The 57,671-nt window shown below is 68.3% G+C and carries 47 protein-coding genes and 2 pseudogenes (2 of these 49 cut by a window edge); 32 read left to right on the top strand and 17 right to left on the bottom strand.

The features are described 5' to 3' along the window. Nucleotides 1-25 carry the start of a cupin domain-containing protein gene (locus QMG73_RS27800; protein WP_407676868.1) on the bottom strand. Its footprint begins 206 nt before the window's first position, so the window shows 25 of its 231 coding nt (coding positions 1-25); its start codon is at nt 23-25; the stop codon falls past the left edge of the window. Nucleotides 26-235: 210 nt separating this feature from the next. After that, nucleotides 236-610: a DoxX family protein gene (locus QMG73_RS27795; protein ID WP_281900483.1), complete on the bottom strand. Its 375-nt coding sequence runs from the start codon at nt 608-610 to the stop codon at nt 236-238. 105 nt (nt 611-715) lie between these two features. Here QMG73_RS27795 and QMG73_RS27790 point away from each other — a divergent pair, with 105 nt between their 5' ends. Continuing rightward, the gene (locus QMG73_RS27790; RefSeq protein ID WP_281900481.1) at nt 716-2,347 is read left to right on the top strand and encodes a GH39 family glycosyl hydrolase; all 1,632 of its coding nucleotides are present in this window, start codon (nt 716-718) and stop codon (nt 2,345-2,347) included. Between the two features lie 386 nt (nt 2,348-2,733). After that, nucleotides 2,734-3,078: a hypothetical protein gene (locus QMG73_RS27785; protein WP_281900479.1), complete on the top strand. Its 345-nt coding sequence runs from the start codon at nt 2,734-2,736 to the stop codon at nt 3,076-3,078. Between the two features lie 152 nt (nt 3,079-3,230). On the opposite strand, the gene QMG73_RS27780 is transcribed toward QMG73_RS27785, so the two are convergent. Then, nucleotides 3,231-3,590 (bottom strand): hypothetical protein, encoded by a 360-nt coding sequence (locus tag QMG73_RS27780; protein ID WP_281900478.1) that lies wholly within the window; start codon nt 3,588-3,590, stop codon nt 3,231-3,233. On the opposite strand from QMG73_RS27780, the gene QMG73_RS27775 reads away from it, so the two are divergent. From QMG73_RS27775 to QMG73_RS27765, 3 genes are all read left to right on the top strand, one after another. After that, on the top strand, nt 3,583-3,786 hold the full coding sequence (locus QMG73_RS27775) for a hypothetical protein (RefSeq protein WP_281900477.1): 204 nt from the start codon (nt 3,583-3,585) through the stop codon (nt 3,784-3,786). The two genes, QMG73_RS27780 and QMG73_RS27775, sit on opposite strands and share 8 nt — an antisense overlap. A gap of 275 nt (nt 3,787-4,061) precedes the next feature. Further along, nucleotides 4,062-5,054, top strand: a complete 993-nt coding sequence (locus QMG73_RS27770; protein WP_281900474.1) for a hypothetical protein — start codon at nt 4,062-4,064, stop codon at nt 5,052-5,054. A 217-nt stretch (nt 5,055-5,271) separates the two neighbouring features. After that, nucleotides 5,272-5,796 carry an O-acetyl-ADP-ribose deacetylase gene (locus tag QMG73_RS27765; protein WP_281900473.1) on the top strand — a complete coding sequence of 175 codons (525 nt, stop codon included), beginning with the start codon at nt 5,272-5,274 and terminating at the stop codon, nt 5,794-5,796. Between the two features lie 219 nt (nt 5,797-6,015). Here QMG73_RS27765 and QMG73_RS27760 read toward each other — a convergent pair whose 3' ends face one another. Continuing rightward, complete coding sequence (locus QMG73_RS27760) at nt 6,016-6,756, bottom strand: SDR family NAD(P)-dependent oxidoreductase (protein ID WP_281900471.1); 741 nt, start codon at nt 6,754-6,756, stop codon at nt 6,016-6,018. A 92-nt stretch (nt 6,757-6,848) separates the two neighbouring features. Between QMG73_RS27760 and QMG73_RS27755 the strand changes: the two genes are divergently transcribed. Beyond that, nucleotides 6,849-9,869 carry a BTAD domain-containing putative transcriptional regulator gene (locus QMG73_RS27755; protein ID WP_281900469.1) on the top strand — a complete coding sequence of 1,007 codons (3,021 nt, stop codon included), beginning with the start codon at nt 6,849-6,851 and terminating at the stop codon, nt 9,867-9,869. Between the two features lie 88 nt (nt 9,870-9,957). Continuing rightward, a complete protein-coding gene (locus QMG73_RS27750; RefSeq protein ID WP_281900468.1) occupies nt 9,958-10,746 on the top strand; it encodes an endonuclease/exonuclease/phosphatase family protein in 789 nt (262 codons plus the stop codon). A 27-nt stretch (nt 10,747-10,773) separates the two neighbouring features. Here QMG73_RS27750 and QMG73_RS27745 read toward each other — a convergent pair whose 3' ends face one another. Further along, on the bottom strand, nt 10,774-11,448 hold the full coding sequence (locus QMG73_RS27745; RefSeq protein WP_407676867.1) for a TetR/AcrR family transcriptional regulator: 675 nt from the start codon (nt 11,446-11,448) through the stop codon (nt 10,774-10,776). 133 nt (nt 11,449-11,581) lie between these two features. Between QMG73_RS27745 and QMG73_RS27740 the strand changes: the two genes are divergently transcribed. Further along, nucleotides 11,582-12,277 carry a hypothetical protein gene (locus QMG73_RS27740; RefSeq protein WP_281900464.1) on the top strand — a complete coding sequence of 232 codons (696 nt, stop codon included), beginning with the start codon at nt 11,582-11,584 and terminating at the stop codon, nt 12,275-12,277. Nucleotides 12,278-12,363: 86 nt separating this feature from the next. On the opposite strand, the gene QMG73_RS27735 is transcribed toward QMG73_RS27740, so the two are convergent. Both QMG73_RS27735 and QMG73_RS27730 read right to left on the bottom strand, forming a co-directional pair. After that, a complete protein-coding gene (locus tag QMG73_RS27735; protein WP_281900462.1) occupies nt 12,364-12,933 on the bottom strand; it encodes a DUF4240 domain-containing protein in 570 nt (189 codons plus the stop codon). A gap of 23 nt (nt 12,934-12,956) precedes the next feature. Continuing rightward, entirely contained in the window at nt 12,957-13,532 is a 576-nt protein-coding gene (locus QMG73_RS27730) for a TetR/AcrR family transcriptional regulator (protein ID WP_281900460.1), read from the bottom strand. Between the two features lie 74 nt (nt 13,533-13,606). Here QMG73_RS27730 and QMG73_RS27725 point away from each other — a divergent pair, with 74 nt between their 5' ends. Both QMG73_RS27725 and QMG73_RS27720 read left to right on the top strand, forming a co-directional pair. Then, nucleotides 13,607-14,410: an enoyl-CoA hydratase/isomerase family protein gene (locus QMG73_RS27725; RefSeq protein WP_281900459.1), complete on the top strand. Its 804-nt coding sequence runs from the start codon at nt 13,607-13,609 to the stop codon at nt 14,408-14,410. A gap of 102 nt (nt 14,411-14,512) precedes the next feature. Further along, nucleotides 14,513-15,052 carry a GNAT family N-acetyltransferase gene (locus tag QMG73_RS27720; RefSeq protein ID WP_281900457.1) on the top strand — a complete coding sequence of 180 codons (540 nt, stop codon included), beginning with the start codon at nt 14,513-14,515 and terminating at the stop codon, nt 15,050-15,052. 63 nt (nt 15,053-15,115) lie between these two features. On the opposite strand, the gene QMG73_RS27715 is transcribed toward QMG73_RS27720, so the two are convergent. Next, on the bottom strand, nt 15,116-16,354 hold the full coding sequence (locus QMG73_RS27715; RefSeq protein WP_281900455.1) for an HNH endonuclease signature motif containing protein: 1,239 nt from the start codon (nt 16,352-16,354) through the stop codon (nt 15,116-15,118). 161 nt (nt 16,355-16,515) lie between these two features. Here QMG73_RS27715 and QMG73_RS27710 point away from each other — a divergent pair, with 161 nt between their 5' ends. From QMG73_RS27710 to QMG73_RS27685, 6 genes are all read left to right on the top strand, one after another. After that, on the top strand, nt 16,516-19,470 hold the full coding sequence (locus tag QMG73_RS27710; protein WP_281900453.1) for an ATP-binding protein: 2,955 nt from the start codon (nt 16,516-16,518) through the stop codon (nt 19,468-19,470). 81 nt (nt 19,471-19,551) lie between these two features. After that, the gene (locus QMG73_RS27705) at nt 19,552-19,713 is read left to right on the top strand and encodes a hypothetical protein (RefSeq protein ID WP_281900451.1); all 162 of its coding nucleotides are present in this window, start codon (nt 19,552-19,554) and stop codon (nt 19,711-19,713) included. 15 nt (nt 19,714-19,728) lie between these two features. Next, nucleotides 19,729-25,917, top strand: coding sequence for a S8 family serine peptidase (locus QMG73_RS27700; protein WP_281900449.1), 6,189 nt, complete (start codon nt 19,729-19,731; stop codon nt 25,915-25,917). 60 nt (nt 25,918-25,977) lie between these two features. Then, entirely contained in the window at nt 25,978-26,298 is a 321-nt protein-coding gene (locus QMG73_RS27695; protein ID WP_281900448.1) for a hypothetical protein, read from the top strand. 315 nt (nt 26,299-26,613) lie between these two features. Continuing rightward, nucleotides 26,614-27,873, top strand: coding sequence for a serpin family protein (locus tag QMG73_RS27690; protein WP_281900447.1), 1,260 nt, complete (start codon nt 26,614-26,616; stop codon nt 27,871-27,873). Nucleotides 27,874-28,083: 210 nt separating this feature from the next. After that, nucleotides 28,084-30,960 carry a caspase, EACC1-associated type gene (locus QMG73_RS27685; RefSeq protein ID WP_281900445.1) on the top strand — a complete coding sequence of 959 codons (2,877 nt, stop codon included), beginning with the start codon at nt 28,084-28,086 and terminating at the stop codon, nt 30,958-30,960. A 130-nt stretch (nt 30,961-31,090) separates the two neighbouring features. Here QMG73_RS27685 and QMG73_RS27680 read toward each other — a convergent pair whose 3' ends face one another. Continuing rightward, nucleotides 31,091-31,687: a hypothetical protein gene (locus QMG73_RS27680; RefSeq protein ID WP_281900443.1), complete on the bottom strand. Its 597-nt coding sequence runs from the start codon at nt 31,685-31,687 to the stop codon at nt 31,091-31,093. Nucleotides 31,688-32,398: 711 nt separating this feature from the next. Between QMG73_RS27680 and QMG73_RS27675 the strand changes: the two genes are divergently transcribed. From QMG73_RS27675 to QMG73_RS27645, 7 genes are all read left to right on the top strand, one after another. After that, nucleotides 32,399-32,800: a hypothetical protein gene (locus tag QMG73_RS27675; protein ID WP_281900441.1), complete on the top strand. Its 402-nt coding sequence runs from the start codon at nt 32,399-32,401 to the stop codon at nt 32,798-32,800. A 154-nt stretch (nt 32,801-32,954) separates the two neighbouring features. Then, on the top strand, nt 32,955-34,964 hold the full coding sequence (locus QMG73_RS27670) for a hypothetical protein (RefSeq protein ID WP_281900488.1): 2,010 nt from the start codon (nt 32,955-32,957) through the stop codon (nt 34,962-34,964). A gap of 32 nt (nt 34,965-34,996) precedes the next feature. After that, nucleotides 34,997-35,392 (top strand): hypothetical protein, encoded by a 396-nt coding sequence (locus tag QMG73_RS27665; protein ID WP_281900439.1) that lies wholly within the window; start codon nt 34,997-34,999, stop codon nt 35,390-35,392. Nucleotides 35,393-35,640: 248 nt separating this feature from the next. Next, nucleotides 35,641-35,964 (top strand): CU044_2847 family protein, encoded by a 324-nt coding sequence (locus tag QMG73_RS27660; RefSeq protein WP_281900437.1) that lies wholly within the window; start codon nt 35,641-35,643, stop codon nt 35,962-35,964. After that, on the top strand, nt 35,945-39,202 hold the full coding sequence (locus QMG73_RS27655) for an nSTAND1 domain-containing NTPase (protein WP_281900435.1): 3,258 nt from the start codon (nt 35,945-35,947) through the stop codon (nt 39,200-39,202). The genes QMG73_RS27660 and QMG73_RS27655 overlap by 20 nt, the downstream gene beginning before the upstream one ends. 158 nt (nt 39,203-39,360) lie before the next feature. Next, entirely contained in the window at nt 39,361-39,639 is a 279-nt protein-coding gene (locus tag QMG73_RS27650) for a hypothetical protein (protein ID WP_281900433.1), read from the top strand. A 166-nt stretch (nt 39,640-39,805) separates the two neighbouring features. Next, nucleotides 39,806-40,306 carry a hypothetical protein gene (locus QMG73_RS27645; RefSeq protein WP_281900431.1) on the top strand — a complete coding sequence of 167 codons (501 nt, stop codon included), beginning with the start codon at nt 39,806-39,808 and terminating at the stop codon, nt 40,304-40,306. 50 nt (nt 40,307-40,356) lie between these two features. Here the strand turns inward: QMG73_RS27645 and QMG73_RS27640 are convergent, their stop codons facing one another. Together QMG73_RS27640 and QMG73_RS27635 are read right to left on the bottom strand one after the other, a co-directional pair. Next, nucleotides 40,357-40,788, bottom strand: coding sequence for a hypothetical protein (locus QMG73_RS27640; RefSeq protein ID WP_281900429.1), 432 nt, complete (start codon nt 40,786-40,788; stop codon nt 40,357-40,359). A 787-nt stretch (nt 40,789-41,575) separates the two neighbouring features. Then, on the bottom strand, nt 41,576-41,998 hold the full coding sequence (locus QMG73_RS27635) for a hypothetical protein (RefSeq protein ID WP_281900428.1): 423 nt from the start codon (nt 41,996-41,998) through the stop codon (nt 41,576-41,578). A gap of 569 nt (nt 41,999-42,567) precedes the next feature. Here QMG73_RS27635 and QMG73_RS46615 point away from each other — a divergent pair. Together QMG73_RS46615 and QMG73_RS27630 are read left to right on the top strand one after the other, a co-directional pair. Further along, nucleotides 42,568-42,855, top strand: a pseudogene (locus tag QMG73_RS46615) (DUF3885 domain-containing protein); the annotation flags it as partial. Between the two features lie 367 nt (nt 42,856-43,222). Further along, nucleotides 43,223-44,113 carry an FG-GAP repeat domain-containing protein gene (locus QMG73_RS27630; RefSeq protein WP_281900427.1) on the top strand — a complete coding sequence of 297 codons (891 nt, stop codon included), beginning with the start codon at nt 43,223-43,225 and terminating at the stop codon, nt 44,111-44,113. A gap of 137 nt (nt 44,114-44,250) precedes the next feature. On the opposite strand, the pseudogene QMG73_RS27625 reads toward QMG73_RS27630, so the two are convergent. Then, nucleotides 44,251-44,472 (bottom strand): annotated as a pseudogene (locus QMG73_RS27625) (TRIC cation channel family protein); the annotation flags it as partial. A 609-nt stretch (nt 44,473-45,081) separates the two neighbouring features. On the opposite strand from QMG73_RS27625, the gene QMG73_RS27620 reads away from it, so the two are divergent. Next, nucleotides 45,082-46,353 (top strand): IS110 family RNA-guided transposase, encoded by a 1,272-nt coding sequence (locus tag QMG73_RS27620; protein WP_281900486.1) that lies wholly within the window; start codon nt 45,082-45,084, stop codon nt 46,351-46,353. A 249-nt stretch (nt 46,354-46,602) separates the two neighbouring features. Here the strand turns inward: QMG73_RS27620 and QMG73_RS27615 are convergent, their stop codons facing one another. Further along, the gene (locus QMG73_RS27615; RefSeq protein WP_281900425.1) at nt 46,603-49,191 is read right to left on the bottom strand and encodes a tetratricopeptide repeat protein; all 2,589 of its coding nucleotides are present in this window, start codon (nt 49,189-49,191) and stop codon (nt 46,603-46,605) included. Between the two features lie 312 nt (nt 49,192-49,503). Here QMG73_RS27615 and QMG73_RS27610 point away from each other — a divergent pair, with 312 nt between their 5' ends. Then, nucleotides 49,504-49,689 (top strand): hypothetical protein, encoded by a 186-nt coding sequence (locus QMG73_RS27610; protein ID WP_281900423.1) that lies wholly within the window; start codon nt 49,504-49,506, stop codon nt 49,687-49,689. A 37-nt stretch (nt 49,690-49,726) separates the two neighbouring features. Here the strand turns inward: QMG73_RS27610 and QMG73_RS27605 are convergent, their stop codons facing one another. Beyond that, the gene (locus tag QMG73_RS27605; protein WP_281900422.1) at nt 49,727-49,933 is read right to left on the bottom strand and encodes an RNA-binding S4 domain-containing protein; all 207 of its coding nucleotides are present in this window, start codon (nt 49,931-49,933) and stop codon (nt 49,727-49,729) included. A 198-nt stretch (nt 49,934-50,131) separates the two neighbouring features. Here QMG73_RS27605 and QMG73_RS27600 point away from each other — a divergent pair, with 198 nt between their 5' ends. From QMG73_RS27600 to QMG73_RS27590, 3 genes are all read left to right on the top strand, one after another. Continuing rightward, nucleotides 50,132-50,404: a hypothetical protein gene (locus tag QMG73_RS27600; protein ID WP_281900421.1), complete on the top strand. Its 273-nt coding sequence runs from the start codon at nt 50,132-50,134 to the stop codon at nt 50,402-50,404. Between the two features lie 154 nt (nt 50,405-50,558). Then, nucleotides 50,559-51,848, top strand: coding sequence for an SWIM zinc finger family protein (locus QMG73_RS27595; protein WP_281900419.1), 1,290 nt, complete (start codon nt 50,559-50,561; stop codon nt 51,846-51,848). Continuing rightward, a complete protein-coding gene (locus QMG73_RS27590; RefSeq protein ID WP_281900417.1) occupies nt 51,845-54,442 on the top strand; it encodes a DUF6493 family protein in 2,598 nt (865 codons plus the stop codon). Before QMG73_RS27595 ends, QMG73_RS27590 begins: the two co-directional genes overlap by 4 nt. A gap of 23 nt (nt 54,443-54,465) precedes the next feature. Here QMG73_RS27590 and QMG73_RS27585 read toward each other — a convergent pair whose 3' ends face one another. Then, complete coding sequence (locus QMG73_RS27585) at nt 54,466-54,747, bottom strand: hypothetical protein (protein WP_281900416.1); 282 nt, start codon at nt 54,745-54,747, stop codon at nt 54,466-54,468. Between the two features lie 578 nt (nt 54,748-55,325). Here QMG73_RS27585 and QMG73_RS27580 point away from each other — a divergent pair. Further along, nucleotides 55,326-55,847, top strand: a complete 522-nt coding sequence (locus QMG73_RS27580; RefSeq protein ID WP_281900414.1) for a hypothetical protein — start codon at nt 55,326-55,328, stop codon at nt 55,845-55,847. 66 nt (nt 55,848-55,913) lie between these two features. On the opposite strand, the gene QMG73_RS27575 is transcribed toward QMG73_RS27580, so the two are convergent. Further along, nucleotides 55,914-56,189, bottom strand: coding sequence for an ATP-binding protein (locus tag QMG73_RS27575; RefSeq protein ID WP_281900412.1), 276 nt, complete (start codon nt 56,187-56,189; stop codon nt 55,914-55,916). Beyond that, nucleotides 56,137-57,090: a Mu transposase domain-containing protein gene (locus QMG73_RS27570; RefSeq protein WP_281900410.1), complete on the bottom strand. Its 954-nt coding sequence runs from the start codon at nt 57,088-57,090 to the stop codon at nt 56,137-56,139. Before QMG73_RS27570 ends, QMG73_RS27575 begins: the two co-directional genes overlap by 53 nt. Nucleotides 57,091-57,322: 232 nt before the next feature. Between QMG73_RS27570 and QMG73_RS27565 the strand changes: the two genes are divergently transcribed. After that, on the top strand, nt 57,323-57,671 hold the beginning of the coding sequence (locus QMG73_RS27565) for a tyrosine-type recombinase/integrase (RefSeq protein WP_281900408.1). The gene runs 770 nt beyond the window's last position; only the first 349 of its 1,119 coding nucleotides appear in the window; its start codon is at nt 57,323-57,325; its stop codon lies off the right edge, out of view.

The raw sequence follows: 57,671 nt of genomic DNA, 5'->3' as shown, positions 1-57,671 counted from the left end.
AGGTCTCGTCCTCGTTGGGGTGCATGTGTGGGAACGGGCCGCCGCCAGGCGGCACGCTGGCGTCGATGAAGCCCAGGCTGCCGTTCGTCTGGCTGGCGGTCAGCTTGATCGTGTACGTGTCGTCCACGGCCCAGATCGTCGGGCCTTGACCGGCCGGCACGTAGATCGCGCCGCGTCTGGTGTAGCGGGGGTCGACAGGGTCCTGATCAACGATGGGGATCGACATGGTGATGCCTTAGGAGTACGGGCCGAAGCGGCCCCAGACCACAACGCCGGCCAGCACGATGAACACGAGGTTGATGACGATCGCCTGGTTTTCCTTGCGCCGGGCGTGGGTGATCGCCGCACCGACCATCAGCAGCACCAGCCCCAGTGCCGCGAGGGGTACGAGGACAGGAACGATGTCCAGCGCCGCGGGCAGGATCAGCCCGGCGGCGGCCAGCACCTCCAGCGCACCGATCAGCTTGAGCATGTTCGGGGAGAAGTCCTCGGTCCACGCCATGTTCGGCGAGGCGGCGAGCTTCTCCTTCGACTGGGTGAGCTTCGCGCCGCCAGCGACTAGGAACATCACCGCGAGCAGGCCAGCAATGATCCACAAAACGACGTTCACGGGACTGCCTCCTCTCGTATCAGTTGACGCGTCATGAACTCTACCGACGGAATACATGACGCGTCAAGCTGGCGACGCTGTCGATCTTGAGGGCATGATGGGCGCATGAACACGGCTCCTGTCTCCATCGCGGTGGACGCGGCCGCCGGCCGAGGACCGTTCCGGCCGATCCACCGGTTCTTCGGCGCCGACGAACCCAACTACGCGTACCTGCCGGACGGGCTGGCCCTGCTGAGTGAGATCGGGCGACTCGGTCCGGCGCAGTCGTACTTCCGCGCGCACAGCCTGATGGTCACCGGAGACGGCACTCCCGCGCTCAAGTGGGGCTCGACCAACATGTACACAGAGGACGGTGACGGCAACCCGGTCTACGACTGGACGATCGCCGACCGCATCTTCGACGCGTACCTCGCCAACGGCGTCAAACCCTACGCGCAGATCGGTTTCATGCCGCGGGCGATGTCGACGCACCCCGAGCCGTACCAGCATGCCTGGCGACCGGGCGACCCGTACGAGGACATCTTCACCGGCTGGGCGTACCCGCCCAAGGACTACGACGCCTGGCGGGACCTGGTGTACCGGTGGGTCGCCCACTGCGTCGAACGATACGGACGGTCCGAAGTGGAGCAGTGGTATTGGCAGGTGTGGAACGAAGCCAACCCGACCGATGCGTACTGGCGCGGCACCCCGGAGGAGTTCCGCAAGCTGCACGACTACGCGATCGACGGCGTCCGGCGGGCGCTTCCGACGGCACGGGTGGGCGGACCGGACACCGCCGGCCCGGGCGGCCAGTGGATGCGCGACTTCCTCGAACACTGCCTGCGCGGCACCAACCACGCCACCGGCGGCACCGGCACGCCGCTGGACTTCGTCTCGTTCCACGCCAAGGGCGCGCCCACGGTCGTCGACGGCCGGGTGCGGATGGGCCTGGCGAACCAGCTGCGCGACGTCGACGAGGGCTTCGCGATCGTCGCCTCCTATCCCGAACTGCGTGGCACACCGATCGTCATCGGCGAGTTCGACCCGGACGGCTGCGCCGCGTGCAGCGCCACGGTGTACCCGCAGAACGCGTACCGGAACACCGAGCTGTACGCCAGCTACACGGCGGCGAGCTTCGCCCGCGTACACGATCTGGCCGACCGGCGCGGCGTCCAGCTGGAAGGCGCGCTGACGTGGTCGTTCGAATTCGAGGGCGAGCCGGCGTTCGCCGGCTTCCGTGCCCTCGCCACCACCGGCGGCGTCCCGCTGCCGGTCTTCAACGTCTTCCGGATGTTCGGCAAGCTGACCGGCGAACGGGTCGCGGTGCGCAGCTCCGGAGAAATCGACCTGGACACCATCATGGCCGACGGGGTGCGCGGACCGCGCCCGGACGTGTCCGCGCTCGCCGCTCTCGACAATGGACAGTTGGCGATTCTCTTGTGGAACTACCACGACGACGAGGTACCCGCGCCGGACACGCCCGTCGCGCTCACCGTGACGAACCTGCCAGCACGGTCCGCGCCGGTGCGGCTGACCGAGTACCGGGTCGATGCCCGCCACGGCAACGCGCACACCGCCTGGCGAGCGATGGGCGCACCGTCGCACCCGACCGGCGCGCAGCTGGCCGAGCTGCGTGAGGCCGGCCGGTTCACACCACTGGGCGAACCGCGCGAGGTGAAACTGGCGGACCACACCGTGCACATCGCCACCCGGCTGCCCCGACAGAGCGTCTGCCTGATGCTCCTCACCTGGGATTAGTCGGCGAGCCGCCAGACTCGTGCTGGTAGGCGTGAGCCCGCCGGGGAGCCTGTCTCGCCATCGGCGTCCTTCACCACACAGGACACACCAACATCGCCAAAGCGTTACGCCGCAACGCCCGCGACTACCTACGCCCCCTCATCCTCCAATCCTTCGCGCGCTGCACTTTCCCCTTCCGGCAGATGACGTGCGCTGGCGACACACCGGAGTGAGGTCACGGTCCGGCCAGAGCTCACCGAACCCGCCGCTGTCGTCTCTGACCTGCTGGCCATGCCCCGGTTCGCGCAGCTGTGGACGCATCGCGCGGACCTCGGCGTCGCCATTATGGCGACGCAGGGCCGGCATGAGCACGTCCGCGCCAAAGGCTGGCGCTGGGCCACCAGGAGGTGACCGACGGCGTCGCGGCACGCGCTGCCGAGGTCGCCGCCATCGGGGAGCTGCCAATCTCTGCTTTCGTGCTCGGACATCTCGTGAACGAGCCGTCGGGCTCGTCCCGCCCGCTGGAACTCGTCGTCGGCCGCGTCATTCGCGACGGTGATCGCCTGGTGTTCGCCTCCCCGCTGCCGGCCGGCTTCGTCGGCGCGCCGGTGTTCTGCCTGCAGGCACGCGGCAGCGACGGCGGAGCGCTACAATGCCTCGGACTGGCGCTGCCCGGAGACGACAGGCACCCGGTGGCGACGTTCGACCGCATCCGCGACGCCATCGCAGACCTAACAACACAGCGCGCTTAACCAGACCATAATGTCCCGACCACTACAACCGCGTGCCCGTCCCAAGCCCCAAACCAATCAGGACATACCCCAACCTCGCCGAGGCCCTGCCTCACCACCGCGATGCCGTAACGTCGGAGCGGCTACCAGCAGTGCACGACGACCAAGCGTCCTTATCGACCGTCGGGGGGAATGGGATGGGTGCTTCCGGCTGGCACTACCTGGTGCCATACCGAGACGACGTGGCGCAAGCCCTGGAAGAGCTGCGGCACACGGTATACAACAGCGGCGATTTCTATCGAGAAGATCCTGATCCGGCGCACACGCTGACCGAGGAACAATTCATCGCGCAGCTCGACCCAGCAGACGACGACCTCGGCATCAACGAATTCCTCCTCGACCAGTGGCGCGAAGCCCAGCAACGCCCCCGTCCAGTAGATCCAGACACCCTCTTCCAGTCGCAACCCCACTCCGGCACACACTCCATCATCGACATGGCACGTGGGGGTCGCCACGCAGCCCAGCATGTTCACCGTCTCACCCCTGACCCCGCAGCAACTACTGGAGTCATTCGCGACCACCACACCCACCCGCCAGCAAACACTCACCTGGGCCGAACACAGTAGGTACAGCCAATACCGCGCCCGATGGGAAGGCGTCTGCATCGTCAGCCACAACACACAAGGGCACCCCGATCACATCCTCTTCGCCGGCTTCTCCGGCGACTGACTCGACCGGCCCGATCACCCCGTAGCCATGATGGACCGCTACCGAGCCGGCCGCGTGCGGCGAGGGCAGTGATCGGCAGCTACACGCTGCTGATCTGTGGGCGCGGCTTCGTCAACCACGGATGGCCCGGCTCTGCACCGGATCTTTGCTCAGGTCAGGGGATAACGGGGCGGGACTGGCAGGACGGCCAATTCGGCGGTAGGCCGGAGGCGTGACGAACGCGTCGCCGGCAGCTCTACAGTGGTCGTTCATCGCCGAGATGACCGGAGGGCAGGATGCGGGTCACGAAAATGCCGACCAAGTCGGCTGCGATGTCGCTGGTCTGGGACGGCGACGACCTGGTCGACGTGGTCGGCGGTTGGCGGCGTTGGGACTCCGCCGGCACCGAAACACCGGGCAAGGTCAGCTGGGCGTACCCATTCGACCAGGTCACCGTCTCTGCCTCGGGTCGGTTCCACGTCATCTACGCAGAGCGCGGGACCAAAGCCCTGGTGCTGGACAACGGCCAAATCGTGCGCGAGCTGAACCGTAGCTTCTACCACGCTGCCGACTACGACTACCCCGTGGCGCTGGGAAGACTGCCAGACGGACGGGAAATCCTTGCCCACTGCCCCGACCAGCACAACCTGCTGGAGATCGAGGAACTGGAATCAGGCCGACGCCTCACGAGCGGCGAGCGCACACCGGTGGACGTGTTCCACTCCCGCCTGACGGTAAGCCCCGACGGCCGGCACCTGCTCATGGCCGGCTGGCTGTGGCACCCCTACGGCGTCGGCTGGGTCTTCGACCTGCAGCAAGCCCTCCTCGATCCCGCCGTGCTCGATGGTCGAGGAATCGTCCCGCTGTACGAGGCAGTCGACGCTGAAGTCGCCGCCGCCTGCTGGCTGGACGACGACCGCGTCGTGATGGCAGCCAGCACCGAAGAACCGTTGGACGGCGAGGATTCTGAAGCCCTGTCGCCCGGACAGCTCGGAGTCTGGTCCATCGCCGCCGGCGCCTGGCAGCATCGCACCACCCTCACCCACCCGGCCGGGACCATGATCGCCTGCGGCGATGAGATCCTCACGCTGCACGGTCACCCTCGGCTGATCGACCTGTCTACCGGTGCCGTCAAAGCCGAATGGCCAGACGTGACCGTCGGTACCAAAAGTGACAGCTACGGCGTCACCCACCTACCCACACCGGTCGCCACCCTGGACCGGGATCAGCGACGGCTCGCGGTCGCGCAGCCCGACCACATCGCCGTCATCCACCTGCCAACCGGATGAGAACAGCCGTACCCAGGGCACAGCGCCGCAGATCCCACTGCCCGAGCAACGGAAACTCGGCGCCCAGCACGCATTGTCGCGGCAGATCCGGATGCCGGGCCGAGAGAACCGCGGTCAGCCAAGCCTGGCCGGGAATCGGGCATCGCGCACGCCGGCGGTAGCCTCGACCGTAATCGGCTGGGCGACTGCAGGCTCTGCCGGGCAGAAAGGACGCGGGGTGCGGATCGAGTTGGTCACCGGCGACATCACAGCCGAGCACGTGGACGCTGTCGTCAACGCGGCGAACTCATCGCTGCTGGGCGGCGGCGGAGTCGACGGGGCGATCCACCGCAAGGGCGGGCCGGCCATCCTGGAAGAGTGCCGGGCGCTTCGATCCAGCCGATACGGTCGGGGCCTGCCGGTCGGGCAGGCGGTGGCGACCACCGCCGGGCGGTTGCCCGCCCGGTGGGTGATCCACACCGTCGGCCCGGTCTTCAGCCCAGACGTCGATCGCGCCCCGCTGCTGCGCAGCTGCTACACGACGTCACTGGCGGTCGCCGCCGACCTGGGCGCACGGTCGATCGCCTTCCCACTGATCTCCTCCGGCGTGTACCGCTGGCCCAAGGATGACGCCGTCCTACAGGCGCTGACGGCCCTACATGCCGAGACGACAAGCGTCGACGTGATCCGACTCGTGCTCTTCGATGAACAAACGCGCCGCATCGCCGAACAGGTCAGCGAATCCTTCAAGCACGATCCGTAACACCCAGTGACGCCAAGCGTGACGTCAACGCGGTCGATCGCGTTCATCGCGGGGAGGCGCTTCTCGACGGCTGGCTGGTTTGCGCGCCGTCGAGGAGCGCCCGACCTCTACGCGAGGGGCGCATGCGCGATGTGACCATCAGCTGCCACAGCCGCTGGCGCCATCAGTGGCCAGGTATCGGCGACCGACGGGTCCGGGCTGTCGAACACCTTGGTCACCTCAATGTCCCAGCCCTTGCGCGAAGCCGCCGTCGACGGCCAGCTCGACGTTGGTAGTGAACGTGGCGTTCTCGGCCAGGAATAGCGCGGCGGCGGCGACCTCCTCGACGGTGCCGTTGCGGCGCAGCGGGGTGGATTCGTCGCCCTGCCGCTCGAACTCCCGGCGCTGCTCCTCGGTAAGATCGGCCACACCCATCGTGGGGGTTTTGATGTATCCCGGGGCCACGCTGTTCACCCGGATCTTCCTCGGCAGCAGCTCCACCGCGAGTACGTGCGCGAAGGCGCGCATCGCTTCCTTCGACGCCGAGTACGCTGCGAGCCCGGGGAAAACAACATCGTTGGCGACCGTCGTGAACACCACGGCGCCGCCGTCGTTGAGCAGCGGGGCGAGCCGCTGCACGGTGAAGAACGCGCCCTTGGTGTTGACCGCGAAGTGCCGGTCCCACGCCTCCTCTGTCACCTCAGCCAGCTCGGCGAACTGTGCGATGCCGTGGTTGACGAACAGGTAGTCGACGCTGCCGAGCCGCTCCTGAGCCAGGTCGCCGAGCGCGGCGATGTCGGCCATGCTCGCCGCGTCGGAGCGCACGACGTGCGCCGCCTCACCCTTCAGCGCCGTGCGCGCCTCCTCGATGTTCCGCTCGTTACGCCCCGTCAGCACCACCTCGGCGCCGCGTGCGAGTAGCTCCCGCACGATCGCCAACCCCATGCCGTGGGTACCGCCGGTGACAACCGCCTTCTTCATGACCTACTCCATTTCGTCGTCGATTGACCAGGCGACTGTGCCCAGTGACGCTTTCGATCTGCTGTCGGTTGGCTGGCGGTTACCGTGGTCGCATGCGTTTCGGGGTGCTCGGGCCACTCGCGGTGTGGAAGCCGGGCGGTGACCCTGTCGTGGTGCCCGAGGCGAGGGTTCGCGCGCTGCTGGCGCGTCTGCTCATCGACCCGGGACGGGTCGTGTCCGCCGACCGGCTCGTCGTCGACCTGTGGGGTGACGCGCTGCCCGCCAACCCGTCGGGTGCGCTACAGACCGTCGTGTCCCGCCTGCGCCGCGCCATCGGCGGCGGCCTCGTCGCGCACCATCCGCCGGGTTACCGGCTGAACGTGCCGCTGGACGCTGTCGACAGTGGCCGTTTCACGGCGCTGCTCGGGCGCGCACGGCGCGAGATGGACCCGGCCGGGCGGGCGGCGCTGCTCGCTGAGGCGCTCGACCTGTGGCGCGGTGACCCGTTCGCCGGGTTCGCCGACGAGCCCTTCGCCGGCAGCGCGGCCGCCGCGCTGGCGGAGCAGCGCCTGGCGGCGTGGGAGGACTACGCCGAGGCGCGCCTGCGGCTGGGGGACCACGCGGCGCTGGCCGCTGAGCTGCGCGGGCTCGTCGATCGGAACCCGCTGCGGGAACGTCTCCGCGCCGCGCACCTGCGCGCGCTGCACGGCGCCGGCCGGACCACCGAGGCGCTCGACGGGTACCGCCAGCTGCGCCGCCTGCTCCACGACGAACTAGGACTCGAACCGGCCGCCGAGCTAGCCGCGCTGCACCAGCGGATGCTGCGCGGCGAGCCCTCCACGCCGCCATCCACACCCCCGACGCCGCTGCCCCCGCCGCTGACCGAACTCGTCGGCCGGGACGAAGCCGTCGCGGACCTGCGTACGCTACTTCGCACGCACCGCCTGGTGACGCTGACCGGGCCGGGCGGGGTGGGCAAGACCAGGATCGCGCTTGAAGTAGCGCGCGCCGAACACGACGTCTGTCTGGTCGAGCTCGCCGGCCTGCCGCGGGAGACCGCGATGGACGCGCTGGCAGACGTCGTCGCCGCCGCGCTCAGCATCCGCGAAGGCTCCCGACCCCGCTCCCCCGCCGACCGGCTCGTCGATGTGCTGCGGCAAAGGCGGCTGCTGCTCGTACTGGACAACTGCGAGCACGTCGTCGAAGCCGTCGCCGCACTCGTTCCCCGGATGTTGCGGGCACCAGACGTGCGCGTGCTGGCAACCAGCCGGGAGCCGCTCGGCGTCTCTGGCGAGCACCTACGGGAGCTGCCGCCGCTGGACGTCCCTGAGCCGGGCGCCTCGACGGCGGACGTGCTGCGCTCGGGCGCCGTGCGACTGTTCGCCGCGCGGGCAGCAGCCGCCTCCCCGGGGTTCGCGGTGACAGCCGACAACGCCGAGACCGTCGCCACCATCTGCCGCCGCATCGACGGCATCCCGCTCGCGATCGAACTGGCGTCGGCTCGCGTGCGGGTCCTGGGCACGACCGAACTGGCCGAACGGCTCCACGACCGGTTCGCCGTACTCACCGGCGGGCCACGGGACGCACCCCCACGCCAGCGCACGCTGCGCGCGGTACTCGATTGGAGCTGGGACCTACTGACCGCGGCCGAGCGGGCGGTGCTGCGCAGGCTGGCAGTCTTCGCCGACGGCTGCACGCTCGCCGCCGCGGAGGCCGTGTGCTCCGGCGACGACGTCCGAAGTTCGCAGGTGCTCGACCTGCTGGCGCGCCTGGTCGACCGCTCGCTGGTCGTGGCCGCGCACACCGCCGACGGCCCGCGCTACGGCATGCTGGAGTCGGTGTCCGCGTACTGCGAGCAGCAACTGGACTCGCGGGAGCACGACCTGCTCCGGCACGCGCACGCGGCGTATTACACCGCGCTCGCCGAGCAGGCCGCCGCCCACCTCCGCGGACCAGACCAGCAGCGCTGGCTGCGCCGCCTCGACACCGAAAGCGGCAACCTGCGCCGCGCGCTCGGCGACGACCGCGGCGCGCCTCGCCTGACGCGTGCGCTGATGTGGTACTGGTTCCTGCGCGGCCGGCTCGCCGAGGCGCGGCGGGCGACGGCAGCCGCCGGTGATACCACGCTCGCGGCCTGGCACACCGGATTCCGGCAGCTCGCCGGCGAGCAAGCGGACAGCAACACCGCACTGCGTCTGCACGACGCCCTCACCGACCCTCGCGAACGCGCGATGGCCGGCTGGTTCCTCGGCTACGCCGCGACCAGATTCGGCGACCTGCCGGTCGGCGAGACCCTCACCCGTGCCGCGCTGGCCGCGTTCGAAGACCTCGGCGACCGCTGGGGCATCGCCGCCGCCCTTACCGTCCGCGCCCTACAACGCCACGTCCGCGGCGACCTAGGCGGATCCATGGTGGACGCTGAGCAGAGCCGCACCTTGTTCCGCGAGACAGGTGACCGCTGGGGCCAAGTCCAGGCCGGCGCCGTACTCGGCAGGCTCGCCGAGATCGCCGGCGACTACTCCGCCGCGGCGGCATGGCACCGCGAAGGAGTCGAGCTCGCCGAGGACCTCGCACTGTGGCCGGACGTGTCCATGCGCTGGTCCGAACTCGGCCGCATCGCCCTGCTGGAAGGCGACCACGACCGCGCCGACGAACTGCACGAACGCGGTCGTGCGGTCGCCGTCGAGCACGGCGACCTGGCCGGTCAGGAATTCGCCGAGGTGGGGCTCGCCCTGTCCGCGCGCCGCCGCGGCCGGTACGCCGAAGCCCAAGCCCTGCTCGGGCCATGGCTGGAATGGAACCGCACGTTCGAGGCAGACAACGGCGCGGCGCTCATCCTCGCCGAGCTGGGCTTCGCAGCCGAGCAGCGCGGCGACGGGGACGCCGCCCTCAAGCTGCACACGCAAAGCCTCGCCGCGGCCCGGCGCACCGGCGACCCGAGGGCGGTCGCACTCGCTCTGGAGGGACTGGCTGGCGCCCAGCTCCTAGCAGGCCAGCCAAGGCGCGCGAAAAGCCTGCTCGGCGCGGCAGCGCGGCTGCGGGAGTCCGCGGGCGCACCGCTACCCGCCGGCGAACGCGGCGACGTCAACCGCATCGAAGCAGCCCTAGCGAGCAGCGTCTCGACCCGAGCCTGATGCGGTGCGCCCTCCTTCTATCCTCATGATCGAGGCGTTCCCGCTTCCCGACGGACGCCTCGATCATGGACGAAGGGAAGGACCGTCGATGGTGGAGATGAGCGTGGCGTCGCTCAACACCCGGGGCATCCCGCTGCGAAGGTCGCAGCTGGCCGAGCGGTACGCGGCGATCGCGGCCGCCTTCGAGGCGTCCACAGTGGACGTCGTGTGCTTCCAGGAACTGTTGACGTACTGGCATCTCCGGCGGTTGGCCACCCGGATGCCGTCGTTCCGCCACGTCAGCTTCCGGCCGTCCGTCGCCGGCCCGGCGGGCGGCCTCGCGACGCTGTCCCGCCTCCCGGTGGCCCGCACCCGCTACCACCGCTTCCCGCTGCCGCGGCGCACCGCGGACCTGCCGCTGCGCGCGCTGTTCCACGCCACGCTCAAGGGCGCCCTGGTCACCGAGCTGGCCGGCCCGCACGCGCGACTGGTCAACACCCACCCGGTGGCCAACTTCGACGGCGACTGGTCGGAGTCCAACCGGTACACCCCGCTGCTGCGCAGCGAGCTCACCCGCCTCGCCGAGGTCGCGCGCGACGCCCAGGCGCCGACCGTCGTGTGCGGCGACTTCAACGTCGCCGGCGACAGCGTGCTCCATCGGGATTTCGTGGCGAAGTCGGGCTTGACCGACGCGTTCGACGGTCGCTGCCCGCCGACGTTCCGCGCCGAGTACCTCCACAATGGTCAGACGCCGTACTGCATCGACTTCATCCTGGTGTCCGACGCGATCACGGTGCGGGCCACGGAGGTACTGTTCACCGGCACCGAACCGCTGCCCGGCGGCCCGGTCGCCCTCTCCGACCACCTCGGCCTGCGCGCGACCCTCTCCCTCCCATGAGACGCGACCGGTCGGTGAGAACGCCGACTATGCGGAGGCTCTCAGGGGCTCGAGGGCGGCCAGGACGAGGTCGAGGCCGAAGATGAACTCCCCTGCCGGGTCGTACCCGGCAGCGACGAGCGCCGCGGCGGACTCGTTGAGGTAGGGGAACTCGTCAGGAGGAAGCTGGGGCAGGAAGACGTCCTCGGCCATGCCCGCGAACTCATCGGCGGTGTCGAACGGCAGGCTGGCTGCCTGCAGGGCGAACCCGTAGACGTAGACGTCGAGCAACCAGTGGGCGTGCGTCGCCATCAGTACCGGGAAGCCAGCCTTCCTTAGGCAGGCCGTGACAGCTTCGCGGTGGCGGAGGTGCGCGGGCCCCGGCGATGTCCGCGACTCCATCAGGCTGATCGCCCACGGGTGGCGCGCGAGCACCTGCCGGGCGGATATCGCCCGCCGTCGCATCGCCGACTGCCAGTCGGTCTCCTCGGGCGGGAGCTCGATCTCCTCGAACACGACGTCGATCATCGCGTCCAGCAACTCCTCCTTGTTCGCCACGTAGTGGTAGAGCGACATCGCGCCCGCGCCGAGCGCGTCAGCCAGCCGGCGCATGCTCAGCCCGTGGACCCCCTCGCGGTCGGCGAGCCGGACCGCCTCGGCCACCACCCGCTGCTTGCTCAGCCCCGCGTCTGACGCGACCTGGCGTTGCTTCCTCACAGACACGGGTCTCCTCGCTCCCCTTGAACGGCTTGACAATCGTACAGCGTACGACCATAGTACGGCGTACGACGTACACCGTACGAACCAGCGAGCCGGGTCCGCGACGAGGTCGGGCTACCGACCGAAGGAGTAAGAGATGAGATCACCGCGGAACACCGCCACCACGCGAGCCCGCGGCTGGTTCGGTCGAGGCCGGCTCGTCGGCGCCGCGGCGATCGCGTTCGCGGTGTCGGTGGTGATAGAGAACGCGGTGCTGGCCGGAACGGGCGCGCCGACCTTCGGCGCTCCGATCGAGGAAGTGCTGTCCTACTACGCGGCCAACCGCGGCTCGGTCGCGATCGCGTCCGGTCTGGTGGCCCTGAACCTGCCGCTGCTGCTCGTGTTCGTGGCGGGCCTGCACGGCCTCGTGGGGCGGCGCGGCGGAGCGGGCGCCGACTGGTCGCGCCTCACCTTGACCGCTGGCGCGACGCTGTCGGCCATCTTCGTGCTTGTCAACGTCCTGCAGAACGGGCTCGCGCTCTCCGCCGGCGGGCTCGCCGAGCCGACGCCCGCGTTCGAGCTCGTCTGGCAGGTTCACGCGGCGGCGTTCGCGCTGGCGCTACCGACGCTCGGCACCACCTTCATCGGCGCGGCCTTCGCCACGCACGCGAGCGGGCTGACTCCGGCTTGGCAGCGCCTGCTGGGCCTGGTGGGCGGGAGCCTGCTACTCGCCGCGGGGCTCGGCAACCTCGCGATCGCCGACGGCTCGGCGCTGATCTTCGTCGGGTTACTGGGGCTCGCCGCCTGGCTCGTCTGGCTGCTCGCGACCGGCGTGCGCCTCGTCCGGTCGTGACCGAGATGAAGGCGGTCAAATGCCTTCCCCCACCGCGCTCTATCGGCGGCACATTAGGAGTCGTCTCAACAGACCGGAGCTCGATATCAACCACGCGGCCGGAGGAAGTGAATGGCCGAGAGGCGCGGCAGGCGTGCACGCATCTGCTCAGCGTCATCGAAGTCGAAGCTCTCGCCGGCCGGGCCGTTGAACCCGGCTTCGGGACGGTCTTGACGATCTACGTCCAGCGCTTCCCAGAACGCCTCGTCGTCGCCGGTGGTCTCGGCATAGGCATGGCTCGCGGCCGCGAGCATGCTCTCGCACTCGATCACGTCGTCGTCAGGATCGACGCCGACATCGGCGAGCGAGTCCGGGTCGGCCAGTGCCTGCTCCCAGGTGGTACGGCCCTGCGCGGCCAGCCAGCCGCGGAAGTAGTCGAATCCGTCGTCGGAGCAGCCACCTCGCATGAGATACGCCGCCGCCCACAGGTCCCAGCGATATGCCTCCTGATTGACAACGTCATAGGCGTGCTGGAACTGGATGGCAGCCGCCGGGCCAAGCCCCGTCAGGTGTGTGACCACTTGCCGTGCCACCGCGTCGGCCGACTCTGCCGTGACAGTTTCGCCCACAGCGGCGCGTGCCTGCTCCACGATCGCCCAGAACATCTGCCTGTCCACAGCCAAGATCGTAAGCCCGGTCGTCAGTGTCCGCTTCGCGTCGTGGGTGGAACTCGGAGACCGTCGGTGACTATGTCGAGCAGGCGGCCGGCCACGTCGGGTGATCCGGCTGAGGCGACGGCGATGCCGTGTGCGAGCTTCAGCAGATCGCTGGCGTCGATCGTCGCGCGGATGCGTTTGGCCGCCTGAGCCGAGGTCAGCAGCAGTCGGCACGCATCGGTCAGTGCGTGATGCCGGTTTTCCAGCGTCGTGTCCGCGTCATTGGCGGCCAGTAGGACCGCGAGCCCGCGGAAGGACGTGCTGAACTGGACGAGTTCGAGCAGCCATACCCGCAGCGCCTGTTCCGGGTGCCCGTGTGAGGACAGCTCGACCGCCCGTGTGGCGAGCCGACCGGCTTCCGCGTCCAGCACGGAGTGCACCAGTTCCACCCGGCCGCTGAAGTGGCGATGCAGCGTCGCCGAGCCGACGCCAGCGGCCACCGCGATCTCGTCCAGCGGCAGATCCACGCCGCGTTCGCCGAACAGTTGCGCGGCGGTTCGCAGAATCCGCTCGCGATTGGCCAGGAAGTCCGCTCGAACCCGACGCTGTCGATCCTTCACCAGATTGCCTCCTGTTATGCTCGACAGCATAACTGGGGTAAGACCCCATCTAGTGGCCGACCCAGGGGGTCCGAATGTCCGAAGCCATCGCCAGACGGGACCGCGACCTGGGAAACTTCATCGCCGGGCCGGCACTGAGCGAGTACGGAGCCCGGTTCGCCCCTCACTTCCAGTTGGACCGGCACGACGGCATTCTCACCATCCGCATGCACCGACAGGGGCAGGCAGCTCTCTGGTCCAGGGGGCTGCTGAACGCCTGGAGCCTGCTGCTGCGCGAGGTGGGCGCCGACCGGGACAACGAGATCGTCATCATCACCGGCACCGGTGAGTCCTGGCTTGCCGGCGTCGAGGCCAACTCTTTCACCCAGCCGCTGTCTCAGTGGGACAGCGACCTGGTCGACGAGCAGTACAACGACGGAGTCAAAATCCTTGAACGACTCATCTTCGACATCGACGTCCCCACCATCGCGGCCATCAACGGCCCCGGTCCGCGCCTCGAACTCCCGCTACTGTGCGACCTGACCCTCTGCACGCCGGACGTGGTCTTCGGTGACGGCAATTTCCGTGCTGGCACCGCTCCCGGCGATGGCATGCACCTTGCGCTGCGCGAACTTGCCGGCCCGAAACGGGCCAGCCACGTCGTCTACACCGGCCAGGGAATTCCCGCCGAGGAGGCACAACGTCTCGGCGTCGTCAACGAGGTCCTCCCCCGCGCCGACCTGATGCCCCGCGCCGTCGACCTCGCCGCGCAGATCATGGCCAGGCCTCGCACCGCCCGGCGCATGACCCACGGCATCATCAGCCGAGCATGGCAGCACCGTCTGGTCACGGAATTGCGGGACTCGTACGCCCGCCAACTCCTCAGCATGACCACCTGACCCTCACGAACGCACTCACGCCGACAGCATGCGGGATGTGCATGACGGGGTGACCGCCCTCACGGCCCGGGCGAGGCGAATTGCGCACAAGGGCCGATCGACATGCCGCAAGCTGAGCGCGTGACCGCCTTTCAGCTCGAGCCGGTGACAGAGCTCACCCCGCTCGAACCGATGCTCGACCGATACGTGCGGATGGTCGTCGAACGCATGGCGGCCGACAACGGCGTGGATTTCGGCGATCCGGAGGAAGCCGTGCGGCACCATAACGCACTCTTCCGGAACGAGTCGCCAAGCTTCCTCACGCCACCGGGGATGCTGCTGGCCGCTCACATCTCCGGCAAACCGGTCGGCGTCGGCGGGCTCAAAGCCGCCGACGCTCGGCGCGGCGAAATCAAACGCATGTACGTCGAGCCCGTCGCCCGCGGATTGGGCATCGGCCGCGCCATCCTCCAACGGCTGCTCGACGCCGCGCGGTCCGAAAAGTTCGACGTGGTGCGGTTGGAGACTGCGACGTTTATGACAGAGGCCCTGACCATCTACCGGTCCGTCGGGTTCACCGAAGTTGAGCCGTTCGCCGGCTCCGAGACGGCGACAACCGGCATGAAGGGCATCGTCTTTCTCGAGCTCAACCTGCGGACCTAGCCTAAGTCGCGAGCGCTCATCGGCATTTGAGTGAGGTCTGGTCTGGCAGGTGGGTAATGAGTCCTATGTCCGCTGGTGGTAGATGTTGCGGCGAGGTTTACGCTCACTATCCACATAGGCCGGTGGAATGAACTCGGGCCTGCCGTCATCGGCCATCCGCACCTCCCACTCTCCGCGGTGGATCAGCCGATGGTGGTATCCACACAACAGGACGCCATTGTTCAGCGCGGTATCGCCGCCGTCTGTCCAGTGTCGAATGTGGTGGCCGTCACACCATTGTGGGGGTCGGTCGCAGCCGGGGAAGGCACATCCACCGTCCCGTGCGACGAGTGCTCGTCGTAGTGGTCCGGTGAACAGGCGCCGTTGCTGTCCGACGTCGAGGATCTGCCCCTGCCCACCGAGCACGATGGGCAGGATGTGGGCGTCGCAGGCCAGCCGTCGCACCTGTTCGGCGGTCAACCGTTCGCCGGTGTCGAGCTGCCCGACGCCCAGTTCTTTACGCACGACGTCGTACGGCACCGTGACCGCAACCTGTGGCCGGTCCCCGCCGTTGTCCGGCAGTTGCTCGGTGCGTAACGCGAGCCGGCACACCTCCACGAGGGCGTCGGCGCGGCGTTGGGCCGGTGTGCGTTCCAGGTCTGGCTTGCACAGCGGATCCAGGGCGGCGTTGACGATCGCGGCGGCCTCAGCGTCGAGCCAGCCGGTGACCCGGAACCGGCCGTCACCGTTGTTGGTCAGCGTGAACGCCCGCGTCCGTTGGGCGCGTTTCTCATCCCGCTCGGCGGCGCGTCGGTCGGCTTCGTCGGCCACTTCTGGTGCCACGTGCGCGAGGATCCGCTCCGCGGCCTTGCGGAAGGTGGCCGGCTCCCAGGCGGCGAACTCCGCGATCAGGGCTTTCTCGGCCAGGTCGACCATATCCGGCGACGCTTCGTCGGCCAGATCGTGGACGGTCTTGGCGACGATCTGGGCCTGCTCCATGTTGACAGTGCCACTCGATAGTGCCGCGTCCAGCACCGGCCGCCTATCCAACGCCTGGGCCAGGTCGACTGTGCGGCGTGCGGTGTGGATGCTGACGTGGAGGCGTTCGCGGAGCCACACGGCGGTATTGGCGGCTTCCTGGGCGATGGGCAGGTTGCGGCCTTCGATTTCGCGAATGAGGTGGAGTGTGGTGGCGGCGAGCATCTGCTGCGCGTCGTGCGCGGCGTGGAGGGCGTCGACGAGATCCGGGTTGGACAGCGACCATGCCGGGGTAACGGCGCACTGGCCGGCGATCTCCCGAAGCTGCTCCAACAATTCCCGCACACATTGATTCTCGTACGTTTGTGCGGTGATCGTTGCCCCGCCAGGCGACACGCCGGCCGACACGCCGGCCGCCGAAAAGTTATATGCCGCCGCGACCCCCTGACCAGGGTTAGCGACGCGATGGTCTTGTGCCCGAGCGCCGAACCGCGAGATCATCGCGCATGCTCGACCCCTCGCCCGAGGACGACGGGACCTCGCCGACCGTTTCCACGCCGCGTTTCGTCGGTCGCGATCGGGAGCTGGCGGCGCTGCGGGGCGCTCTGGCCCGGCCTCCGGCGATCGTGCTGGTGGAGGGCGAGGCGGGGATGGGCAAGAGCCGGCTGCTGCGCGAGTGGTTGGCCGCGCCGGACAAGCGCACCGCCCTGGTGTCGGTATGCCCACCGCTTCGTGAGTCGCTGACGTTGGGGCCGATCGTCGACGCGTTCCAGGGGATAGAGCGCCCGGCGCCGCACGTGCGGCTCACCGAGCTCGCGGGCGCGTTACGGCCCTTGTTCCCTGAATGGTCCTCGAACCTGCCGCCCGCACTGCCGTCCTTGGACGATGCGAAGGCGGCCCGGCATCGCCTGTTCCGTGCCCTGCACGAGTTGCTGCGGGCTCTGCGTGTCGACGTTCTCGTGCTCGAGGACGCGCACTGGGCCGACGAGGTCACCCTGGAGTTCCTGCTGTTCGTCGTCTCGCGACAGCAGTCCGATGGGCCCAGCCTCGTGATCTCCTATCGGCCGGAGGAAGTGGACGACGGATCGCTATTGCTGCGGCTGACGTCCCGGTTGCCCGCTGGCGTGACCCAGCTGAGGATCGCCCTGGCGCCCATGCGACCCGACGACATGGCGGCGCTGGTGTCCTCGATGCTGGACGGCAACCCGATCTCGCAGGAGTTCACGACGTTCATGCACGACCGGACCGGCGGCGTTCCCCTGGCCGTGGAGGAGTCGGTCCGCCTCATGTGCGACCGTGCCGACCTCGTCTTCCGCGACGGGCAGTGGGTCCGGCTGAAGCTGCGCGAGCTACGGGTTCCGCCGACGGTGCGCGACTCCACCCGGGAGCGGGTGAGCCGTCTGTCGCCGACGGCGCAGCAGGGGTTGCGCGCGGCGGCCACGTTGGCCGAGCGTTCCTCGGTGGCCACGATCGCGATGACCGCCGACCTGTCACCAGCCGCGTGCCGAGACGCCATCGCGGAGGCGGCCGCCGCCGGTGTCCTGGACGGAGACGACCGCGGCCGGTGGCGGTTCCGGCATGTGCTGGCCGCAACCGCTGTCTACGAGGCGATCCCATTGACCGACCGCAGGCACTTCCACCTGCTGGCCGGCCGGGCCTTGGAGCAACTCCATCCCCCGCCCGTGGCGCGCCTCGCCCACCACTTCCGCGAGGCCGGCGAGACGCGGTCCTGGGCGCGGTACGCCGAGCAAGGCGCCGAGCTAGCCATGGCCTCGGGTGACCACACCAAGGCGGTCGATCTGCTGGTCGATCTGCTGTCGTGGGCCGTACTGCCGCCGGTGGACCGGGCGCGTGTCGCGCGCATGGCCGGAGTCGCCGCGCTGGGCCGTCGTGAACCGGTCGACGGGGTCTACCACCGCGTGATCCGTACCCTGCGCTCGGTACTGGAGACCCCCGGCCTCTCCGCCCGCCAGCAGGCCGAGATCCGCAACCCCCTGGGTCGGCTCCTGATCACCGGGGGCGAGGCGCAGGCCGCACTCAGCGAGCTGGAGCAGGCGGTGGCCAACCTCGACCACGACCCGGTCGAGGCGGCTCGGGCGATGACCTACCTCGGCTGGGCCTACGCGGGACCGTGGCCGGCCTCGACCCATCGGCGTTGGCTGGATCGCGCCGCTGAACTGACCGCCCAGATCGACTCCCCCGCGCAGCGGCTGAACCTGGCCGGAAACCGAGCCGCGGCGTTGCTCATGCTGGGCGAGGAGGAGGCCTGGGACGTCGTCGCCGGCCTGCCCGTCGACGGCACGACGGCGGCGGAGCGTCTCGACGTGGCCCGCATCCACGCAAATGTCGGTACCGGGGCGCTGATCTGGGGTCGGTACGCCGACGCCGAGGAACACCTCGCCGTGGCCATGCGCCTCGCCGAGGCCGAGCAGGCGTCCCGGTTGCAGCACAACGTCCGGCTCGAACAGGCCAACCTGGCGTGGAACACCGGGCGGTGGGACGGTCTCGCGGAGACGAGCGCGGCACTCGCCGACGCCGACCGGGACCGGCCGGCACATTACCTCGGCAGCGTTCGCCTCGCTGCCCGGCTGGCGGCCACGGCCGGACGGCGGCGCGCCGCGGAGGAGCAGTTCCGGCTGGTCCTGGAGGAGTCTGCCCGTCTCGGCGCCGCCGACGACACGATGGAGGCCGCCGCCGCGCTGGCCAGGCTGTGGCTGACGGACGGAAATAGCCGCCGGGCGCTGCGGATCACGAACGAGCCGATGGACACCGTCCGGCGAAAGAACACCTGGATCTGGGCGACGGACCTCGTTCCCGCCCGGGTCGAGGCGCTCCTCGCCGCCGGCGACCTGACGGCCGCGACACGCCTGGTCGACCAGTTCGCCCGGGGACTACGCGGCCGTACGGCACCCGCGCCTCGCGCCGCGCTCGCCGTGTGCCGGGCCCTGCTGCTCACCGCAGCCGCAGACCACTCTCGGGCGGCGACGGCCTACGACCGGGCGGCGCGCGCCTGGAGCGCGTTGCCGCGCCCCTACGACGCCATGCGCGCCCGCGAGCGCCAGGCCGAGGCGCTCATGGCGCAGGGTCGGATCGAGCAGGGCCGCGAGCTGCTGGCGGCGCAGTACGAGCAGCTATTCAGGCTGGGCGCCCGCGGCGACGCGGACCGTGTCGCACAGCGGCTTCGCGAGCACGGCGCCGAGGTCCCGCGGTTGTGGCGCGGCGGCCGGCGCGGGTACGGGGACCAGCTCTCACCTCGCGAGCTCGACGTGGTCCAGCTGGTCGTCGCCGGAAAGACGAACCGGCAGATCAGTCGGATCCTGGCCAAGTCTCCGGCCACAGTGGATCAACAGCTGCGCGCGGCGATGCGCAAGTTGAAGGTGAGCTCCCGGACCGCCCTCGCGGTCAAGGCGGTGGAGGCCGGCGTGTTCGCCGAAGAGGACTCCCTCGACGACGCGTCGTGAAGATTGACGTATCCGCTGGATAGCTAAGGTCATTCGTTTCGCCCGAGCATGACTCCATGATTCATGGCCCATGGGCGATGCATGCCTGAGCGACCTGTCGAGCGTGACGACTCCGCCATCGAGCACCCGCCACCTCTCGAGCTGTCGCGGGAACCGCACGACAGCGCCCGCGACGCCTCCGACGCCCACGACGCCGACGGTGCCGTCGACCACAAGAGCCACGACCCCTACCAACCCCTGTAGGCGGAAGGGACCCTCATGAGATTCAAAGCCCTCGCGGCGACGCTGGCCGCAGCGGTCGGCCTGAGCATGCTCCAGCCACTGCCGGCGTCCGCGGCAGAGCCGGATCCCGGCACGGCCGCCGGCAAGATCGCGCCGACTCTGAAGGACCGCTTCCGCGCGCAGCCGTCCTCCGACTTCTGGATCACCTTCGAGACCGGGGCCGACCTCGGGCCGGCGAAGAAGATCGCCGACTGGACCGCTCGTGGTCAGTTCGTCTACGACGCGCTGACCGCGGCGGCGAAGGCATCCATGGCATCCGTCTCCACCGAGCTCGACCGGGCCGGCGTCAAGTACACCTCCTACCCGATCGCCAACGCCGTGCTCGTCAGGGGCGGCACCGAGAAGCTCGCCCTCGACGTGGCGGCCCGGGCGCAGGTCGCCGAGATCCACGCGACGCCGCAGGTCGCGCTCGTCGAGCCCGTGGACGAGAAGATCCCCACTGACCGGTCCGTCCGACCCGCCGCCCCGAAGGCCGCCGGTGAAAACGACACCGTCGCGTGGGGTCTGGAGGCCATCCACGCCCCGCAGTCGTGGGCCATGGGCGCCACCGGTGCCGGCATCACTGTGTCCAACCTCGACTCGGGCGTGCAGTTCGACCACCCCGCCCTGATGCACCAGTACCGCGGCACGAAGCCCGACGGCACCGTCGACCACAACTACAACTGGATGGCCACCCGCAGCTCGTGCGCGGGCGCGCCCTGCGACGACAACGGACACGGCACGCACACCATGGGCACCATGGTCGGCGACGACGGCACCAACCACATCGGCGTCGCACCGGAAGCCCAGTGGATCGCGACGGACGGCTGCTGCGAGGACACCGGCGCCGAGTCGTTGCTGCGGTCCGGCTGGTGGCTGCTCGCACCGACCGACGTCCAGGGGAACAACCCCGATCCGTCCAAGCGCCCCCACGTCATCAACAACTCGTGGGGTCAGGACGCCGAACATCACTTCAACGACTTCTTCCAGGCCATCGACGAGGCCTGGACCGCCGCGGGCATCTTCAGCGTCTGGTCGTCGGGGAACACCGCGCCGTACGCGGCCTGCGACACCGTCTCCTCGCCCGGCTCCGCCGAGAGCGCCTACTCCGTCGGCGCCTACTCGCCGGACGGCAGGCTCGCATCGTTCTCCCGCAAGGGCGAGGGCGAAGGCGGTCGGATCAAGCCCGAGATCTCCGCCCCGGGTCAAGGCGTCACTTCGTCCTATCCGAACGGCGGCTATGCCGAGATGTCCGGTACCTCGATGGCGGCACCGCATGTCGCCGGCGCCGTCGCGGCGCTCTGGAGCTACGACCCGACCCTGATCGGGCAGGTCGACGAGACCCGCCGCCTGCTCGGCGAGTCGGCCATCGACGTCGACGACACCGAGTGCGGCGGTACCGCCGAGGTCAACAACAAGTACGGCGAGGGCCGGCTCGACCTCGTCCGCCTGCTGGAGCTCGCGCCCCGGAAGGGCGGCACCCTCACCGGTGTCGTCACCGCCAACGGCGCCCCGGTTCCCGCCGCCGACGTGACGATCAGCGGGCCGTTCAGCCGGTCGATCGGCACCGACGAGCACGGCCGGTTCACGACGAACCTCCCGGTCGGCGACTACCACCTCAGCACCAAGGCCTTCGGCTACCTGACCGCGACCGCCGACGTCACGATCACCCTCGGCCAGGACACCTCCGTCAAGCTGCCGCTCACCGCCGCCGCGAGGCACGACATCAGCGGGCGGGTCGTCGACGACAAGAAGCGGCCCGTCCCGAACGCCGACGTCTCCATCAAGGACACACCGCTGAAGCCGGTACGCACGGATGCCAACGGCGCGTTCACGATCCCCGCTGTCCCCGAGGGCGCGTACAAGCTGGCCGTCGACCCCAACGCCTGTTTCTCGCCCACGGCGGTCCCGCTGACCGTCGGTGCGCAGAACGAGTCGCCCGAGATCCCGGTCGGGCTCATCGTCGACAAGGGCGGCTACAGCTGCGCCGTCTCCGAGGGCGAGTACCTGCGCGGCACCGAACCGGTCACCTTCGACAGCGGCGTGTGGGCCACGGTGAGGTTGCCGTTCCCGATCGCGCTCTACAACGGCAGCCACGACACCCTCGGCATCGGCCTGCGCGGCGTCATCGCCCCGGACGGCGGCACCGCACCCGGCTACGGCGGTGCCGGCATCTTCCCGTTGTATGTCGAGACCCCCGTCCAGTTCGCCGCCGGCGGCGGTGTCTTCACGGCGGCCACCAAGGTCAACGGTGAGGACGCGTTCGTCGTCGAATACCGCCACGCCAAGCTCTGGGCCTATCCGACCCGGTCGCAGTACACGGAGCCGGTCAACTTCTCGGCCACGCTCACCCGCTCGGGCACCATGATCTTCGGGTACGGCGACGGCGTCGGGACCGACGATCCGGTGACCGCCGGCGCGCACGCCATCACGGGCATCCAGGGCTGGGCCGGCGTCGACGGCATCCGGTTCTCCGATCACGCCCCGGTGCTGCACGACGGCATGATCGTCACCTACGACATGCCTGACTTCGGGTACCTCGACGCGACCGTCGTCGACCAGAACGACGGGCTGCCGGTCGCCGGCGCGAAGGTCTCGTTCAGCGACAAGAGCGGGCTCGTCGAGACCGTCACCACCAACGGGACGGGCATCGTGCACCGCCAGCTTCCGATCGGCGACTACACCATGACGGTCGAGACGCCGAACTACACGACCGCGGCGTACCCCTTCTCGCTGAAGGAGCTCTACGCGAAGGCAACGATCGACGCGCGCCTGACCACGGGCGCCGCCGGCCTGAAGGCCGACGGCCTCGACGCGCTGCTGGGTACCGGCCAGAACGGCGTGGGCTCGCTCACGCTCACCAACAACGGATCCGCTCCCCTCACGTACAACCTGGGTGAAGCCGCGCGGCACCCCCAGCTCGACGCCGCCGGCGCCACCGCGCGCACCGGCACGGGTGCAACCAGCAAGATCGACCTTGCCGCGTGGAAGGCCGGTGCGAGTGGCATGAAGCCGTCGAACGTCGACGCCAAGGCCACCACGTCCAGCGCCGCGGAGGCGCAGGCGGCCGCCAAGGTCGGTGCGACATCCGGCGGCGACGTCATCACCCGGATCCCCATCCCCGGCACGATCGCGGAGAAGGAGCCCTCCGGCATCGGGTACGACGGCGACGTCTGGGTCCACGACTACATCGCGCGGACCAACACCGCCTACACGGTGACGGGTAAGCGGACCGGGAAGGTCTTCGACGCGTCGTGGAACCCCGCGTACCGGGCGTTCGACATGGCCCTGGACACCAAGAGCGGTGACATGTGCCAGATGGAGGACAGTCCGGCCAGCTACATCCACTGCTTCAACCGGGAGACCGGAAAGCAGACGAGGCAGATCAAGGGTGACTGGTCCACGCTGCAACTGACCGGTCTCGCCTACAACCCGACCCAGGACGTCTTCTACGTCGGCGGCCGCGTGAACGGCAAGATCGGGACCGTCGCCGGTACGTCACACGACAACCCGGGCGCGCTCCTGTCCTTCTGCGCCCCACCGCTGCCCGAGGTGATGGGCCTGGCCTACAACCAGGCGTCGGACACGATCTGGTACACCGACCTCACCTCGAACCGGCCCACCCGCCTGTTGCAGGTCGACCCCGACGACTGCTCGCTGGTGAACGCGTGGTGGTTCCCGGGCCAGAAGGCGGGCCAGGGCGGCGGCCTCGAGACCGACGCCACCGGGGCGCTGTGGGCGGCCGACCAGATCGCCGACGACGTCGTACTCGTCGACGTCGAGGACGACCTGCTCACCGACCTGCCGTGGCTGACGCTCTCCTCGACCGGCGGCACCCTCGCCCCCGGTCAGTCGACGACCGTCAAGGTCTCGATCTCCTCGAAGGGTGCCAAGCCCGGAGTCCAAGGCGCGAACATCGTGGTCCGGTCCGACTCCGGACGTCAATCCAAGACCTACGTCCCGGTGACGCTCACGACCACGCGGTACCAGGTCGGCGTCAACGCCGGCGGCGCGAGCCTCACCGACGGCTCCGGCTACACCTGGTCCGCCGACCAGGCCGCCGGCAAGAAGTCGTGGGGCTACGAGGGCAAGACGAAGGTCGCCTTCACGAAGGCCCCGATCGCCGGCACGACGGACGACGCCCTGTTCCAGTCGCAGCGCACCACGGCGGACAAGCAGCTGTTCTACCGCTTCCCGGACGCGCCCAAGGGCACCTACGCGATCGACTTCGGGTTCGCCGAAATCGACCAGGTGGCCAAGGGGAAGCGGGTGTTCGACGTTCTCGTGGACGGAGCGCTGACGGACTACGCGTACGATCCGACCGCGGCCGTGGGGCCAAACGCCGCCGACTGGCGTAAGGCTGTCGTGAAGCACGAGGGCGGTCCGCTGACCGTGGAACTGCGGGGCTCGAAAGGCCTGAAGGCCCCGAGCATCGCCGCGCTGCGGGTGACGCTCGACCCGCGCGCTGACGAGGCGGAGCCGGAGGAGCAGCCCGAGCAGCCGGACCCGGGCCCTGTGCCGGTGGCCCCCGCCGGTCGCTCGTACACGATGAAGGTGACCGACGGGCTCTACCGCCAGGGCACGAAGGAGTCCGGCTGGCACGGCGACGACCTCTGTGGCGTGCTGTGGTTCAACGCCGACTACCTCCAGCCGTTCTACGACAGCGCCTGGGACGGCGTGTGCGTGACGACGAACGGCACCCTGACCTTCGACCGCGCCAACTCGTCGGGGAGCAACACGGCGCTCCCGTCCCCGTACCCGATCGACGCCATCCACCCGTTCTGGGACGACCTGGTCGTCGACGACGAGGCGGGCATCTACTTCGGCACGACCGAGGTGGACGGGGTGGCGGCGCAGGTCGTCGAATGGCGCAACGTCGCCTTCTACAGTGACCAGACGGCTCGCGTCAGCTTCTCGGTCACCCTGATCGCCGACGGACGGATCCAGATCGGCTACGGCGACGGCGTCGGCGGCGACAACCCCCTCACCCGAGGGTCGTCGGCGACGGTCGGTGTGGAGAGCCTGAACCGCAACCCCGCGGGCCAGTACTCCTTCAACCAGCCCGTCCTGAACGTCGGCCTGGGGCTGGAGTACACCCTCCCGGCCGCGGGCACGATCGAGGGCACGGTCACCGACTTCAACGACCGCAAGCCGATCGAGGGCGCGATCGTCACGCTCAAGGGGCCTGCGGGTGAGCGGGTCATCACGACCGACGCGAAGGGCCGGTGGAAGGCCCAAGCGCTGGTCGGCGAGAACACCGTGCAGGTCGAGGCGCCGAACTACGTCACCGCCAGCCACCCGGTGACCATCGCCAAGAAGGATCAGGCCGAGGTGATGGACACGGCGTTGACCACGGGCATCGCCACCGTCACCGGAGGGGACCTCGACTGGCTCCTCGACAAGGACCAGCAGGCGACCGCCAACGTGACCGTCACCAACAGCGGCTCCGCCCCGCTCGAGGTGCGGATCAGCGAGCAGCAGCGCACCAGCGACGGCGGGCACGAGGCCGCCGAGCTTCCGTGGCTGACCCTCACGGGCGCGGCCGCGACCGGCACGGTCAGGCTCGCGGCCGGCACGTCCACCACGGTCAAGGTGACGGCCGACAACGCCAGCGTCAAGCCCGGCGTGCTCGTCGGGGACCTGCTCGTGGCCTCGAACGCCGGCAAGGGCGAGACCCAGCTCAAGCCGGTCCGTCTGGCGACGTCGGCCTACTGGAAGGGCGTCGACGCCGGTGGGTCGGGGCACGTCGATGCCGACGGCTTCTTCTGGTCGCCTGACCAGGCGCTCGGCTCGCGGCCCTGGGGCTACGTCGGCGGCAAGGCGAATACCACCAGGGCCGACATCGCCGGCACCGAGGACGACGCACTGTTCCGCACCCAGCGGACCGGCAAGACGTTCAGCTACGTGTTCAAGAACGCCCCGGCCGGGACGTACCGGATCGGCCTCGACTTCGCGGAGATCGAGAAGGTCAAGGCCGGCAAGCGTTCCTTCGACGTGCTCGCCAACGGCAGGGTCGTACTCTACGACCATGACGTGCAGGCGAAGGTAGGCGCGCTGACCGCGGACCTGAACATGGTCACCGTCGAGCACACCGGTGGCGATCTGACGATCGTGTTCAACCGCGAGAAGGGCGAGGGCGACCCGATCCTCAACGCCCTGAAGGTGCAGGAGGATCCGCGCCTCTGAGTCAGCCCACCAATGGTCGGAGCCTCCTCGGCAAAGTCGCCGGGGAGGCTCCGACCATCTATGGGCGATACTCGTGCGGTGCGGTTCGAGGGCGGCGGTCCGCTGGGCTGCCTCGGCGACCTGGCGTTCGAGGCCGCTGTGGCGCTACTGGCGTGCGGGTTGGTCCTACTGCTTGGATTCGGCTTCACGCGCGCTCCGGTGGTGACGACTGCGATCGTGGCGCCGGTCGGCGTGTTCGCCGGCTACGGCGTTTGGCTGCTGATCTTCAGAAGACACAGCGATCGGCTGGCAGGCCGGGTGGCGATCGCCGCGGTGATGTCCGTCGTCTTGATGGCAGTCCTGCTGACCTACGTCGTCCAGTACTGCGCCTGCGTGGCCTGATAGCAGCGCACTTTTGGGCGGCATCACCCGCCCTCCGCCTGCCGCAGCAGGGCCTCAGGTTCAGGATCGGGCCTTGAGCTACCGCGATGCCCGTCGCGGTCCATGCCCGTTGCTCCCGCGGCCTCGCCCTCCGCGACCACACAACCAGTTCAACGCATGGCCGCCGATCCAGCCAGCCGGTTGCCTATGTGGACGGACGGACCCGCACCGCGAAAGCTTTCTAGATCCGATAGTCACCGGGGACCGTTTCCTGGCGCGTCAGCGCAAGGAGCTTGGCCGCTGGCACCGTTGCGTTGATCCGCGACAGTGGTGCGCATGGCTTCGGAGATGTACGGCCCCCTGGCGCGGTACGCCGCGCGGTTCCACGCGAGCGTCGGCGACCGCCATCACGTCGCGTCGCCGATCGGCGCCTGGCTGTTGCTCGCCTTGTGTGGGCCGGCGAGCACGGGCGCGGCGCGGAACGAGCTGGCCGAGGTGCTGGGCACGGACGTGGAAAGCGCCGCGGCGGCGGCGCGGGCGCTGCTGGAGGCGCCGCACCCGTTGGTGCCGTCGGCGACCGCGGTATGGAACCGTCCGGGAGTCCAGACGCCGGCGCTGAAGCAGTGGCTCGGGACGCTGCCGGGGTCGACGCAGACCGGCTCGCTGCCCGAGCAGGCACGCCTCGACGCGTGGGTGCGGGACCACACCCTCGGCCTGATCGGCGAGTTCCCTCTGGAGTTGCGCCCGGAGACGGTGTTGCTGCTCGCCAGCGCGCTGGCGACCAAGGTGTCTTGGGATCTTCCCTTTGAGGTGACGCCGGCCGTAGCGCTCGGCGCGGACAGCGCCTGGGCGGGGCGGCTGAGCACGGTGCTGCGCACCCCCGAGCAGGGCCATGTGGCGTACATCGCGCCGACCGAACGCGCCGGGGACGTCATCGTGCACGTCGGGTCGGCGAAGGCGAACACGGACTGGTCCGTGACGACCGGCCTGGCGGTGGTCTCGGTCGCCGCCGCGCCCGGCGTGAGCGCCGCGGACGTGCTCGCCGCCGCGTACGAGGTGGGCCCGGCGGCGATCCGTTCGGATCCGCGCCCGCGCCGGTCCCTGTACGACCTGCCGCTCGGCGATTATCCGTTGTGGACGATCCGCGAGGAACCCACGAACGATGGCATCACCGAGCGCCACCAAGCGGTACTGCCCGCCTGGTCCGCCCGCGACGACCACGACCTGACCCCAGACGCGCTCGGCTTCCCCGCGGCGACCCGCGCCATGGCGGGCCTACTGGGCGTGGAGAAGCCGCCGTTCGAGGCCAGGCAGTCGGCGGTGGCCCGGTACGGCCGGTACGGGTTCGAGGCGGCCGCCGCCACCGGATTTGCCACGTTCGATGGCGTGCCGCCGCCGGGCGTGGTGCGGATCGCGGAGCTGCGCTTCGGCCACCCGTACGCCGTGCTCGCCGTCGCCGTCGACCGCCGCTGGGAGGACGGGGAGACCATCCGGGGCGCGTGGGACGGCGTTCCCGTGTTTTCCGGCTGGGTCAGCGAGCCGTCGGACGTCCCGCCTGAGGAGGCCGCGGGCGACCACACCGGACAGTTGACGTAGCAATCCGGCGATGGGCGGTCGTAGGAGGCTAGCGGGCGGGTAGGCCCGATGCGATTGCGGCCTGCACCTTGAGCGGCTCTGGTGTAGCGGGGCCGCCGGTTGAGGCGCATGAGGAATGGCGGGGCGGACGGATTGGCGACACTCGTTTATCCCGCGTCACGCTACGATGCGCCAACGATGCCTCCCTCGTGCCACTGACCGGGAGCGATGATGCCCGAAGAGCCCAGCCTGTCCCTGCGGATCACGCCAGCCGAATCGGATGTGGACTTGGCCGAGGTCGAGGAGCTCGCCTTCCAGCTGCGGCAGGATCTGCTGGCTTCCGGTGTACCCGGCGTGGCTCGCGAGGTGGCGGGGCCTGCGCCCGCCGGGACGCGTTCGGTGGAGCTGATCGTGGCTGGTCTCGGCTTCCTCGTCACCGGGCTGTCTACCGCGGCGTCCGCGGCTCAGCTGGCCGATTTCGTACAGCGCTGGCGGGAGCAGCATCCCCGGCGGCGCCGGGTCAAGGTCGCCGTCGTCGCCGGTCACGCCTCTCCGCAGAAGCCGGCTGGGATCGGCCGGCGCAGCGCGCTCCTCGTGGCCAATGCCGCCTACCAGGATCCGGGGCTCAGCCAGCTTCGCTCGCCGGTCTCCGACATTCGGGCGCTGGCCGAGGTTCTCGGCGAACCGAGCATCGGGGCCTTCGAGGTCGACACGATCACCGACGCGGGCGAGGCCACCTTACGGCGGCGGGTGGCGGCCTTCTTCGCCGACCGGAATCCCGACGACGTCCTGCTCCTGCATTTTTCCTGCCATGGGCTCAAGGATCAGCGCGGCAGGCTCTTTCTGGCCGCCGCGGACACCGAACTGAGCTTCCTGACCGCTACGGGGCTGCCAGCATCGTTTGTCTCTGAGCAGATGAGCGAAACCGCGTCCCGCTCGGTGCTGCTCATCCTGGACTGCTGCTACAGCGGCGCGTTCGCCCGCGACACCGTCGCACGCGCTGATCGTACGGTTCACCTCGCCGACGAGTTCCGTGGCGGCGGCACGGGACGCACGGTGCTGACGGCCTCCAGTGCCACGGAGTACTCGTTCGAGGGCGGCCAGATCACCACCTATGAAGCGCAGCCCTCCGTGTTCACCGACGCCCTGGTGCGCGGGCTGCGTACCGGAACCGCCGATCTGGATCATGACGGCGAGATCTCCGTTGACGAGCTGTTCGAATTTGCTTCCCAGCGCGTACGTGAAGCCCAAGTTGGGCAGGTGCCGCGCAAGTGGGCCTTCGATACGACCGGTCCGTTGGTCGTGGCCCGCAGTGTGCGTCCCGCCCTGCTGCCCGAGGAGATCCGGTCCGACCTGGCCAGCGATCGGCGTGTGCTGCGGCTGGAGGCCGTACGGGCGCTGGTCGGGCTGCTCGCGGGTTCCCGGGAGGGCTACCGTCAGGCCGCCCGCGTAGCGCTTACCGACCTTCGCGACAACGACGACAGCGTGCAGGTACGGGCGGCGGCCGCGGCAGCCCTCAGCGACGCGCCGGCCCTCGCCGCACCAGGCGCGGAATTGCCGTCGACCCCGACCGCGACGCCACCCCCGGCCACCTCGTTGGAAGCCACTATGAGGGCGGAGCCGTCACCGCCGGCGATGACACCGCTTGCCGTGTTCTCCACCATCGCGTCGCCACCCCCTGCGACGCCGTTGGAGAGCCCGTCGCGCCCAGCCGGGCCGTCCACTGTGAGCGCCACACCGCCAGATGCCGCATCCGCTGCGCCGCAAGCGGGGACGCCGCAGGACGCCGGGCCACGGCTCGGCGGGCGGCGGCCCGAGGGCGCACCACCGACGGAGCACGGGGCGCCGCAACCGGTCCAGGAGCTCGGACCGCGCCGCCGCAACCGCATCCTCGCGATCGTGGCGATCGGGCTCGTAGTCGTCACGGCCGTCACGATCGGCATCATCTCGCAGCTCGCCGACCAGGATCACGGCGAATCAGGCAGCGCGGGACCGCCGTCCTTCGGCGCGGCCATCGGCAACACCACACTTAGCGACGATCGGGAACTGGACTCTGCCCAGCTGAGCCCGGGCGGAAAGTGGGCGGTCACGCTCGGCAAGACACCGACCCAGGTCGCCGCGCAAACCGCACAGCTGTGGAACGTCACGACCGGCGCGAAGACCACGACCTTCGACACCGAACACGGAGTCGTTTTCAGCCCGGACGCGACGGTCGTCGCCAGCACCTCCTTCACCGGCAAGCGCGACGTTTCCACCGGCAACGGCACGCCGATGGGCCTCATGATCGGCGGGGACACACTTGTCGAGCTGCGCGATACCGCCACCGGCGCGAAGTTGGCCACCCTCTCCGGGCACGAGGGCAGCGCGTACATCGCGTTCAGTCCAGACAGCAAGATCGTCGCCACCGCCGGCACTCTCGCCGCCGAAAAGTCCTTCGACTCTCCCGTGCGTCTGTGGGAAGCGCTGACCGGCAAGCCATTGGGCACCCTTTCAGGCCACGACAACGGGATCCAGAGCATGAGTTTCAGCCCGGATGGGAAGCTGCTGGTCTCAAGCGCCGCCGGTGGAACGACGAAGATCTGGGACGTGGCGACCCGCACGGCAGCGGCGACTCTTCCTAAGGTCTGGTTCCCACAGTGGATCAGCCCAGACGGCAAGACGTTCGCCGCACGCAAGACCGACAGGAGCTTCGAGCTGCGCAGCCTGCCCTGGGGCAACCTGATAGCGAACGTCACCGACGCCGGTGAGTTCGCCGGCTTCAACGCGGACGGCTCCGCATACGCCACAGCCACCGCGGCGGGGACGGTGCGGCTCTACGCCATAGCGACCCAAAAGAACCCGATCGGGCCAGCGCTGACCACGGCCATCAAGGGCGACCTGATATTCAGCCCGGACGGCAGGCTCATCGCAGCGGTGGACAAAGACAGCGGCGATCCGGCGGTGTTCGACGCAATCACAGGTCAGGGCCTCATGCCGCTCAGCGGCCATACCGGCACCGTCACCGACATGGTGTTCGCCCAGGGCGGCGAGGTGCTGGTCACTACCGGCACCGACAAGACGGTGCGCCGGTGGTGGGTCCACCTCGTCCAGCCCACCCCGTCGGGGTGAATGATCCCGTCCGTAGAACACATTCCTACGCCCGGCCAAGGCTGGTAAGCCGGCGTCGATGAGGGCGGCTCACCCCCGGGCCGCCCCGCCCGCCGTCACCTCGACATGCCCGCCGCGTATGCGGCGGGCATCAGCCGCGCCCGCGAATCTGGCCCAATAGGGCGACGCCTTCGGGGTCGGTGGACCACAAAGATGTGCGCAAGTCCGATAGAGGTACGACGGCCGTGGCTGTCGCTTGCAGTGTGGTGACGTCCGCGGCGGAAATCCACCAGTCACATTGGCCAGGGCCGTCCCACAGCATGATTTTCACGCCCCGTCCTTCGAAACGATGGACCGTGTGGCCAGGCCAGCCCATCGTGGGTGGCCTCTGCTCGTACTGCCGCCGCAGCTCGCTGAGCGTCGCCCCATCGAGTTCGGCCGCTTGGGCTTGAAGCAACGGTCCTTGAGAAAGACAAGATGCGTCCCATCGGCGCGCCGCGACGAATGCTGCCACGTCGGAGCAGTACTCAGTGGTGCCACGGATCCAGCCGGTGCGAGTGTAGATGTCGCCGCCGACCAGCATCGCGGGGTCTTCGAAGCCGAGCGGAACGCCCCAGGCGCAGACTCCCTGGTTCTCAACGGAGATGACCAGGACGGGTCCCACCCACCCGGGGAAACGACGGCTGCTGGCCTCCGGCAGATCTATCAGTACCTTGTCGGGGAAGACGACTTGGTCGGTGTAGGCCATGGCAATCTCCCGCGCGACGTCGGCAGATACCGCAGACCGAACAGACTCAGGTACGGCCGGCAGATTCACGAAAGGTGTGTAGCACAACCGGTCAACGCCCGGGGTGCTCCACCCTCGTCAGTAGATCCGCGTGCCAGCCCAGCTCGTGGCGTCTTCAGGCTGGATGCGCGACTCGCGGCATGACAGGACGTTTCGCAGTAGCGGCAACAGCTCGTCGATATCATGTCGAGCCGTGGTGGCGCCTGGCGTACGGTGCCGCTGTGCCTGGTAATCGACGACAGCGCGCGGCGCACCCACCGTGAAGACCTCCTATTGCTCAACACCGGACACCTTCATCTGTACCGGCACCGGAGGTCGCGGGACCGGCTCCTGGCCGACCTCACGCTTGGGCTACGCGATCCTTGAAGCGGATCTGGCCCTCGTTATGCTCACGCGCCTGGACGAGCTCCACCGACGGCGCGCTGGCGACGTACACGCGCTGCTGGACCTAGTCGCATCCGCCGCTATGGCACCTGCTGTTCGGCCGCAGGCTCGTCTGTCGCCCGCCGTGGATTCGGTGACGGCGGGCGACGAGGGTCGGTAAACGGGCTTCGGTCCCCGCTTCGTGACAGATCCGGGCGCCGGGCCGCACGCTCGTACGCTGCCGGCCTGGCCCTGGTAGCAGCGATGGCTGCCTCCACTGCCAGCAGGTCGATGCGGCATCCTGGCGGGGTGCCGTACCACCCGACGACCGCGCGCGCCGAACCTGACCCCCGGCTGGATCCATACCGTGAGCGAGCTGGCGCTCTGTTCCGGCAGGACGAACAAGTCGGCGTGTTGTACCTGCGTATTGGGACATGGTCGCAGCAGGTGGGCGGACATCTTTGGTGGCGCAGATGGTCCGAGCCGCGGGAGCAAGCAGAGGGGTACCTCGCCTTCACCGCGGGCGGGTTCGACGACTTCGTCGAAGACCTGCAGACCCTGGGCGACGAACTGGCGGACTGGGGAATGGGCCGTTTCCTGTATCGCGGTGAACTCTTGCACGTCACGTGGCTCGACGACGCGACCTCACGACAGACGCGAGTCGACACCTTTGGCCTTGACCCGAACCCTGCCGTTGACCGGCTGCACTGATGCAGCATGAGCACCCTGCCGCCGTACGCGAATCCGGTCGACCGACCGCCGGCCACCGGCGCCCGTCCGTGACCGTGCGGACGGACAGCCGGAAATGTGTTTCTCCGATTGCACGCACTCCTTAGGATCTCCGGTGATCAAGGAGGATGACGCAGTGGGCGATTTCCAGCAGTTCGTGGCGGATGTGGCTACACGTCTGTCCACAATGTCCAAGGGCGAGTTGTTCGTCGTCGGCGACGGTCTCGACCGGGACTCACTCTGGCTCACCTTTCTCGATTCCTTCCCCGCCGGCACCAATCTCCGATTCCGTGAGCGGTCCGAGTACGACTGCTCGACCTGCCGAGGGTTCATCAAGAATCTCGGTAACATCGTCGAGATCCACAACGGACAGGTCCGCGCCGTCTGGTCCGGGGTGTCCGCATCAGACCCGGTCTTCTCCGTCGTCGCCGCCGCAATGGACGAATTCGTCGGCACGCTGCCGTTGTCCACCATTTTCCGATCCACCGAGGCGCAGTACGGGACGAGGACGACCCGGACGCTGCGCGACGGCCAGGTCGAGGTGTGGCAACACCTACACGGCCGGGTGGAGAAGCGGCATCGCACCCAAGACGTCGGCGCGGCACGGGGCACCTTTGACGCCGCGGTACAGGTGTTCCAGCGTGGCCTGGTCGAGCTGACCCCGCACGCTCTGGACATCGTCGTCGACCTCATCGACGACAACGCCCTCTACCGCGGCGCGGAGCATCGTCGGACGGTGACCGAGTTCCGGTCGCTGCAGAACCGGTGGACGAAGGCGAGCGACGGACGGGCCTTCATTTTCGCCAACGCCATGAACCCGGCGGCCCGGTTCCGCAACACGGTGATCGGTACCCTCGTTCAGGATCTCTCCGCGGGCGTCGACCTGGAGCAGGCGGTCCGGTCGTTCGAGACGAAGGTGGCACCGCAGAATTACCAGCGCCCCACGGCGTTGATCACCCCGGCCATGGTCAAGGCTGCCATGAAGACCATCGACGAGTTGGGCATCGAGGAGTCGTTGCAGCGACGGTTCGCCCGGCTGTCCGACGTGTCGGTCACCAACGTGCTGTGGGTCGACAACGACACACAGTCGCGGATGAAGGACGGCATCGAAGGGCTGCTCATGCAGGCGGCCACCACGAGGTCGGCAGGTGGGCGCCTTCGTGACGCGAAGCCGGAGGAGGTGCCCGTCGTCACCTTCATGAAAGACATCTTGCCCGGCGCCGCGACCATCGACCTGTGGGTCGCCAACAGCCACGAACCACACTTCGTCAGCCTCACCACCGGCCGGCACCAAGCCGCCCCTCGGCTGTTCACTTGGGACAACGATTTCGGCTGGTCCTACAACGGCAACGTCACCGACTCGATCAAGGAGAAGGTCAAGCGGGCCGGCGGCAACGTCACCGGCAAGCTGCGGGTGAGCCTGTCCTGGTTCAACCACGACGACCTCGACCTGCACGTGTTCGAACCCAACGGCGACCACATCTGGTACAAGGACAAGCGCAACAAGCTGGACGTCGACATGAACGCGAGCGGGCCGTTCTCACGCGAGCCGGTGGAGAACATCACCTGGACCAACAAAGTCCCCGACGGCGAGTACCGGATCGAGGTGAACCAGTTCAACAAGCGGGAAAGCACCGACGTGGGCTTCGTGATCGAGACCGAGAGCAACGGGAAAATCGAGCATTACAGCTACGAGCGGGCGGTCGGCCACAAGGAGACCGTCGAGGTGGGCCGGATGACGGTCGCCGACGAGGTGATCACCGCTTTCCGGCCGGGTAAGGACATGCAGCCGGGCAGCGCCGGCAAGGACCTGTGGGGAATCACCACCGAACAGTTCGTGCCGGTGTCCACCATCATGTACTCGCCGAACTACTTCGACGACGCCGAGGTCGGCAACCGCCACTACTTCTTCATCCTGAAAGGGTGCGTGAACGACCAGCCGGCCCGGGGAATCTACAACGAGTTCCTCCGCGGCGACCTGCAACCGCACCGCAAGGTGTTCGAGGTCCTCGGCGATCGCACCAAGTGCGAGCCGTCCCCGGATCAGCTGTCCGGCCTCGGCTTCAGCTCCACGGTCCGCAGCTCTGTGACCGCCAAGGTGACCATGACCGGCGGCCGGCGCCACCTCATCAGTATCCAGTTCTGATTCCCTACCCACAAAATCGGAGATAAGCCATCGTGACCATTTTCGAAAAGGCCACGCGGGAGAAATTCCGCTACCCGTCGGCCAAGGGACTGCTGACCACGGAACAGCTGTGGGAGCTTCCGCTGACCGCCAAGTCCGGCTTCAGCCTCGATGACGTGGCCAAGGCGGTCAACGCCGAACTCAAGGCCATCGACACCGAGTCGTTCGTGGCCACCGAAACCAATCCGGCCAAGGCAACCTTGGAGACCAAGTTGGAGGTCGTCAAGCACGTCATCGCCGTCCGCCTCGCGGAGGACCAGGCGGCGAAGGCGGCGGCAGCCAAGAAGTTGGAGAAGGAGAAGCTGCTGGCAGTCCTGGGCCGCAAGCAGGACGCGGTCCTGGAAAACCTGACCGAGGCAGAGCTGCTGGCCCGAATCAACAACCTGTAACCCGCCGACAATCAGCGTCTGCCAGCAGGCCCGGATCGATCGTGGGCTTCTTCGCCCAAGGCTGTCACCTGTCCGTCATCGGCCGGTCCTGACACGTACATGTGTGTCGCTGCCCGCGTTAGAGCTAGGACCCACGGCTGATGGGCGGCGCCGCCACTGTGGACTGCGGCGGATAGATTGCTTGTCAAGAAGTCACGGCGATGGTGCGAACGTTGGTAGGAGGGTCCGGTTTGGATCGACTGGTGGCGATGATCGTTGACGAAGGCGACTCGACCCTGACCGTGTTCGAGGTGGCGCCCACCGCCGAGTCGGGGCTGGAGTTGGCCGCGGACGACGGGATGACGGCTCGGGCCCGGGTCACCCTCGATCACGCGTTGCAGCAGGTCCGACCGGCCTTGGTGAAGGTGTCCGAGCTGGTCCAGCAGCTGGCACCCGCGGAGGCGGAAATCGAGTTTGGACTGAAGGTCGGTGGGGAGACCGGCATCATCGTGGCCAAGGGGACATCCGAGGTGAACTTCGCCGTCAGGCTGACGTGGAAGCGGACGGAGCCGCGTGCCGGCGACGCCCCGTGAAGGCTTTGTCGTCCGCATCCTGGCCGGCACTTCTGAGGCTTCGGCGGGGCTGGGGTTCGTGGTCGGCGAGCGCCACATCATCACCTGCGCTCACGTCGTCAACGTCGCGCTGAGCCGAGACAAAGGCTCTGCCGAGCGGCCGCCAGAAGACGCTCGGCTGCACATCGACTTCCCCTTGCTGGGCGACATGGAGGGAGCCCCGCTGCGGCGCTGCAAGATCGTGGCGTGGGAGGCGCCACCGGCCGAGGGCCGGGCCGGCCTGGACCTGGCCGGGTTGACCCTGGTGGGCGCCGAAGGCCTGCCGGTCGGCGCTGGTCCCGCGCGGCTGCTCGACGTCGACGACCGGTACGCCGAGCAGGTCAGCGTCTTCGGCTTCCCTGGCGACCCGCCTCGGCGTCAGAACGGCGGCTGGAGCTCCTGCACCCTGCGTGGTGTTGTCGGCAACGGGTTGCTGCAGCTTGACATGTCGGACGAGTCCGCGCTGCGGGCGCAACCGGGTTACAGCGGAACGCCGGTCGTCGTTGCCGACGAGCGCGGCGACGCCGTGATCGGCATGTTCGCCGTGGCCGGCCGGGCCGCCAACGTCCGCGACAGCTATGCCGTCCGGCTGGCACAGCTCGCGCCGGCCTGGCCGCAGATCCTGGCCCGGCGCATCCCGCCGCGCTGCCCGTACCGGGGCCTTCACGCCTTCACCACGGTCGACGCCGACGCCGGGCTCTTCGTAGGTCGCGAGGACGAGGTTGGTCGGCTCCGGCGGATGACACAGCGGCAGCCGTTCGTTCTCGTCGTCGGCTCTTCCGGAGTGGGCAAGTCGTCGGTGGTCGGCGCGGGTCTGGTACCCGCCTTGGCCCGGGACGGGTGGGCGGTCGCCTGGATGCGTCCGGGCAACTCACCGTTCGACTCACTGGCGCGCGCCCTGCTGGACCTGGAACGGTCGTCAGGCGGCTACTCCCTCAAGGACCTGAACGAGACAGCCGAGCGGCTGCGCCGTGAGGGGCCCTGGCGCATCGCCAACCAGCTGTCGCTGCTGCTGAACAAACGCGTGGCCCTGGTCATCGACCAGCTGGAAGAGACGCTGGCGGTGGAAAACACCGTGCAGGGCGTCGACTTCCTGGACAAGGTGCTGCCCACGGCCGCCCCGGACAGCGGGGACGGCGCGGTCCGCGTGATCAGCACACTGCGGGTCGACTTCCTGCCTGCCCTGATCGAGGTACCGGAGTTCGGCTCCCGCCTGCAGGACCGTCAACTCAACCTCTCGCCGCTGGGAGTACCCGCCATGACGCGGGTGATCAAAGAACCCGCGGCGCTGCACGGCGTGCACTACGCGCCCGGTCTGGCCGAGACCATCGCTCAGGAGGCCAGCCACGGCCGTGGCGGGCTGCCGCTGTTGGAGTTCGCGCTGACCGAGCTGTGGGAGTTTCAGCAGGACCGCCGACTTAGCTTCGACAACTACCACATGGTCGGAGGCGTCGCTGGCACCCTGAACCGGCACGCCGAGCGCGTCTACCACGACCTCACCGAAACCGTCGATCCGGCGCGGATCCGGCGGGTGCTGCTGGCGATGGTGCGCACCCGCGGCGGCGCCGGTCAGGCGGTTCGAGCGACCGCGCGCAAGGAATACCTGGGCACGGACTGGACGATCGCCGAACAGCTGGCCCATCCGGCCCACCGCCTCGTTGTGCTCGGCCCCGATGGGCCGGGGACGGCCGAGATCGCGCACGAGGCATTGATCCGCGAGTGGAGCCGGCTCAGCCAGTGGGTCAACGAGGACGCTGCATTCCAACGCTGGCTGGCCATCATGGAGGAGCGCGCCCTCGACGGCGACCTGCTCTCAGACGCCCGCGTCGCCGAAGCGCAGCGCTGGCTGACCGAGCGTGCCGGTGACGTACCCGAGACGGTCGCCGGCCTGGTCGCCCGCAGCCGCTCGGCGATGCGGCAGCGCATCGCCGAGCTGGAGTCCGCCCGGTTGCGCGCGGAAGCCGCACTGGGTGAGTCGCAGCAGCTGACCGCGCGGCTCGAACAGGCCAACCAGGACCTAGTCGAGGAGTCGAGGTACAAGTCCGAGTTCATGGCGAACATGAGCCACGAGCTGCGCACCCCGCTCAACTCGCTGCTCATCCTGGCACGCCTGCTGGCCGACAACCTCGAACAAAACCTCACCGAAAAGCAAATCGAGTTCGCTCGCACCATCCACTCCGCCGGCTCGGACCTGCTGGCGCTGATCAACGACATCCTCGACCTGGCGAGGATCGAGGCCGGCCGGATGAACATCGAATCCGACGAGGTGGGCCTCGATCGGGTGCGTAGCTACATCGAGCAGGCGTTCGGGCCGCTGGCCCGGGAGAAGGGACTGGACCTCCGGATCGACGTCGCGGACAACCTACCGGCGTCCATCGTCACCGACGAGCATCGCCTTCAGCAGATTCTGCGCAACCTGCTCTCCAACGCGATCAAATTCACCGACGCGGGTTCCGTCTCGCTGGGCATCTCGTGGGCAGCCCGGCATCCCGGCATGGTCACCTTCGTGGTCAAGGACACTGGGATCGGTATCTCGCAGGACAAACTGGAGATGATCTTCGAGCCGTTCCGGCAGGCCGATGGAACGACCACGCGCCAGTACGGTGGAACCGGCCTCGGCCTGTCGATCAGCCGCCAGCTCGCTGACCTGATGGGCGGATCCATCACGGTCTCGTCCACACCAGCGCGAGGCTCAACCTTCACCCTCCGACTGCCCGCAGGAGTCCGGCCGTCGACCGACTTCATCGCCCGAACCGCCGATGACGCCACCGCCGGGACCGGCCCACTCGGTGTCGATCCCGACGTCCTACAGCGGCTCGCTGGCGTGAACGTCCTCGTGGTCGACGACGACGTCCGAAACGTGTTCGCCTTGACCAGCGCCCTTGAGCTGCTCGGCATGCACGTGCTGTACAGCGACAACGGCGCCGATGGCACACGCCTGCTGAAGGAGCACCCTGAGATCGACATCGTGCTGATGGACGCCATGATGCCGGGCCAGGACGGCTACGAAACCACACGGCAGATCCGCCAGGACCAACGCTTCCAGCACCTACCAGTCATCTTCTTCACCGCCCAAGCCATGCCCGGAGACCGCGAACGTGCCTTGGGCGCCGGCGGCAACGACCACCTCACCAAACCCGCCGAGCCCAGCGATCTGTGCGCGCTGATGGCCCAGTACCTCGACCACGCTGGCCAGACGGCCGATCTACGCGCCGACTGACAGAAACGGGCGGCGGGCGGCCGCGTCCAGCACACCGTCCCACCCGGCATGCCCGGGCGGCAGCTATTCAAGGTCTGTGTTCGCCGTCCGGCACGGCACCCGCCGTACCGGATCGCGGCAGAAGATGACGGCGATCCAGTCTGTGGCAGGCTCAGTGGATGTCGCCGATCGGGCTGCCTCCGCCCCGCCGCGAAGAGGTCGAGGAGCGATTCCTATCACTCCTCGATGGTCGTCAGTCACGTGACGAGGTCGACCGGTGGGCCGCTCAATGGGTTGTCGACGGCGACGGCGTCGATGACGAGCACGTCTGGTGGGCACTGAACCTGCTGTACGGCGTCGACCTACGCCACCACCCCACCGGCCCACACCTGCACGATGACCGGCAGATCCAGGACTGGCTGGGCGCCTTCCGGCAACGATGCTCCGGAACGTCGTGACACCCACGCCGGTCAGCTCACCACACACCGATACGCAGGAGCGACCTGTCAATGGCACGACCCCGACGCAACTATCGGCGGCAGATGGGCGTGCCACGCGCGTCGGTATCAAACGGCCGGAGGTGGTGAGAGAAATGACTGGTGCGGGCTGCGGCACGATAGCGGCGTGCCGCCGGATTTGCTGTGGGACGACGTCCAGCCCTTGTTCGACCCGGGGCTGACCGGCTCCCTTCCAGACCTGTGCGTTCCCGCGACCTCGACCGGCGACTGGCAAACGCTCCTGGACCTCGCGGCCTCAGGCCAGTGGCGGTACGAGTACACCGAAGGCGACGTGGCCAGCCCGTTGCCCCGTGCAGAAGCGGTGTTCAGCCGCCCGCTGGACGCCGAGACCGCTTCCCTACGCGTCTGGCCGGCCCCACACATGCTCGCGATCTTCCGCTTCTACGACCCGACGCAGATCGACTTCGACGTCGACCTGCGTGAGATACACGGTCAAGAAAGGCTCGATGTCTTCTGCGCGTTCCTCAAAACGATCGGCCAGCGACTTGGCAAACCCGTGCTGATGGACGCCGAAGGCGGTGATCCCCGCTCACATCCGATTCTTGGTTACCGCGTCGAGGACGACCAGGTCGCCGTAGTGCACGGACCACTGCCCCTACGAGGATGACGACTGGCGCCTGGCAACACGCGCGTCGCGCCAGGTCAGGACGTTGGTCGCTACGGCGACGACTCCCAATATGGCGAGTATCGGACGGTCCTGGACCACCGCGGCCATAGCGGTAGTGGAATACAGCCCACCGGAGCCTGGTAGCCCGTCTCCACCTGCCGCTCACCGTCGGCCAGAACCACGATCACGCGTGACCGTCCGGGGGCGAGGATCTCGGTGACCCTGCCAGCGACAACAGACCGAACAACGGCCTCCAGAAGCAGAAGATCCTCGTCATCGCCGCCAAGCTCCCACCGGCCTCCGAACTCACCAACCTGAAGGACGATCTCCTCCCCGAAGTCTGCCCAGCCGACAGACCGGGCGCCAGGACGACGGGGCAGCACAGCAACGTTCACACCCCACCCTTCCTCGTCGATCGACACCTCGGCTACCTCGGCCAATTCGTCGGCGAGCGTGACGGCGAACCCCAGTGATCGTGCCAACCTGACCATCCCACGCGCGCGAATGTTGGTTGCCGGACGGTACCCCATACCGACGAGCGCCCGAACATCATCCGGAAGGTCCGCCGGCACCCGACAAGCACGGGCCCCCGCGCCGATCCTAGGCCAGCCCATCGTGGGGGCCTCTGCTCGTACTGCCGCCGCAGCTCGCTGAGCGTCGCCCTATCCAGTTCGACCGCTTGGGCTTGCAACAACGGTCCATGAGAAAGGCGCGATGCGTCCCATCGGCGCGCTGCGACGAATGCGGCCACGTTAGGCGGTGCCGAAGGCGGAGGCGCAGCTTTCTCGTCGACTGCCCCAGTATTCGCAGACCTCGACGTACACGTCGTACCCGTCCGCGAAGTAGTTGCCCTGGAAGGCCTTGCAGTCGCCCCTGTGTGGTCACGAAGCAATCGTCGAGGGAACGCTACGCCACGCCGCGGGCGTCGTTCCAGTTGGAGCCGAGGCTGTCCGCGTACTCGAAGACATGGACACTTACCCCGTACCCGTCCGGGAACATGTTGCCCTGCTTCGACATGCATTCGCCGTTACTGGACGGCGCAGGAGCCGTATTGCTGTTGCGCACAAAGATCACAAACGTGGATCAAGCATGCCGTCCACGGTTCTGAGATATTCCAATGGGAGGATGACGTCGTGCGCCGGAGTTCGACCAGCCCGTTACCGTCCGCGGCCATTTACGATGCCATCATGACCAGCCTGGCACCCCGACTTTCCGAGGCTCCGCCGGGCAGCGTTGTCAAGAGCGCCGCCCGAACGAGCATGATGGGTCCTACGCCACGCCGTAGCCTGTGTTTTGGTACCTTGAGGTGGCTCCCGAGTACTCTCTGATGGTAACGGTCACGCCGTACCCGTCGGCGAAGAAGTTGTCCGCGTAAGAATTGCACTTGCCGTTGCTGGATGGGTCGCCGAACGAGCGGCCCTGTGGTGCTCCGGCATCGCTGACGATGGTTACCGAGACGCCGTAACTGTTAGCGACGTTGTCGCATACTGTGATCTGCTCCCAGCTCGGATAACCAGCCAGGTCGGCGTCGAAGAAGACCGCACCGGCGCCGTTAGTTGTGTAAAGCCAGCCCACATTCTTGGGTGGGACGGCCGCCTGCGCCGGTGCGCCGACCAGCCCGACGATGCCTACGATCACTGACGCCAGCAGGCCCGAACGCCACGATGGCATAAAAACAGTTAGCTTGCTCATGGACGGCGACTCTTCCATCGTCGCGCGTTGATTTGACGGTGGGTGGAGAAAATTTGCGCGTTTCTTGAGTCACCGGTGGCGCGCTCATGCGGTGATCGTGCCGGTCTCCGTGGGCGGCTCGGCCACCAACCTCGTACTTCGACCTCCTTAAGAGCCTGGTAAATAGCCGGTTCAGGGGGCGTGGGCCGGTGGTGGGATGGTCCGACCGGCACCAGCGGTGCCAGGATCTGCCACTCAGCGTGCGTGGTGTCCGATGGATAGGACGTGGCCGCAGGGTGGGCAGGTGCTCGCCGCAGTGGGGTACCGCGGGTGGAGCCTGCCCGGTTAGGACATGGATACCAAAGGGCGGGTCTTCGAGTGTGGGTGGCGGTTTGGTCGCTACTGCTCCTACGCGAAGGCCCCTTTTCTCGATCAGCCGCACACGCCGATCCGCAGCCCGATGCATCGATGATAACGCCTGCCGGCGATCCTAGACACAGTTATTTACCAGACTCTTAGGAGCGGCATTCTTGAGGGAGGCGCCGCCATTCCCGGCGCCCTCACATCGGCAATAGAGTTCGTGGCTCTACCATCCGTACGACGGAGGCATGGACGTCATCCTGCCCACTACCGCCGACCGCGACGCCCTTCGCCTCCAGCACCGTGACTGGCTTTCTACACACCCATCTGACTGTGCCGCGCCCGACGGGTCGTATCCCGCGCCCCGGCAGCCAGTAAGCACCACGGAACAGGGCCGGGTCGCCCGGCGCGAACGGCTTGAGGACGTCGGTGCGGAAGTGCTAGTAGTTGTACAGGTCTTGCCAGAGCCATCCAGCCGGTCGAGCTTGCCCGAGGTCACCAGGTCGTGGCTGGTGTAGTGGCCCGCCGGCGCGGCGGGGAGCTGGCGGCCGACACCTCGGATCCCCGAGCGAAAACCGCGAACGCGACGACGTTGTCCGCAGCCAGCCGGCGACCACGGTCGAACTCGGTGGCCAGGAAGATCAGATATCCGCCGTACGGCCGGTCGAAGACCTTCTGGGGAGACCCTTCAGGTGCCGCAGAAGACCGATGGCGTTGTGCTCGGCCCAGAGCCATCAGCCGCGGGGACCGAACCGCCGGTTGCTGATTACCGCTCATGGGGCTTCCATTTACCGCAGATCGAGCGGATGGCCCACGATCTCCTACCGCCGCCTCCCTCGGAGATGTTGGAATCGCCCATCAAACGGCCCGAGACCTGGAGGAGACGTGCGGACGAGACGAGCCTGGTACGCGCGAGCGGTGCTGGCGGTCAGTGCCCTGGTGCTGGTTTTGATGCCCGCGCCGGCGCAGGCCGCTTTCGACTGGCGGGGGGACGACTACAACTGGGACGGCTTCAGCGACCTGCTCACCATCTACGAGGACGATTCCGGCCTCGCGGGCTGCATGACGTTCTGGGCGGCGAACGGCACCGGCAACTTCTACTACAGGCGCCCGGTCACCTGTGGCTTCTCGCCCAATCTCACCGACCGTACGGCGGCGGCCGGCGACCTCAACAACGACGGGGTAGGTGACATCGTCGCGATCAGCTACGGCGACACCTGCCTGTACGTGAAGTGGGGCATCAACGACGGCATATTCACCAACATCAAGCGGATCGGCTGTGGCTGGGACCCGTACACCCAGCTGCTCGGGCCAGGCGACATCAACAGCGACGGCAACGAGGACCTGATGGCCGTCCACATCAACGGCTGCCTGTACAAGTGGCTCGGCAACGGCGCCGGCGGGTTCGCCCCGGTGCAGGCGATCGGCTGCGGCTGGGAGAGCTACTACGCCGACAACCTCGCCACACCGGGCGACCTCAACCGGGACGGCCACCCCGACCTCGTCACCATCGACACCCGCAACAACTGCATGATGCGCTGGTACGGCGACGGCCGCGGCAGCTTCGGCGACGGCGTGCTGATCGGCTGCGGCTGGGAGCGGTTCCTCTACAACATGGTGGGTCTGCAGGACGCGAACGGTGACGGCAACGGTGACCTGATCGCCCGCGACAGCGCGGGGTACGTCCACGCCTGGTACGGGATGGGCAACGGCGGGTTCTGGGCCTCCGTCCAGCTCAGCGGCATCTTGCTCGACGACCGGAAGCTGATCGGCTGACCCGTAAAACCTTTGCCGATGGGCCACCGGCGCGGCGATAGTCGCGCAAGATCTTGTATTCCTTCATTCGGTCCAGGGCGTGTTCCACTTGGGCTCGGACGCGGCGGTGGAGCGGTTGTAGTCCTGTTTCCACCGCCTTAGCTGATGGCGGCCAGCCGCACGGTCGTGGTCGCCGCCACGCAGACGAGACCCGCGATCGAGGTCGGTGTGCCGAGTTCGGCGAGCAGGAATAACGTGCCGGCCGCCGCGCCGGCGGCAACGGCATAGAGGGTGCCGACCTGGAGGAACGAGATCGGCCAGTTCAGGGTGACGTCGCGCAACATGCGGCCGCCGATCGCTCCGATGACACCGACGACCGACGCCCCGGCTACGCAGAGGACGACGTGGAATCAGCGAATCCTCCCGGACGTTGACCTGGCCACGTTCCGGGACGACAACGAGTACGCGCGTGGCGCCAACGTCGACGCGCACCGGACTCCAGGCCATGCCATGGGCCGACCTTCATCGTTTCATCTCGCTCGCACAAGCCGCAGGCTGAAATGGTCATCGAGCTGGTGGACGCGGCTATGCCCATCATCGATTCAGTACTCCGGCGTCGACGGCTTCTTCGCCTCCGCATCTGCGCAGGAAAGACTCCATCGATTGGCGGCGGACAGCAATGGAATTCATTGACCCGCGCAAGAGGCGCCTTTACGGGGCAGGGCTGGGGCGGCGCGCTCTCATCGGCTACCTGTTCAATAGAGCTACGGCAAGGGCCTGACGGGGCCCGGCCGAGGTGCTCGGCGGGACGCTCTCTCATCGGCTGCCCACCTGCGGGTGTGGCTCTCATTTGGCATGCGTTCTCGCCGAGCACCGCTGGCGAGGCTGTGGCTCAAGAGGGGTTTGCCCAGCTCAAGGTAGCGTTGCCCGCCTCGTTGACTCCCAGACATGATCGTCAGTTTGCAGCGAGGTGAGGACACTTGGACAGTGTGGTGATCGGCGTCGATCCGCACAAGCACTCGGTCACGATTGAGGTCGTCGACGGGCGTGAGCGTGTGCTCCACAAGGGACGCTACGGTACCGACACCGACGGCTACCGGCAGATGCTCGCGGCGATCAAGAGATTTCCGCAGCACCGGTGGGCGGTGGAGGGCTGCAACGGCATCGGCCGGCACGTGGCCCAACGCCTGGTCGCTGACGGCGAGACGGTGGTGGACGTGCCAGCGAAGCTGGCCGCCCGGGCGCGGGTGTTCGACACCGGCAACGGCCGCAAGACCGACCCAGCCGACGCCCACTCGGTGGCCGTGGTGGCGTTGCGCACCCGCGACCTGGTTGAGGTGCGCCCGGACGACGAACTGGTGGCGTTGCGGCTGTTGGTGGACCGACGCGACGAGCTCGGCCGCACCCGAACCCAGACGGTCAACCGGCTGCACCGGCTCCTGCTTGAGCTGGTTCCCGGTGGGGCGAAGCGATTCCTGTCCGCACCGCAGGCCCAGACACTGCTGGACAGCGTCGCCCCGACTGACGTGGCCGGTCGGGTGCGCCACCAGCTCGCCACCGAACTGCTTGCCGAGATCGTCGTGCTGGACGCGAAGATGAAGGCCAGCGACAAGACGCTGCGCAAGGCAGTCGCCGCGACCGGCACAGGACTGCTCGACCTCTACGGCATCGGCCCCGCCAGCGCCGCCCGAATCCTCGGTGACGTCGCTGACGTGGCCAGATTCGGCACCCGTGCTCGATTCGCCTCGTGGAACGGCACCGCGCCCCTGGACGCCTCGTCCGGCGCGCAGCAGCGGCACCGGCTCTCTCGGGCCGGCAACCGGCGCATCAACCGGGCGCTTCACATCATGGCCATCGTCCAGATCCGCCATGACACTGACGGCCGCGCCTACTTCCGGCGCCGGGTCGCCGCAGGCAAGACGAAGATGGAAGCCTTGCGGGCGCTGAAACGGCGACTGTCCGATGTGGTCTTCCGACAGCTGGTCGCCGACGCGAAGAAGGCGAGCCCGGGAGGACACACGGAGGCGACTACAACATCCAGCGCGGCCGACCCAGCTCCGACGGTCGGCTCTTCGGACCAGTCACAGCCCGGGCTCGCCGCCAAGCCTACAACGCCACACCTCAACGACCGCCCTACCCAGCCCCGTAGATCAACTCGAACAAGGCCTGCTGCACACGGACCAAATGCGCGCCGGCCCGGACCGGCGGAAAACCATGACGAGCCAGAGCCGCCGCAACATCCAACGCCAGGCCATACGTGAACCTGGCATCACCACCCCCGCCCGAGCGAGCCACCGGATACACCGCCGCGGGCACCTGCGCGTACCCCAGCTCACGAAGGACAACTTCACTGTTCCACTCGTCGCCCGAAACTCGATTTGACATAGAGAGGAGCCAGAAGCGTGTGTTGAGCGGTACCAGAGGACGGCTTGCCGGCGCGGCGTGTGGGCCGGGGTGCTGCGACGCTCGTATGAAGTCCGTCATGGGCCACTTGAGCGACGACCTGTTATCTACTGTCCCGATGTGGTCGGGGCCGGGCTGCCGAGCAGGTTGAAATCCAACGACGTTGCTACCGAGCCGTCGTCGGCGAGTCCGAATCGTCGGACGCAGTCCGCGCCGGCGGTGTCACCGGTCTGCTGCAGAAGGTTAGCCAGGTCGTCGAGTGCATCGTGGTAGCCGTGGTCGACGGCCTGCCGGTGCAGCGTCGTAGCGCTAGCCGGGTTGCCCGTCCGTTGCCGCAGCAGAGCCAGATCCCGGATTGCGCGGTGGTCGCCGTGGTCTATGGCTTGCGAGTACAGCGTCTCAGCGCCGGCCGGGTCGCCGCCCGACTCCCGCAGTTTGGCCAGGAAGCGCCACGCGTCACTGTTGCCACAGCTGGCTGCCTGTCGGTAGAGGGTTTCGGCGCTGGCGATGTCCCCGGTCTGCTCCCGTAGCTTGCCCAGGTCGTACAGCGGGAGACTGTCACCGCGTTCGGCGGCCTGCAGGGCCGCCGACTCGGCGCCGTCGTGGTCCCCGGCCTCCTCACGGAGCCGGGTCAAATCCCGGACTGCTCTGGCATAGCCGCGTGCGGCGGCCTGTCGGTAGTGTGTCTCGGCTGCGGCGCGGTCACCGACTAGTTCGCGCACATAGCCCAGATCCCGTACAGCTTTGACATCGCCGCGGTCGGCGGCCTGCTGGTACAGGGTGTCGGCGGCGTCGTAGTCGCCGACCAGTCTGCGCAAGTATCCCAAGGTTCGTAACGCTTCGAGGTCTCCGCGGTCGGTGGCCTCCCAGTACAAGCGCCGGGAACCGTCGTGGTCACCGTCCTGTTCGAGATGGAAAGCGAGGGTCCTCAGCGCTTCGAAGTGGCCGCAGTCGGCGGCCCGCATAGCCAGCCCTCGGGCGTCGATCCGGGCGACGGGTTCGCCCCGGACCGCCCTCAGCAACTCGAGGGTGGTCAGGCCGTCGAGGTGCTTACCGGCCTCATACCGCAGATCGACCAGCGCCGGTAACGCTAGGGTGTTGCCACGGTCGGCTGCCTGGAAAGCCAGGGCCTCGGCTTCAGCGTGGTGACCGGCGTGCTCTTGCCGCTCGGCCAGACGTTGTAACGCGTAGGGGTTACCGTGGTCGGCAGATCGCTGGTGCAGGGCTTCGATTCCATCGCGGTAACCGGCACGCTCCAGCAGGCACGCCAAGTCCCACAGGGCCCCTGGGTGATCGCGGCTGGCGGCCTTCTGGTACATCGTCGCGGCGCGGCGATAGCGGCCGCGAACCTCAGCGTGTCTGCCGATGGCGCGTTGGGCGTCCGGGTCGGTGATGATCGTGGCAGCGGCCTGCCAGAAGCTGATCGGCGGGAACACGGCGGCACGCTCGATGCGGCCGACCTGTTCGAGGTAGTCGGCCAGTTGATAGTGCATGTGGCCGCCGGGAGTAGGCGGGTCGGCCGGGCGGGGACGGATGCGCGTCAACGGTCCTGGCACACCATGGCAGGGCCATCCTGTATAGACCAGGGCTTGTTGCAGCCAGTCGTTGTCCGCCTGGTTCCAGTCGTGGTCGGTGAGGTAGCCGGGGGCGACCTGTTCCAGCAGCGTGTCGGGAATGTGCGGAGGATGGCCCAGCCGGCGTATGTCGATCGCGGTGTCGATGAGCGCCCTGGCAACCGCCGGAGCGTTGCGGTAGCGGCGCAGCAACTCGGGAACACCGGCCAGATGCTGCGTAATGCGGCCGTTCTTGGCGTGTTCAGCGGCGTGCCGCATCCGTGGATCACCGTCCGCGACAATGTGCAGCGCCTGCATGTCCCTGGCGGTAAACCTGTCCGGCACCCGGATGTCCGCTCCGGCAAGGAGTTCGCGCGCTTGCGCATACGGATCCGGGCTGCCGTCCGTCGGCTGGCTCGTCAACGTCGACCAGAACTCCGGCCAAATGGTCGCCAGGATTAGCACAGGACCACGTGCCTCGTCCCGTAGAAGGGTTCGCAGTCCGGCCGCGACCCGTTCCCCGAGCGCAGGGTCGGCGGTAAGCAGGTAATGCTGGGCGTCGTTGAGCCACGCCACGGTATACGGGCGGACCTGGCTGAGTTCGAGCGCTGCAGCGGCGGTCCGAGACGGGTCGATTGGGTGCCACAACCACCATCGGGCCGGCAGGCACTGGATCGCCTGCCAGCAGGCTCGAGTCTTGCCCGTTGACGATCCGCCCACGAGCACCAGCATCCGGCTGGCCCCGTCGGCGACCGCATCGACGACCTCGCGTATGTGGATGTCGTGGTCTCGCTCAACATATGGCGTCAGGTCATCCCCGGGCTGGACGCTGTCGAAGACGTCGATCGCGCGGTGGACCTCCAGCGCCAACGGTGTGTACGAACGGATGGGCCGGCCGACCCGTTGCCGAGCGGTTGTCGCCGTCGTCGTCGCGCGGCTCTCTGGGAGGTCGCCACGCTTGGCGTAGATGAACTGTCGAGCCTGCGCATGCAGTGCGCTCCACCAGCCGTGTCCACGGGCCTGATGTCCACGACGGCCGGCGATCGACTCCAGATAACCAACCAGGAACCGCACAGCGGCGAGGTCGGCGGGGACCGACCTGCCGTTGATCCAATCGCTGAGGCTGCTGTCGGTCAGCTTCACCTGTGGACGCTGACCGGCGCCCTGCCTGACCAGGACGCGATACGGCGGCGCACCCGCCGCGGTGTACAGCGCGCGCAGGGCGGCAGCGAACCTTTCTGGCGGCGTCCCGCCGGCGAACTCCTCAGAAGCACGCGGGCTACTCACCGGGACAGCCACCCATCGGCGACTCTGATCCGGTCCGGATCCGGACCGGATCAGACGTCACACGCCGTGGCCTGCACACTTTCTCACCGTAGCGAACCCGACCTCGCCAGAAACCGGCCGAACGAGCACAACAGAGGAACACGACGTCAGTCCGACAGGAGTCCTTCGATGTCAAACCTGCCCGCTGTGCTTCACAACAGCGCCCTGGCCGCCAGCCTCGCCAGCCTCCTCTACACCGCCACCGTTACCACCGCCGCGCTGACCGCCCTAATCGCCCGGACCCCGCAACGCCGCCGCAACGCCCAGGACGTTCTCAAGATCCTCATTCTGAGTCGCGGCAACAAGCGCACGTAAGTACCTGTACACCTCTCATCGAGACAGACTCAGAACCTCAGGTCACCCGAAGGCGTTCGCCGCCGATTTCGACGACATCACCGCGGTGGAGCTGCCGACCTCGACGCAGTTCGGCCTCACCGTTGACCGCAACCTCACCCGCGGCGATGGCGGATTTGGCTTCACCACCCGATTCGATGACGCCGGCCAGCTTGAGGAACTGGCCCAGCCGAATCATCTCGTCACGGATCGGAACGTCTCTCATCGCTGCATCATCGGCCCTGTGAGGTGGACCAGCCCACGCGCCTCGCGGCAGATCCGTGCACCTGATTAGCCCTTCGCCGCTGCTTCGATCAGTTTAGGCCCTCGCCGAGGTCGACGACCGCAGGCGGTGGGGGCCTCCTCGGCTCAAACGCATTGCTGCGTTGGGACATCTGATGTGTCGGAGCTCGAGGAGGCCCTGATGAGTATCGTAGGCGGGGTGGATATCCACCGGAAGCAGTTGACGTTCGACTTCGTCGAACCGGACACCGGACGGTGGGAACGCGGCCGGATCGTCCCGGCCGACCGGAAACACTTGACGGACTGGCTGACCCGGTTCGACGGCGTCGACGACGTGCACTTCGCGATGGAAGGCTGCACCGGCTGGCGGTACGTCGCCGAGCAGATGCACGCCACCGGCGTGATCCCGCACCTGGGGCGAACCAGCAGACACCGCCGCGCTGCGTGGGCGTAAGCAGCGGGCCAAGACCGACCGGGCCGATGCCCAGCATCTACGCCAACTGCTGACCGACGGCCGGCTACCCAGCTACTACATCCCCCCGTATTGATCAAGTCGTGATTCACGCCTTAAGATGTCGCGGGTGACGGCGGGCCATTCATATGCATATATGAAGAATTCGACGATTGTCGACGACCGCATCGGCCTGGAGACGTCGGGCGGACGGACCGCGCGCGGACGGGCGGCCCATCCACATTTCTTCTCCGGCTTCCTGACCACCCCGCGGGTCGCTGCGGCTGGCCTGCTGGCCGTCGCCGACGTGGCCGCCGCTCGCTACTACCAGCCGCTGCTCAAGGCGTCCCTCGACCCGGTGGTCACCGGCAACGGCGACCGGTTGCGCTTCGAGTCGTTCTCCGCCTGCGGCGGCGTGTACGCGCGCCTGGACGTGCTCGAGGACGGCCTCGACGGCGGTGAGCCCGGGCATGGCACCACGAACGTCGACGTCAACAATCCGCTGCGCCTGGCTTTGTCCCGGATCACCCGGGCCGATCCGATGCACCTGCGCGTCGGCCCGGACGAACTCGCCGTCACCACCCTGGACGGCCCGCTCGTCGAGAAGAAGGTCGCGCTGCCCGACCGTTGGCTCCGCGGTTTCGCCGAGACGCAGCTGATCGCGGCCGGCATGGACCTGCGGGCCGAGTTGCCCGCAGCCGAGGCGATGCGGCTGCTACGTGGCCGGGCCCCGGACGGCTGGCTGATGCCGTCCGGCCGGGCGTTGCGCCCGACCGGCCGGCCCGCCCCTGGCGCCGTGTTCCTCGGCGGCCCGGACCGCCTGGCCGCGCTGGCCCGGGTTATGCGGCACGCCACCGCCCTGCGGGTGTACGGCCCACCGGTCACGGCCGGCTGCCCACCACGATCCAGCGCCTGGGAAGCGGTGCTCCCTGGAATGCGGCTGACCCTGATGCTGTCGCCACGCGCCGCCCGTGGCTTCTCCGGCGAGGGCGCGGTCCTCGACGACATGGGATCGGCCGAGGATGCCGAGCTCGTCTCCGTGCTTCTCGCCTGGGAGCCGCGCATCGAAGTGGCGGATCTGGCCGACCGATCCGGCATGCCGACCGACCGGGTCCGCGCCGCGCTGATCCGGCTCGGCACGGACGGCCGGGTCGGGTACGACGCGGCGGAGGCCGCCCACTTCCACCGCGAGCTCCCCTTCCGGGCCGGCCGGGTGGAGCGGCACAACCCGCGGCTGCGAGATGCCCGGACGCTGGTGGAGGCGGGCGCGGTGACCGTCGACGGCGACGGCGCCACCGTCCGGTCGGGTGACCGCGTTTATCTGGTCAGCCGGACGGAACGGTCTCTCGGCTGCACCTGTAGGTGGTGGACCGAGCACCGCGGCGGTCGTGGTCCCTGCAAACACGTCCTGGCCATGCGCATGGCAACTCGAGGAGACGACGAGTGACCGCTGACGCATTGTTCGAAGCGATCCGGGCCGGCGACCGGGAGCGCGTCCGGGACGTCGTCGAGACGCTCGACGAAGCGACCCGCAAGAAGAGCTTGCCGGCCGTACGGAAGTTCCTCGACGTACCCGACTGGCCGGTCTTCGACGCGGCCGAGCTGGCCGGTCTCGGCTGTCAGGCCACGCCCGCCGCGGCGGCAAAGTGGATCCTGGCCACGGATCGCAAACGGTCGCGCCTGGCTGGCGGGTCGGGAAATCTGTTTCCGGCGGAATCGCTGCCGTTCCTGCCGCGGCGGGATCCAGCCTTTCTCGGCGAACTGACCCATCTGCTGGCCGCCACCCTGGATCAAGGGCGGCATTTCGAGTGGGGCACGCATCCGCGATGGGCGCTGATCCAGGCCCTGCGGACGATGTCGGGATGCGCGACGCCGACCAACGAGGGGTATGCCGCGCTCTACATGAGAATGATCCACAGACTGGACGACCTCCGGGCCGACCCGGCCACCGGGACGCTGCTGCCCATCGCCCTGGAGGTCGACGGCGCCGGCACGTACATCGACCGGATGGAGCGAAATCAGGCGGATTACGAAAAACGTATGGCGAATACCGGCCAGGAGTACACCGCCACCCCGGGCTGGAAGGACGTGCTCGTGGCCCTGACGGAGTCCGGCGAGCTCGATCGCGCGGCGCTGATCGACCAGTGTGCCGGGCGCCTGATCCGCGGCGGGAAGGCGCAGGAGCTGCGCGCATTCCGGCAGATCCTGGATCGGCTAGAACTGACCGACGACGAGCTCGCCGCTCGGGCCGATGACTGGGCACGGGTGGCGGCCGACGCGGAGACACCCGCCGCCGGTGACGCCGTCGCCCGGTTGCGTCGGCTGACCGAGACGGGCCGGCTCGCCGCGGCCCGGCTCACCGACGCTTCGCGGGAGATTCTCGCGCGGCCGGAGAAGGCTGTGGTGGTGGCCCAGCTCAAGGTGATCGGTGTGGCGCTCGGCGACCACGGGTACGCGCCGAGCACGCTGCTCCCGGCCGTCGCGGTCGCGGTCGGCCACGAGGACGCATCGGTTCAGGAGCAGGCGTGGAAAATCGTGACGAAGCACATCTCGGCGGTTGACGCGGAGGCGCGTACCCAAGTGATCGAAGCCCTGCCCGCCCTGACACCGGACCTGCAGAGCAAGGCCCGGGCCGAACTCGGCATCGCCGAGGAGGCGGACGTCGACCATCGGGAGACGCTGCCGGCGATCAGCCTGCCGCTGCGTGCCGTGCCGCACGAGACGCTAACCGAGCTTGTGCAGGACGTGGCCGTGCAGTTGGACCAACGCTGCCCGGAGGGTTGCTGCCGGCACGGATGGCGGTGGACCGAGCGGGCCGAGCAGATCCTGGACGGGCTGGTCCGGTTCGCTCACCGGGACCGTACGAAGCTGGCCGAAGCCTTGCGCACTCTCGAGTTTCCTTACGAGCAGGCGGCGCGAGAAAACCCGCCCGGATCCGGGATCCCCCTCGTCGCGAAGGTCCTGACCGGCGAGGTGGCCATCGAGGACGTGCCGAATCGGCCGCTGGCCGGCAACCACACCGGCGGGCGCTGGGACAGAGAAGACGTCATCGACGACATCTGGAAGATGCGGACCTGGGAGGCCGCCCACTTGATCGCCTTCGACGCGCCGCTGCTGCTCGCCACGCCGTCCTGGAACACCGGGGCGATCGAAACGGACGCACTGGTGGAACGCCTCGCGGAGTACGCACGGCAGAGCCGGCCGGCCGGACCGGTCGACTTCGATCAAGCGCTGCTGCGCATGCGCCGCCCACAACCCGGCCCGGAGCGCGACCGGCTGGCCGCCGCGGCGGCAGCGCTGGGCACGCGGGACGGCGCCCGGCTGGCGGAGTGGATGTCGATCGACGGCCTGCGGATCGCCGAGGAGGACGCAGACATCGTCCTGCCGGTCGTACGGGAGACCTTCGGCGACCCGGTCCGGCGGCTCGGCGATCGTCAGCGCAGCCACCGGTCCAGCGACCTCCGTCTGCGACAGTGGGTCGCCACGACGCCGGTCCTGCGCGGGCACATCGTGGACCAGGCCTTGCGGATCAAGGCGCACAAGACGACGGGGTGGGCCAGCGATTTGCCGCTGCTGGTGGAGGCGGACGGCCCGATGACACCGGCCATCCACGAACTGGTAGCCAACGGCCTGGCCCGGGCAGACCGGGCGGAGTGGCCGGGGCTGATCGACGGCCTGCTCCAGCTGATCGCGCGCGGCGAACTCGACCCGGTGCGCTGCGGCACGGAACTCGGCCGGCTCAACGCCGCCTGGTCCGGGAGGGAGCACCAACCGCCGGAGCCGCTGGATCTGCTGACCGAGCTGGCTCGGGCCGGCGCGCCGGCCACGGTCTGGGGCATTCTCTCCGGCGCGCTGCCCGGCCTGCTCCCGGAGGGCCGGCGGCCGCGCAAGATCGGTGCTCTGCTGTCGCTCGCCGCGGACTGCGCGAGCCGGGTCGGTGCGGCCGGTGCGATCGACGGCCTGGACGCGGTGGCCGACGCCAAGGGCAGCTCGCTGACCGTCAAACAGGCCCGCCGCCTGCGCGACTACCTGAGCCGATAAGCCGCGGTCCCGCTGACCTGGACTCAGGAACTTGATCGGCGCGTCGCAGGTGCGGTGGATAAACGCATCGGGGAACTTTCCTCCACGAGGAAGTCGGCCAGCGACTCGTGGCCGACCATCCGCGGTGGATCGGCAGTCGACGCCGTGGAACTGCGGCGAGCAGGTCCGCGTCCAGGCGGATCAGCAGCCGCCACACCCGTGCTGGTGGCCGGCACCGCGCGCCGGAAGCCAAGCCGGGCACGGGCGATGTCGTCCAGATCGTGCAGCCAGTCCGCGATCGCGGTCACCGACGACGCGCCGGCCATCACCGCGCACACTGCGACCGCGAGCAACCCGGCGAGCGGATAGCGCAGCCCGCCGCAGCCACCGGAAACCGTCGCCGACCAGCGCCAGCGCCAACCACCCGCCGGTCGCGTCGACCACGTCCCTCGGCCGGACCGCCATCGTCAGCGCATCCCCGCTCACCACAGGCGAGTGAACCAGAACGCCTTGACACCGATCACGCCGGCATAGGACGACGACGCGCTCAACAGAAGCATCCTGCCTGAGTGAAGCGACCACAACGCGGCACGTGAGGACGCGTATTCGGGAAGGAAGGTTGGGAACCACTAACCTCTCATCCGTGACGGACCTGGCTGGGTGCTTGAGTAAGCGTTGTACCACCGGATGGCCCGATCGCCTTGCCCAGGGCTCGACGTCCGACGTTCTCCGCCTTGAGATGCGTGACGGGAGCCGCCACAAACTACTTTGGCTGAGCACTTGACACCACGCCTGACGCCGCGCTCGCCGCATATGCGCGTCGCGGCAGAAGAGGGCGCCAGCTCGACGGAGCAACCAGCTATCGGACATTGACCCTATTGCATTCAGACTCGACAATTTTCCCATGTCAGTCACATCTCAGCAGTTCATCGCATTGCTTGGTGTTCTCGTCGGTTCGCTGGTCACCTTCGCCGGGTCTACGTGGGCCGAACGGCTCAGGTGGCGCCGGGCTATCGAGACGAGGTGGGACGAGAAGCGATTCACCGCGTACGCCGAATACGCGGTTGCGGTGAAAAGATATGTCACCGCCCTACGCCGGGTGGGTGCAAGCATGAAGTTCGACTCCGTCGCGCATCCTCTCGACCGTGAGCTTGGCCTTCCGGAGATCGACAATGCCGAAGTGGAGCGGGCGGCAGCTTTCGAGCAGGTGCTCCTGCTCGGCGATCAAGCAGCAGTGGATGCTGCCCGAGCTTGGCACAGATCGGCGTGGGAGCTCGCCTACTTGGTACAGGGAATCTCCGCTGGCGGAAAAACTGAGTGGCAGGAGGCAATGAAACACGTGTGGCTCGCCCGGGCGAAATTCTACGAATGCGCGCGGCTGAGTCTGGGTGTTAACGCCGTCGCAATACCTAAAAGCACAGCATGATCGGACCCGCGCGACGTGCCCGGAGAATACAGCGGGCTCTGGCGATGAACGGAATGTACGATCTCGTCATGAGCGGACCCGTGGTCGCGCAGGCATTACGGCGTCGACGTGTCTGTCATGACATGTCGCCGTCGGCGTGTGCCCTGGGCGCCGGGCGATCCGTTGTGCCCGCAGGGACTTCTCGCGGGGGAACTTGGCGGCCTTGATCCGGCGTTCGGACCGGCGTCGGGCGCGATCGTCGCACTCGGCAAGCAATAGTTCGGCGAGGAACCCGCGGTAAGACATCTGCTCACGCCCTGCCCGGTCGGCGTAGTCGGTGAAGGAGTTGCGGATGGTGGGCATTCGCAGCATCCGGCACGCTTGGTCGATCGCGGCGTCGGCTGCTTCTTCGGTCATTCCACGGCGCTTGGTGGTCACGGTGCGGCTCCTTCGTTCGGGGTGTCACGTCGGCTGGCCAACAGCTGGTCGTACTTCTCCACGCTCGGCAGCGGCCGGTGTCGGCCGGGATGTGGGCGCGGAGCCGGCGCTCGGTCAGCGATCGCACGGCAGGGATCTCGCCTTCTCCGCGTGCCCTGTCGCCGCTCATCAGGGCCTGGTGGTCCGCTGTCGTGTCGTCGGCTCCGCCATCTGCTGTGTCGTTGTACTTGCGCGCTTCCAACGCGACAGCGTCCGCGGTGAGCGCGCCTGCACGCAGCGCCGTCGCGAGTCCGGCGACGACGTGGTCGTGTGGAAGGTGCCGGTGCAGCATCAGGACCTCGATGAGGGCACGGGTGCCGTCGGCGTCACCGTGGGCCTTGCAGGCCGCGGCCCACCAGGCGTCGTGAACGGGCGTGAACCGCCCGGATGCCCTGGCCTGCTCCAGCGCTTTCGCACCGGGTAGCGCGCCGGGTTTGCGGAGGAGGACCTCGAGATAGTGGTCCAGGTCGACCCGGGTCGAGCCCTTGGACATGAGCCGTTCGTGGCGGGCGATCTCGGTCCTGCCGTCGAACACGACCAGGTCGCTGGCGTTCAGGAGCACCCGGGCTTGACGGCCGACCATGCGCGCGGGCACGGAGTACTTGTTCATCCGGACCGTGACCTGGGCGTGCCGGTCCACGCGCGGGGTGAACCAGCGGCCGGTCTCGAACGGCTCGGTCGGAAGGGGCGCGAGGAGTGGCTGCTCGGTGGCGAAGTGTTCCCCGACCGTGCGGGCGCGGGACCCGATCCGCCGGGCATCGTCGGCTTCGTCCCAGGCGTCGACCATAGCGTTGAGCTCGTCTAGGGAGTCGACCTCGGTCCTGTTGACTGAACTACTTGCTGCACCGCTCCTGATTCGGGTGCAGTAGAAGATCAGGTTGACTACGGTCGCTGCCCGTGGTCGAAGATGAGAATCTGTTTCGGGATCTGCGGTCGCTGGTCGTGCCGCGGGCGGGGTCGCTGCGGCGACCGGTGATCCGTGGGAGCCGTATCGGCTGCTGGATTCCTCGGGTGAGCCAGTGGCGGCCGCAGCCGTGTATTTCGTGGAGTTGCAGGCCGCCGGGCGGCCGGCGACAACCCAGCGCTCGTACGGGATGGCGTTACTGCGTTGGTTCCGGTTTCTCTGGGCGGTAGAGGTCGCCTGGCGGGAGGCGACCCGGATCGGGGCGCGGGACTTCTCTCGTTGGATCCAGATCGGCGCGAAGCCGGTCCGTCCGCATTGGCGGGCGCCGGACAAGCCCGTGGTGGTGAAGCCGAAACGGGTCAATGCGGTGACCGGCAAACGGCCGCCCGGCGAGAAGTACGCGCTCTCGACCATCGCGCATTGCGAGACGGTGCTGCGCAGCTTTTATGCTTTTCACCTGGACG

It is taken from the genome of Phytohabitans aurantiacus, assembly GCF_027923225.1.
Lineage (GTDB): Bacteria > Actinomycetota > Actinomycetes > Mycobacteriales > Micromonosporaceae > Phytohabitans > Phytohabitans aurantiacus.
Note: the sequence above shows the minus strand (reverse complement) of the source record. Positions and strands in the feature narration are given on the sequence as shown.

What these genes read in the sequence shown, in the direction of transcription:
- QMG73_RS27790 (WP_281900481.1), top strand. Translation starts at nt 716, where the DNA reads ATGAACACGGCTCCTGTCTCCATCGCGGTGGACGCGGCCGCCGGCCGA.
- QMG73_RS27775 (WP_281900477.1), top strand. Translation starts at nt 3,583, where the DNA reads ATGTTCACCGTCTCACCCCTGACCCCGCAGCAACTACTGGAGTCATTC.
- QMG73_RS27770 (WP_281900474.1), top strand. Translation starts at nt 4,062, where the DNA reads ATGCGGGTCACGAAAATGCCGACCAAGTCGGCTGCGATGTCGCTGGTC.
- QMG73_RS27760 (WP_281900471.1), bottom strand. Translation starts at nt 6,756, where the DNA reads ATGAAGAAGGCGGTTGTCACCGGCGGTACCCACGGCATGGGGTTGGCG.
- QMG73_RS27755 (WP_281900469.1), top strand. Translation starts at nt 6,849, where the DNA reads ATGCGTTTCGGGGTGCTCGGGCCACTCGCGGTGTGGAAGCCGGGCGGT.
- QMG73_RS27750 (WP_281900468.1), top strand. Translation starts at nt 9,958, where the DNA reads ATGGTGGAGATGAGCGTGGCGTCGCTCAACACCCGGGGCATCCCGCTG.
- QMG73_RS27740 (WP_281900464.1), top strand. Translation starts at nt 11,582, where the DNA reads ATGAGATCACCGCGGAACACCGCCACCACGCGAGCCCGCGGCTGGTTC.
- QMG73_RS27725 (WP_281900459.1), top strand. Translation starts at nt 13,607, where the DNA reads ATGTCCGAAGCCATCGCCAGACGGGACCGCGACCTGGGAAACTTCATC.
- QMG73_RS27720 (WP_281900457.1), top strand. Translation starts at nt 14,513, where the DNA reads ATGCCGCAAGCTGAGCGCGTGACCGCCTTTCAGCTCGAGCCGGTGACA.
- QMG73_RS27710 (WP_281900453.1), top strand. Translation starts at nt 16,516, where the DNA reads ATGCTCGACCCCTCGCCCGAGGACGACGGGACCTCGCCGACCGTTTCC.
- QMG73_RS27705 (WP_281900451.1), top strand. Translation starts at nt 19,552, where the DNA reads ATGCCTGAGCGACCTGTCGAGCGTGACGACTCCGCCATCGAGCACCCG.
- QMG73_RS27700 (WP_281900449.1), top strand. Translation starts at nt 19,729, where the DNA reads ATGAGATTCAAAGCCCTCGCGGCGACGCTGGCCGCAGCGGTCGGCCTG.
- QMG73_RS27695 (WP_281900448.1), top strand. Translation starts at nt 25,978, where the DNA reads ATGGGCGATACTCGTGCGGTGCGGTTCGAGGGCGGCGGTCCGCTGGGC.
- QMG73_RS27690 (WP_281900447.1), top strand. Translation starts at nt 26,614, where the DNA reads ATGGCTTCGGAGATGTACGGCCCCCTGGCGCGGTACGCCGCGCGGTTC.
- QMG73_RS27685 (WP_281900445.1), top strand. Translation starts at nt 28,084, where the DNA reads ATGCCCGAAGAGCCCAGCCTGTCCCTGCGGATCACGCCAGCCGAATCG.
- QMG73_RS27680 (WP_281900443.1), bottom strand. Translation starts at nt 31,687, where the DNA reads ATGGCCTACACCGACCAAGTCGTCTTCCCCGACAAGGTACTGATAGAT.
- QMG73_RS27660 (WP_281900437.1), top strand. Translation starts at nt 35,641, where the DNA reads ATGATCGTTGACGAAGGCGACTCGACCCTGACCGTGTTCGAGGTGGCG.
- QMG73_RS27650 (WP_281900433.1), top strand. Translation starts at nt 39,361, where the DNA reads ATGTCGCCGATCGGGCTGCCTCCGCCCCGCCGCGAAGAGGTCGAGGAG.
- QMG73_RS27635 (WP_281900428.1), bottom strand. Translation starts at nt 41,998, where the DNA reads ATGAGCAAGCTAACTGTTTTTATGCCATCGTGGCGTTCGGGCCTGCTG.
- QMG73_RS27610 (WP_281900423.1), top strand. Translation starts at nt 49,504, where the DNA reads ATGTCAAACCTGCCCGCTGTGCTTCACAACAGCGCCCTGGCCGCCAGC.
- QMG73_RS27605 (WP_281900422.1), bottom strand. Translation starts at nt 49,933, where the DNA reads ATGAGAGACGTTCCGATCCGTGACGAGATGATTCGGCTGGGCCAGTTC.
- QMG73_RS27600 (WP_281900421.1), top strand. Translation starts at nt 50,132, where the DNA reads ATGAGTATCGTAGGCGGGGTGGATATCCACCGGAAGCAGTTGACGTTC.
- QMG73_RS27595 (WP_281900419.1), top strand. Translation starts at nt 50,559, where the DNA reads ATGAAGAATTCGACGATTGTCGACGACCGCATCGGCCTGGAGACGTCG.
- QMG73_RS27585 (WP_281900416.1), bottom strand. Translation starts at nt 54,747, where the DNA reads ATGGCCGGCGCGTCGTCGGTGACCGCGATCGCGGACTGGCTGCACGAT.
- QMG73_RS27580 (WP_281900414.1), top strand. Translation starts at nt 55,326, where the DNA reads ATGTCAGTCACATCTCAGCAGTTCATCGCATTGCTTGGTGTTCTCGTC.
- QMG73_RS27575 (WP_281900412.1), bottom strand. Translation starts at nt 56,189, where the DNA reads ATGCCCACCATCCGCAACTCCTTCACCGACTACGCCGACCGGGCAGGG.
- QMG73_RS27570 (WP_281900410.1), bottom strand. Translation starts at nt 57,090, where the DNA reads ATGGTCGACGCCTGGGACGAAGCCGACGATGCCCGGCGGATCGGGTCC.